Below are 57671 nucleotides of genomic sequence, written 5' to 3'. Positions count from 1 at the left end.
TGTTTGTGATGTGTATGCTCAAGCATAGCGATAACACAATTTCGCGCAGGCAAGAAGTAGGTCGAGGTTTACGACTAGCTGTAAATCAGCATGGTGATAGGCAAGATCATCCATCTACCGTGCATGAAATTAATGTATTGTCTGTTATCGTGAGTGAAAGCTATAAAGATTTTGTATCTAACTTACAAAGAGAAATAAGTGAGTCATTATCATTAAGACCAAGAAAAGCTGATGAAGCGTATTTCACAGATAAGATCATTACTATAGATGGAAAGGCAATTGAAGTAACTCCTTTTATGGCGAAGCAAATTTATAAATATTTGCTTAAAAATAATTATGTTAATGAATGTGATGATACAATAACAAAGGTTTTTCATCAGAATAAAGCAAGTGGAATGCTAGCTCCTCTACCTGATCAACTAGAACCTTATCAAGAACAAATTTTAACATTGATTGATGGTGTCTATAGTGATAACCAACTACCCGATGTTTCTGACGGACGTAAACCTAAGACTAATCGTCTGAATGGTAATTTTGATAGAAAAGAATTTCAGATGCTTTGGCATAAAATCAATAGAAAAGCTGTTTATAAAGTTGATTTTGACTCATTAGAATTAATAAAAAACTGTGTGAGAATATTGAATAAGGATCTGAAGGTAACGCCTCTACAATATACTATTGAGAATGGCATTCAGATGGATAATATTTCTGATGAACAATTGAAATTAGGCAAAGGATTCAGAATAAAAACCACACAAACTCAAACCCATCACTCTAATATCCATTCTACGGTTCGTTACGATTTAATTGGTAAATTAGCTGAAAACTGTGTTTTAACACGTAAGACGATAGCAAAAATATTAATGGGTATTGAATCTTATATATTTGACCAATTTCAACAAAATCCAGAGCATTTTATTGCTGAAGCATCTCGTCTTATTAAAGAACAAATGGCTTCAGTGATTATTGAAAAACTATCTTATGATACAATAAATGATTCATACAATGTGGATATTTTCACGGCAGATCAAAAAATTGCAGATATGAAAAATACCATTAGTGGTGTTAATAAACATATTTATGATTATGTAATTGTTGATTCACAAGGTATTGAAAAAGATTTTGTAACAGAGCTTGATACAAGCAAAGAAGTGGTAGTTTATGCAAAATTACCTCGTGGTTTTCTCATTCCCACTCCTGTTGGTGATTATAACCCCGATTGGGCTATTTCTTTTAAAGAAGGAAGTGTTAAACATATCTACTTTGTTGCAGAAACAAAAGGATCTATGTCTTCGCTTGAGTTACGTAGTGTAGAGGAACATAAAATTGAGTGTGCAAAAAAATTCTTTGAGAAAATAAATAGTGAAATCATTCGCGAGAAAGTTAAATATGATGTTGTGACTAATTATTCTAAACTTATGGAAATTGTTAACACCTAACCTCTACTATTAACTTGATTTAAACTCTGACAGATACTCGTTTCTAAGTATCGGTCAGAGTCCTTTGTATAAATTAATGGTCAAATTAATTCAATTCAATAACCTTTAAAAATGTAAAATCAAATTGAAATCTATTTATCACAAAAAAATATTTTCATATAAATTCAAAACTATTTGTTTTAATAATATTATAATTTTTTTAAATTTAATGATTCTATCCATTTACCAAACTCTTTTAGTTTGTTGATATTAAAATTTTGATTATAGTCTATATCATCACATACTCCTAAAATTTGAAATCCACGTGTGTAGTCAATGTTATCCCACGATTTCATGCCAATTATTCTTGCTATAATATGAAAATCACATCCTTTAGGTTTTAGTGGATAAGAACCAAATTTTCCATTAGCTTGTGGACCTGAAACATCAATGGTTATTACTTTTTTATCTGATAGCTCTAGCTTGAAATCATGATTGCAAGGTTTCTCCCACTGCTCAAAATTGTCTGCCTCTTTATAATTTTCAGGGTAATTTGTTTTAAAAAAATCAGTAACATGTTGCTCAACTATCAAGCCTCTGATTCTTCCTGCAGCTCGTTTTGGCTCCTCTTGTGTTGTAAATTTTGTATACATATAATCTTTTCTTTTACTTTCTATAAATTCAGCCTGTTTTTTTAATGATTCTTGATAACGGATAAACATATATATTCCTATTTCTTATTGTTTTAAAATTTTTTATATTAAACCATGTATGATTCTAATAATCTATTTGATGCCAGTTAATGAAATATGCTTGCTATTTTTTAACTATAGAAATAGTTGGATAAGTGAATTACCAATTAACCAAAAGTAAACAAACATATTGTTTTAATTTAAAATATACTGAAAGATTTAGGCTTTTTGAGTTGATATCTTTTAAAAAAGTTAATATTGGCGAATACCAATAAATAGACTTAGAATTGTTTTATACACATTATTTAATAATATAATTCTAAACTTTATAAGTTAACACTTACTGAACGAGATATTCGTTAATAACCGTAACAGATAAAACTAAAATATTCGTTACAGCGGATAATTGATTTTAATAAGTTAAAACCAACTGGTTTCACTATGGATGCAGTGTTTCATCTCTAAAACTCCACCCAAAAAACTTTAATGTCTTAAGTAGTCTCTTTGATTCTGTGTCCAAACACCAATCATCAAATTCTAAAGTCTGCTTTTAGCAGGTTTTTATGTCTAAAACATTATTCTATCTATTCATCTAACTAAATAACCTAATTCAAAGGTCATCAATTAAAGTAAATCTCTCGTAGTTACATTGAAAATTTCATTAAAACCATATACTTGAAAGTTTTTCACATATTAAAAACAGAGTATATCTAATACAGTTGTTCATTAAATTTTCTTTTTAAAGTTAGCTTAACTTAAATTAAATGTTTAACTATTTTTTTAAATAGCTGGAGAAAAGATGAAAATAATTTTTATTATTTAATGTAAAATTGACTTTTATCGATCTATGTTCCAATAATCAAACTTAATATCACAATAAATTAAAATGAAAAGATAATAAAACTAAGACACAATAACTATTAATAGAAATAAGATAAAGTTAGGTCGATGGATTTTTAATATTTTTATCTGTATGATTATAATTATAATTAATATAATCTCAAAAATTACTTATTAATAAATTAAGTATTTTTATAAAAAGGGAAATCAGAATGGAGTCACAAAACTTTAGAGATTACTTTATTTCAGAACATCAAAATATTATCGTAACGTCCCGTATCCCCAAAAATTATTCTCCTAAACCAAACTTTAATTATAACAAAATAACCTTTATTATTGATGGTATTGGGTTACATGTCATCAATGGAAAGTCTTATCCTATTTATCCTAGGATGTTATTTTTTACCCAATCAACTGATTTACATATTTATGAAACTACACAAAATTTAAATGCAATAAGTATATTTTATCAACCATCAGATAAATTTTGGTTAATTAAAGGTTTTGAATCCCTCATTCCAAAGCAATTTGCATCATTTCATATTCACCGATTTTTAGATTTAGAAAGTGCTACCAAAATTCAAGATTTACTAAAAAAGTTAAGTGAAAGTCAAAATAAAACCTATATAGAACAAGAAAGTATCTTTTTACGGCTATTAATTTTACTAAGATATTGTAGTTACTTTTACAACAAGAATAATAGTAACGAACGGCGTACTTTACAATTAATTCGTTGGCTTCATTGGAATTTTGAACAAAATATTGATTGGAATGATTTAGCTGATCAATTTTCAGTATCAATAAGAACTGTGCATAGGTATTTCAAAAGAGATATAAATTTATCTCCACAACGATATTTGGTTAAATTACGTTTATTTAATGCTTTTTATCAACTTAGATATACTAATAAAAGCATTTCTTTGATTGCACAAAATAATGGCTTTGATGATCAATCATATTTTACAACCTGTTTTAAAAAAGAATTTAATTTTACGCCAAGAGAAATTCAACTTGGTAATTAAAATTGAGGATATGTGAAAGAACTTTTTTAGAATATATGTGAAGTCTATCACATCGATTTTTGCTAGATTGCCATTCTTTTTATATTTTTGTCCGTGGATTTATGGAAATAATAATTTACCTCGCTAATATTTAATTTAACAGTTATTTATAACTAAATACTAAGTTATAAATTTCAATTAATTTAAATAAAAGCGACTATTTTATGGAAAATATCATATCTTTTAAATCTTTTTTATCCCCATCGTTTATTCAGTTAAGTGACTCTTATCTTGATCAAAAAGAACTATTTAGCAATATAAATACAGTTATGTTAGAACATGATTATATTGAAAAAAGTTACTTAGATAATGTAATTGAAAGAGAAGAAAAATATCCAACAGGGTTAGTTACTCCTTTATTAAATATAGCAATTCCTCATACCGATCCCATACATATAAAAAAACCTTTCATATTTATTACTAAACTCCAAAAACCATTATCTTTTGGTGCTATGGGAACCGATGATGTGAAAATTGATGTTAATTGGATATTTTCTCTTGGTGTCACTCACGCTGAAACACAACTAATACTTCTACAAGAATTAATTTCGTTGTTTAGCAAAGAGGAGAAAGTAAAAACTTTAATCTCTTTAAATAATGAAAAAGATATTTATGATTTTTTTATTAACTTTAAGTAACAGGATAAATAATTATGATTATATATAATATTGACAATGCTCCATTTATTCGAGAAATGAGTGATATTACAGAAAAACTTTGGTCAAAAGGTTGGGCTGAAAGAAACGGAGGAAATATCAGTTATCTATTAAAAGAAGAAGAAGTAGCACCATATCTTAATGTTAATGATATTAAATCTGAAACGGTAATGCCTATTCCTCTCCCTGAATTAAAAAATAAAATATTTTTAGTCTCAGGGTCTGGCAAATATTTCCGTAATGTAATCAAAAATCCTGCCGATAATTTAGTTATTATTAGAATATCTGAAGATGGCAAAAAATATCAAAAGCTTTGGGGATTAGTTAATGGCGGAAATCCTACTAGTGAATTAGCATCACATTTAAAATGCCATGCTACGCGATTAGCTCAAGATCCTGAACATCGAGTTATATTCCATACTCATGCTACATCAACAATTGCAATGACATTCATTCATGATTTAGATGAAAAATCATTCACAAAAACCTTGTGGCAACAAATAACCGAGTGCGCCATAGTTTTCCCTGATGGAGTAGGAATTGTTCCTTGGATGCCTGCCGGTACGATTGAGCTAGGTTTAGAATCAGCCAAAAAAATGGAATATTGCAGAATCGTAATTTGGGCTCACCATGGAATTATGGGGGCAGGATCAAGTATAGATGATGCTTTTGGGTTAGTTGAAACTGTTGATAAAGCGGCTGACATATATTTAAAAGCTGCATCGGTAACGACAGGAATAAAACAATCTATAACTACTGAAGAGTTAAAAGATCTTGCTAAAGTATTTAACTTGACATTAAGAGATGGAATTTTATAAGAAACATAAGAGGTATGTGAGGTATGTTATGAAAAATATTAATGTTATTTCCGTTTGTGGATCAGGAACCGTAACAAGTTCAATGGTTGCTGAAAAAGTAAGAGATATTTTAGAGGTCAACGGCTATAAAGCTAAAACAGTAGAAGTTAATCCTGGTGGAGTTGACGGACAACTTAGTAATGGTAAATGGGATATTATTGTGCATACAAGCCCATTAAAATCAAAATATGACCTTCCTACAATTAATGCTGTTGGTTTACTAACAGGAATGGATGAAGAGGGATTTATAGAAGAATTATTACGCAAAGTTGAAGAACTAAATATTTAGATATATAGATTGACCTTTCCGATTAATCGGAAAGGTTTTTTATCAAAATATCAATAATTTATGCTTTATGGCATTACATATAAAAGGAATCAATTAATGCTAACACTACTTTCAAGTATTATGAGCTCATTTGGAGCGGCAATAGTTGTCCCTTTCATTATCTATATAATCGCTTTGATAATGAAAGTTAAACCGAAAAAAGCATTTCAAGCAGGTCTTAATGCTGGTATTGGTTTAACAGGTTTTGGGATGCTAATAGGTGCATATACTCCAGTTGTTACTCCTGTTATAAATAGAATGGTTGAAACATCTGGGATATCTTTGCGTGTTTTAGATACTGGGTGGCAGGCAACAAGTGTTGTAGCTTACTCAACAGAAGTAGGGATGATCTTTTTAGGGTTTGGTTTAGTCTTTCAAGTATTATTATTTATAAGTCGATTTACCAATATTTTTATGCCATCAGATATGTGGAATAATTACTCATTCATGCTTTGGGGGTCGATGCTTTATATTGTAACAGGTAATTTGATACTTTCTCTTGGATTAATGATTTTATCTAATCTTTACTCCCTTGTTTGTTCAGAAATTGTTGCAAAAAGGTGGTCAAATTATTATGGTTACCCCGGCTGTACAATGACCGCTCCACACCACATATGTTCAGTTCCTCTAGCAATAGTTGTTGATTGGATTTTAAATAAATTAGGAGCGAATAAAGTAAAATGGAATCCACAAACACTACAAGAAAAACTAGGATTTATGGGAGAACCAATTTCATTAGGATTAGTATTAGGGTGTTTAATCGGTTTTGCTGGTAATTATTCTCGCTTAAATGAACTAGAAGCCTGGGGTGAAATAACTAAAGTTGGTATTGCAACTGCAACTGTGATGTGTGTTTTCCCTAAAATAGCAGGTGTATTTGCTTCAGCATTTACAACTATTACTGATGCATCAAGAAAAACAGCAAAAAATAGTGGAAAAAATCGTGAGTGGTATTTAGCTATAAATGATGCAGCTGGTTATGGTGAATCAGCAACATTATTAACTGGTATGTTACTTATTCCTATTGTTTTTATTTTAGCAATTATTTTACCTGGTAACGAAACATTGCCTATGGTCGATCTTATTGCTATTCCATATATGATTGAATTAATCATCGCCATTTCTGGCGGCAATATATTTAAATCCTTAATTACAGGAACTATTTGGTGTGTAGGTGGACTATATGTAATTACTGCGGTAGCTCCTATTTTTACTGATGTTGCACGAGATATTGGTTTTATTCTACCAGCTGGAGCGATGTTAGTCTGTAGCTTTGCAGTAATGACTAATCACATAATGGGTGGATTGTTTTTAATATTTTTAACACAAAACCCTTTATACATAGCTCTAAGCGTTATTGTTTATATTGTTTTCTATCTATTTGTACGCTTTAAAAAAGATGCAATTCATGATTATTTAGAAAGACAAGCATTAGGCGATAATTATATTAAAGAACAATAAATAAAGGATGAATAAAATGAAATTAATTGTAGTAGGTGATACTTTAGTAAGTAGTGAAACATTAATTGATGCTGCTAAAGACATTAACTTTCCAGGAAAAACAGGAGACCTTGAAATTAAAACTTTTGAATGGTTTTCTGATTTAAAAAAAGAACAATTTCAAGAAAAAATTTTAGAAATAGAAAAAAATGGTCCAGAAAAAGTAGCTATTCCTGATGGTATTATTGAAGAAATGAAAGATGCTGACTATGTGCTTGTTCATATAGCGCCTATTTCCAAAAAAATGTTAGAAGCAGCAACTAAATTGAAATTAATTGGTACTTGTCGCGGTGGTTTAGAGCATATCGCATTAGATACCATGAAAGAAAAAAATATCAAATTAATTCATGTGATTCGCAATGCTGAACCTGTTGCTGATTTTACATTAGGTTTGATGTTTACCGAAACTCGTAATATAGCACGTGCGCATTATGAAATAAAAAAAGGAAACTGGAGAAAAAGTTTTTCCAATGATGAATATAAAACTGTATTAACTAATCATACTGTTGGGTTAATTGGGCTTGGCTATATAGGAAAGCTTGTTGCTAAACGACTAAATGCATTAGGAGTTAAAGTTATAGCCTATGATCCATTTATCGATAAAACAAAAATAGCCGCAGAAGGATTACGTATAGATTTTCTAGATTTTGATGAAGTAATAAAACAATCTGATATTCTTTCCCTTCATATGCGGTTAACACCTGAAACCGAAAATATGATAAATAAAGATGTCATAAATAATATGAAACCTAATAGCTATATTATTAATACAGCTAGAGCAGGGGTTTTAAATAAAAATGACTTAATTGATGCATTAAAAAACAAAAGAATAGCTGGTGCCGCACTTGATGTGAGCTGGGTTGAGCCTATTGAAGAAAATGATCCTTTATTGGATTTAGATAACATCACTTTAACAACACATATTGCAGGAGATACGGTTGATGCTATCCCAAGAGCCCCTTATTTGCTCAAAAATGTTTTAAATGATTATTTCGAAACTGGCACTAGTGACATGTTAATAAAATTTAAATAGAGGTGAATATGACTTACCGTATGATACTAAAGAAAACCTCTTATTGTTGTACGGGGTCAATTAATAATATTATTGATAAAGTTAAAAAAGTGGTTTTAAAAATAATGCCGATCAGTTAACACCAAAATGATCAGTTGATATATCCTTACATTATTAAAAATCCATAATGAAATAAAAACATTATGGATTTTCTTATATGACTACTCAGTCAGCCTCTTGAAACGATACAACAATTTACTAATAGATAATTTATGGATTTTTCTAACTTACCTAATAATTAATTGTTTTTTGGTCGATACTAAGATTGTGACTATTTGTAAATCTAGGTTATCAATGGAAATGATGTTTTGTGCTAAGGTAGGAATGGTTTTATATCGACAAAGATTAATGGATCAAATCGTATTGCACCTCAATATCTTTTTCCTCAAAACGTCCTTTTGTTGCACTGAGTATGGTTGTGCAACTTCATCAATAATTAGGTTATGATGTGGTTAAATTAATGTTCACTCAAACAAAACAACTTTGGTTTGAAAAATCACCATTATCTCTTTGGAATGTTTTAATATTATTCATTATAGTTGGAACGATTTAAAGAATGAGAATAATGATGTATTTGATAGAAAAGCAAATAAAATTACATACTATCAATATCCACCAGTTAAGAATGGTTTACTAAATTTCGTTAATCATTTACTCAGTGACTATGTATCTATCTGATGACAATATCGATCTAAAAATAAGTGTGCAAGACTTTATCGAAGAGCAAAATAGTAGTAAAACACCATTTACCATTGAATTAGACGATTACATTGACATCTGAGTAAGATTAAATAATGGCCAAATTTAAATTTGGAGATAAATATTACTCTGAATGGCGAAAATGATAATCAAATGGCTGACAAACTATTCTGAGATTTCGACGGTAAGAAAACGCTTTTGCCAAAAACAAAATATGGTGGAATTCAGTCTGATTTTAAGCTCTATAGATCACATTTAATATGATTTTTTACGATAAAACCAATAGTTATTGCATTATTATGTATATTTCAAAAAAAGAAAATTGAGAAATATCGTTATCGTTGTAACTTTGATATAGAACTTATCAGGAATGATATTCATTATATTAATATTTATTTTATTCTAATAAAACTTAATTATATAAAAATTAAAAGGTTATAATAGTTATCAGATTGAAATGAATAAGTTAAAAAATTATTTTTGATTGTTGTTAAACCTAAAATATAAAATAAAAAATATATAAAAATAAATAATTTTTTAGGAAAGGAAAATGAAAATTCAGTGCGAAAATCAGTCTTGCAAAGAAGATATTTATATTGAAGAAAACATAACGTGTCCAAACTGCAAACAGATCCAAAAAAAGAAATTAACGATAAAGAATTTATTTATAGGTACTTTTTTTACATTAATTGCAGGAGGATATAGTGGGTATATAGTTTCAAATATTACGCATCATAGTGAGCGCTATCCTATAAACACTGAATTTAGTATAATCAATTATTGCATCAATGGTGATAATACTTTTCACAATATAGAGGATTTAAAAGTTAAAAAAGATATTTGTATTCATGCTTATTATAAAACAATACAAGAAGTTAACTATGATGATTTTAGAGCTAATAATAATACATTTACTAAATTATTTCGCAAGAATATTGATAAAAGTTTACTTTTAAATGAAATCATTAGAAACTGAATTGCATCAAGCTTACACTGAATTTGAAAATAGCTTATCTATAATTGGTTGGCATTTTAAAAGTTTTTGTTTTTACTATTATCAAGATACCATGAATGACAGTTATGATGATGAGATAGAATCTAATAGATTTTATGAAAAACAAAAAAAGAAGAAACAACGTAAAACGCATTCATTAAATGAATTATTAAGTTTCATTAGTTATATTACCAACCAACCTGATTTTAAAAAAAAGGGATTAATAAAACCTCAATGTTTAAGTGACGAGGATTTCAGCCCTGAATTTGAGAGAGAAATGAAAAAAATCTCTAAAGAAATAACGAAAATGATTAAAAATAAGACTTAAATTTAGATAGGCTAGTCTAATTTGACTAGCCTCAAATTATATTACTTTTTGTTATTAGGGTTTAATTGTTTTCCTCTATTTCCTTGATTTTTATCGTATGTTTGATTTGTCCCTTTAGTCCCTTTATTTGAGTTTTCAATATCTGCGTTGTGATTTGATTTCTTATTCATACATAATTCCTCATGATTTAAATTAATGGATTTTTATATATTTGCTATTAAAGCAAAGCAATTATAACATTATATTAAGGGACTTTAGGGGACAAATAAGGAAAAATAATAACAACTTTTTAATTTTATTAGATAAAAAAATTCAAAAGAAATGCAAAAAAAATCCTATTTCAGAAGGAACAATATTTAAAATCGATAAACGGAATTACAAATTTTTATTTCTCAAGCCTATAAAGTATTAATTAGACTAATTTGTAGGTTGTGTTGCCAAATTAATTTTTAAAGTGAGGTTATTAAGTTAATAGAAAAATTCTAACTGAATATAAATAGAACCTACTTCTTTTATCTGTTGGAAAATAATTATTCTTTCTGAGTTAATTGAAGGAAAAGTATTTACAGGAAAAACGGTCCCTTGTATATACAGTAAGACTTTACAAATAACTGTTAAGATATACTCTTATCCATATTAATAATATATTTGAACCACATACCAAATTAGAGGCTCCATTTAATATTATTTATCTCAAAAATAAAAATGATACACAAGATTACTTAAAAAATTCCTCCATTCATATCTTGATAATAAAATAATTCTAGATAAATGAACCTCTGAAACAAAACTGAAATGGATACTCCATTTTTCACCACAAAGTTTACATCACCAGACTCTGTATCACAGAGTTGGTCAAATAAATGCTGATTTATTTAATACTTTAGATAAAAAAACATGCAGGTCTACGTAGATCCCAACGTGGTGCATTGCATATTTTATCTGCTTTTTTCTACGGAAAAGAATAATGATCAAGCTACAGAGAGCCCGCCAACGTGGATAGGGAAAACAGAGACTATATTGGCAACGTTATTTTATCAACGCTAGTGATATTATAATGATTTACAAAAATCAACAATCATCCATAAAATCCATATACTCAGCACATAATTATTCACATTTATATAATACTGAATAAGATTAACCCTAAATTTAAATTTCCACTTAGTATATCTATTTTTGTTATAACCTAATGCAAAATAATCGTTTTCGCATCTTTCGATAATTTGGTCTAATCTTGGTATTCCTATCAAAAAAAGCTAATGTCTTTAATAGTATGAGGTATCAAGTGAAAAAATTACCTATCGTTCGCAAACAATATTGGTTAAGTATTAGCTTAATTTTATTGGCAATATGTACTTTTATGGGGCAAGCCTATAGTGTTGAATTGCTTAATGTCTCTTATGATCCAACTCGTGAGTTTTATAAAGCCTATAATCAGACCTTTATTGAGTATTGGCAACAGCAGACAGGTGAAACGCTGACTATAAAAAATTCGCACGGGGGCTCTGGTAAGCAAGCCCGTTCAGTGATTGATGGTTTGCAAGCAGACGTTGTGACGCTTGCTTTAGCGAGTGATATTGATGCGTTAAATCGTTATCAGACTAATATATCACCTGAATGGCAAAGTAGATTGCCAAATAATAGTGCGCCCTATAATTCAACGATTGTATTTCTAGTCCGCAAAGGTAACCCAAAACAGATTCATGATTGGAGTGATTTAATTAAAGATGATATTGAAGTAATAACACCCAATCCCAAAACGTCAGGCGGGGCGCGTTGGAATTTTTTAGCTGCTTGGGCTTATGCTCGAAGTACTTACGGTAATGATGAACAAGCGCGAACATTTGTAACCAAATTATATCAACATGTACCGGTATTAGACACTGGCGCTAGAGGGGCAACCATCAGTTTTGTGCAGCGAGGTTTAGGCGATGTATTGATTGCTTGGGAGAATGAAGCTTATTTAGCGTTAAAAGAGCAAGGTGGTGATCAGTTAGAAATCATCACGCCGTCATTATCTATTTTAGCTGAGCCAACCGTCGCCTTAGTGGATAAAGTCGTAGACAGCAAAGGCACACGTAAGCAAGCGCAAGCCTATTTAGAGTATTTATATAGTGAACCAGCACAACATATTATTGCTCAGCATTTTTATCGACCAGTAAACCCTGAAATCCTTAAACAATATGCTAAGCAATTTCCTGAAATTAAATTAGTCACCGTTAACGATTACTTTGGAGGTTGGCAAAAAGTACAAAAAGCCTTTTTTAGTGATGGTGCAATCTTTGATGCAATTTATGCTGAGATAAACTAGGCATTGCTTATTATGGTTATGTGTTGCTATCACTTAACCCTATCCTATAAAGGTGCAAATTCTAAAGGTATGAGTTCTAAAGGTATAAGTTATGAAAGTGGTAAGCTTTAAACAACAACGCAATATACCCGGATTTAACTTAACGTTAGGTTATACTTTAACCTTTCTTAGTTTGATTGTTCTTATTCCGCTATTAGGCTTGTTTATCTATTCAACTAAATTATCTTTTCATGAATGGGAAAAGTTATTAATCAGTAAACAATTTTTATTAGCGCTAATACTTTCATTAAGTACCGCATTGATAAGTGCGGGTTTAAACAGCTTTATTGGTTTATTGTTAGCTTGGGTGCTGGTGCGTTATCGTTTTCCAGGACGCAAAATAATGGATATCTGTATCGATATCCCATTTGCTTTGCCAACTGCGGTAGCGGGTATTGCTTTAACCGCAATTTATGCTCAAAACGGTCCTATTGGCTATTGGTTTAGTTTTAAGATCGCTTATACGCCAATTGGTATTACCTTAGCACTCTTATTTGTCACGCTGCCGTTTGTTGTCCGCACTTTACAACCTGTAATGGCTGACTTGCCACGCGAACAGGAAGAGGCTGCCAGTCTGCTTGGCGCATCACCTCGGAAAATTTTTATGCATGTTATTTTACCCGCTATTTTACCTGCTTGGTTAACTGGATTTACGCTCGCTTTTGCTCGGGCTATTGGTGAGTATGGTTCTGTCGTTTTTATTGCTGGAAATATTCCATTTAAAACAGAAATCTTGCCGTTATTGATTGTCTCGAAGCTTGATCAATATGCTTATGATGCTGCTGCCGCCATAGGCATAACCATGTTATTGATCGCTTTTATACTATTATTTTTAATGAACACATTACAGCGAAGACTTAACCGTAATATTAATAAAAATAACTGACTATAGGTAAATTTATGCCAATATTGCCAACAAACCCAATAACCGATAAAAAACAAGCACTGACCAGTGTACAGATATTATTAATACTATTAGCGATATTATTGTTTTTAATTTTGTTATTTTTACCGCTCTTGGTAGTGTTGGCTCAAGGGCTTGCCAATGGGATAACGGCTTTTTGGCAGGTGATCACAGAATCAGATACCTTAGCAGCTTTTAAATTGACACTTATTGCTGTTGGAGTGGCGGTGCCTTTAAATGTCATATTTGGTGTGTGTGCTGCTTGGGTTATCACTAAATATCAGTTTAAAGGTAAACAGATATTAATGACCTTAATTGATTTACCGTTCTCTATCTCTCCCATTGTTGCGGGTTTAATCTATGTATTGCTATTTGGTGCACAAAGTGCATTTTATCCCTTTTTACAGGCATGGAATATCCAAATAATTTATGCCATTCCCGGTATTATCTTAGCAACCATTTTTGTTTCTGTTCCTTTTGTCGCAAGGGAATTGATTCCAATAATGATGGCGCAAGGAGCCCATGAAGAAGAGGCTGCCAGTGTTCTTGGCGCAAATGGTTGGCAAATTTTTTTCCATATCACATTACCAAATATCAAATGGGCATTGATGCATGGCGTTGTTCTTTGCACGGCTCGCTCACTCGGTGAGTTTGGCGCGGTATCCGTTGTTTCTGGACATATTCGTGGTTATACCAATACGTTACCCTTACATGTAGAGATTTTATACAATGAGTACAATATTGTTGCCGCATTTAGTGTTGCGATTTTGCTATTAATTATGTCGCTTACATTACTATTGATTCGTCAATGGATTGAACGACGCTTAGTTAATGAACTTTATATAAGTCACTAAGGGGTAGCTATGGGTATTTCACTACAGAATATTAATAAAAGTTTTAAAAACTTCGATGCCTTAAAAAATATTAACTTTAGTATAAAACAAGGCGAATTAGTTGCACTCTTAGGCCCTTCAGGGTGTGGCAAAACCACATTACTACGCATTATAGCGGGTTTAGAAACAGCCAGCTCAGGCAAAATTTATTTTGCCGATACTGATGTAACACAGCTGAGCGCTAAACAGCGAGATATTGGATTTGTGTTTCAAAATTATGCACTTTTTCGCCATATGAATGTGGCAGAAAATGTGGCATTTGGATTGAAAATGAAACCAAGATCAATACGACTGAGCAAAACCGCGATTGATGAGCGGGTTAATCAGTTACTTGGATTAGTTCAGCTAGAAAATTTTGCTAAACGTTATCCTGACCAACTATCTGGAGGACAACGACAGCGAGTTGCTTTAGCACGAGCTTTGGCATCAAAACCTAATGTTTTGTTGCTTGATGAACCTTTTAGCGCCTTAGATGCTAAAGTTCGTAAAGATTTAAGACGCTGGTTGCGTGATTTTCATCATGAACTGAATGTTACTAGTATCTTTGTTACGCATGATCAAGAAGAGGCGTTAGAAGTTGCTGATAAAATAATTTTAATGAACCAAGGTCAAATAGAACAAATAGGCACGCCAGCAGAAGTTTATAAACAACCAAAAACAGCATTTGTTGCGCATTTTTTAGGGGACGTCAATCTATTACATGGTTACATTGAAAATAATACCTTAATTATTGGTGATTTCCGAAAAGATATGAAAGAGCAAGGTAATTGGGCTGATCAGTCTGCTATCGCTTATGTTCGACCTCATGAAATCAGTATTGCTAAAACGGCCAGAAAGAATGATATCCAAGGGCAAGTAGTACGCATCCACACCGCTGGACCAACGGTTTTTTTAGAAATTGCGGTAGAAGGACAACCAAAGCATATTGATGTCTCGGTAAGTTATCGTCAATATGAACAACAGCAAGTTGAATTGGGCGACAATATCTATTGGCAACCGATACTTGTAAATATCTTTGTTCAAGATGAGCTGTTTGAGTTTATGATTTAATATGTATCGTTTTATTAATATAAATTAAATCTGATAATCAGGCATTTTGGAATGAGTCTGATCAAATAGAGCATGATTTTTAATATCTTCCAATGAAAGCTCTTGATTACATAATTGAATAAAACGCCAAATATAATTACGTTGTAATTTATGACGCTTTAAGCCAAGCCAAGTAACATGTGACTCAAACAGATGTTTTGCATCTAGTTGAACCAAGTTTACATCATATTCAGGGTTATACATTTTATTGCCTAAAATACCAATTCCTAAACCTAATTCAACGTAAGTTTTTATAACATCAGGTTCTTGGACGTTCAATGATATATTAGGTGCCAATCCTATCGCTGAAAATGCTTTATCGATGCTTTTGCGAGGAAAGATCCCTTGTCGATAAGTAATTATGGGTAAGGGTTGCAACATATCTAATGTTACTTTGTCGGCTTTGGTTAAAGGATGATCTTTCGGTGTCACAATCGAGTAATGCCAACGATAAAAAGGGTAGGTAGCAAGAGAGCTGTTATCAACTCTTTCATTATCAATACCTATATCTGCCTCGCCTGAAAGAAGCTGGGCAATAATCTCACTTGATGAGCCTTGATTGATAATAATATGGACTTTCGGAAAAAGTACTCTAAATGATTTTATAATGTTAGGGAGGATATAACGAGCCTGTGAATGGGTTGTTGCGATTACTAAAGATCCTTCATCCGCATTTGAAAAAATGGTCGATAAACGGTGTATGTTATTAATTTCATTTAAAATACGTTCTGCAATCACGACCAGTTCTAATCCTGGTTCAGTCATATTAATTAGGCGTTTTCCTTGGCGGATAAAAAGATCAATATTGAGTTCTTCTTCTAACTCTTTAATATGTCGACTTACTCCAGATTGGGAGGTGTATAAAGTATTTGCTACTTCGGTTAAATTATAATTACAACGCGCTGCTTCTCGAATAATTCTTAATTGTTGTATGTTCATGATAGCGATCTTCCAAGAAAAAATTACTTTATTCCCATCGATATAATTGTATTGCATTAATTTAAAATAATTTGCTGTATATAATTAATAACATGTACTAAAAAGTGAATTATTTAAAACAACGGATCGCCACCCAGCATTAACACTGTTATCAAACTGGTTATAGGCAGGTTATCTAATTTATAAATTATGTTTGTTATTAATTTTATTGATAAAATTAGATAGTTTAATAACTCACTTAAGTATAAAAGAACATATAAAAAAGACAAATATGATTAAGTAATAACCATATGCCTTATTGCTATATATGTTTTTTATCAGCAAATAAGCACGTCATAAGGTTCTACAAACCTGTAGATGATCTTTAATTAACGACCTGATAAAAATCAATTGCTGAATTTATTACTGGTTTGACAATTTCATGACGGATAACAAAATCGCCAAAACCTTCGTCTTTATTGCGATGAATTGACCAAGCTTCAATTAATGGTTCTAGCGCTAATAAAATTTCATCAACACTTACGTTTTCTTTATATAAACGTGGAATTCGTGTCCCTTCTCGATTACCACCAAGATATAAATTATAGCGACCGGGAGCCTTACCAACCATGCCTACTTCCGCCAACATTGCTCTTGCACACCCATTAGGACAACCTGTCACTCGTAAAATAATATAATCTTCAGATAAGTGATGCTGAGTTAAGATTTGTTCAATTTGAGTGACAAACGTCGGTAAAAATCGTTCGGCTTCGGCCATAGCAAGAGGACAAGTTGGGTAAGAAACACATGCCATGGAATACTTACGTTGTAATGTGATCGTATCGTCAAGCAGTCCATACTCTCTGGCAATTTTTTCAATGGCTTCTTTTTGTTGTTCAGGAACATTAGCAATAATTAGATTTTGATTAGCGGTAATGCGTAAATCACCTTGATGAATTTTAGCGATCTCAGCAACACCCGTTTTTAATGGTTTGTTTGGATAATCAAGCAACCGTCCATTTTCAATAAACAGCGTTAAATGCCAGTTATCATCAATACCTTTATACCAACCAAATTGATCACCTCTTTGAGTGAATTTATAAGGTTTACTGGTCAAAAAAGCACTACCTGCGCGTAGCTCTACCTCTTTTTTAAAGTTTTCCACACCGACACGTTCAAGTGTATATTTGGTTTTGGCATTTTTGCGATTATGACGGTTGCCCCAATCGCGCTGTGTGGTAACAACGGCTTCTGCAAAAGTCAGCACTTTTTCTACTGGAATAAAACCAAAATCATCCGCTTTACGAGGATAGGTTGTTTTATCTCCATGAGTCATTGCCAAACCACCGCCAACTAACACATTAAAACCTATCAATTCACCTTTTTCGGCGATAGCGACAAAACTAAGATCATTGGCATGAACATCAACATCATTAATAGGTGGGATAACCACCGTAGTTTTAAATTTACGCGGTAAATAAGTTGAACTTAAAATGGGCTCGCTGTCGGGTGTGGGTAATTTTTCACCATCTAACCAGATTTCAATATAAGCATGGGTTTTTGGTAAAAGATGTTCTGAAATTTTGCTTGCCCAGTAGTAAGCTTGTTGATGAACTTTTGATTCTACTGGATTTGAAGTACATAAGACATTACGATTAACATCGCCAGCGGTGGCAATCGAATCAAGTCCTATATTGTGTAATAGTTGATGAGCTGATTTAAGATTGCGTTTAAACAGGCCATGAAACTGAAATGTTTGTCGAGTAGTCAGCCGAATACTGCCATACTTAGTTGCTTCGGTGGCAAATTTATCAATCGTTAACCACTGTTTGGGAGTGATAATCCCTCCCGGTAGGCGGCAGCGTAGCATCATGTTGATCAGTGGCTCAAGTTTTTGTTCTAGGCGTTCTTTACGAATATCTCTGTCATCTTGTTGATACATGCCATGTAAGCGGATGAGCTGAGAATTATCACTATTAAAGCCACCTGTTAAACCATTATTCAAATCGTCAACGATGGTGCCGCGTAAATAATTACTCTCTCGTTTAAATCGTTCAGAATCCGATAATGGTAGATCTGAGACATCATTTTGCGGTGGTGTTAAATTTACCACTTGAGTTAGGGTAACTGTTTTAGGTTTATTATTGCTCATATTACATCACTCAATAAATTAAAATTAGTTGTTATGTCGGTTGTGTGTTAATAAACATCTCGTTGATAGCGTTTTTGACTTCTTAATTCATCCAGATAGTTGATGGCCTGCTCTTGATTGTATTGAGCTTGAGTCATCAGAATTTGTTGTAGTGCTAAATCAACCGCTTTTGCCATACGCTTTGCGTCACCACAAACGTAGATATAGGCACCTTGTTGTAACCATTGCCAAATCTCACTGCCTTGAGCAATTAATTTATCTTGTACATATATTTTCTCGGCTTGATCTCGTGACCATGCAAGATCGATATTCGTTAACAGACCTTCTTTAACATAATTTTGCCACTCCACTTGATACAGAAAATCAGAAATAAAATGCGGATTGCCAAAAAATAACCAATTTTTACCCGTAGCGCATTGAGCACTACGTTGTTGTAAAAAAGCTCTAAATGGTGCAATGCCAGTGCCAGCAGCAATCATGATGATTGGTGTGTTTGTATCATTAGGTAATCTAAAGTTATCATTATGTTCAACAAAAATTTTTACTTGATCTTGGTCGGCAATTTGATTGGCTAAAAAGTTTGATGCACCGCCAGTACGCGTTTTACCTTCGATCTGATAACGCACCACATTTACGGTAAGATGAACTTCGTCTCCAACTTCATCTTGCGCTGATGCAATGGAGTAAAAACGAGGTGTTAGAGGTCGAAGCAATGCAACTAATGTTTGTGCGGTAAGATTGCTTTGATAACGATTAAGCATATCAACAAGTGGTAATGTTTGACTCATTTCAATCAAAGCTTCTCTGTCTTTGATTAAGGTAAGCAGTTCAGGATTTTGAATTGCTTGGGCATATTTCTCAATAATAACGGGTGTATTTTGAGTCAATTCAACATGCTCAATTAGAGCCGTTTTTAAGGTAATTTGTTGACCATTGTGTTCGATAGGCTCATCACCTGTAAGTTGAATAATATTAAGAATTTCATCCACAAGCTCATTGCTATTTTGATACCAGACTCCTAACGCATCGCCCGGTTGATAGTTAATATCAGAACCGGTAAGGTCAAATTCAATATGACGGATATCTCGATCCGAATCGCGAGAAGTAATTTTTTGATTGACATTAACGGGTGCAATAAAGGGATTATCGCGGTGATAAAGGCTACTGTTAACAACGACGCTACTTGAAGTATTATTTTCTGTTAGTGATTTTGAAGTCGATTGTTGTAGACTGCTAAGTTTATCAATTACAGCTTGTCGCCAATTGGTACTTACAGTTTGAAAATCCGTATCAGCATCAACGCGTAATAACATACGCTGAGCATCTAATTCAGCTAATCGTTGATCAAAATCTTTAGCAGCTTGACAGAATTTTGGATAAGAAGAGTCACCTAAACCCATTACCGCAAATTGTAGATTTGCCAATTTAGGGGCTTTGCCAGCAAAAAGGTATTTATAGAGTGGTAATGCTTCTTCTGGTGGTTCGCCCTCACCTTGTGTTGAGGTAATTAAGATTAAAATTTCTTCTTGACTCAATTTTTTGGCTTTGTATTCGCCAGCAGGCAGATGAGTCACTTCAATACCTAAACGCTCAATATCTTGAGTTAAATCATTTGCAACTCGACGAGCATTACCTGTTTGTGATGCTGATATAATCGTAACTTTTTTCGCTTGCTCAACTTGCGTTACGTTGGTGGCAGTTGTGATATTCGGTAACGCTTGTTCATTTGAACTTTTTTCCGCAATTCCCCATAAATATCCAGACAACCAAGCGAGCTGTTTATCACTGGACTTTTCAATAATTTTTTTTAATTCATCACAATTAAAAGGAAAATGTTGTGTGCTCATGTGATTCCCTTATCTGATAGCTTTTGAGCTATCGGTAAATTGCTAGTGCCTAGCAACCTTAAAATGTTCTGTTAAATCCTAATAATATTGTTTTACTCAACAACTATCAGCAAAGTCCAATGTGTATCTATTTATAAAATCAGAAAGTTATTTTATGTAAGCCACACTCTCTACCTTGCGGTCCTTTAGTCGGATCGACATAATCCATCTCATTAGGTAAATTAAGTTTTTCGATATAGTTCTGCATATCTTGACTTGTCCAATCGAGTAGTGGGGCAATCTTAAATAAATTATCTCCTGCTTTTGTCACAATATTTAACTCCTGCCTTAAGGCTGATTGTTCACGACGTAACGCAGTAAACCACAGCGTTGGTTTGAGTGTGGCTAAAGCACGATTAAACGGCTCAATTTTGACAATTTGGGTAAACTCGGTATGTTCTGGCGTATCTAATTCAGGTAATCCACCGTATCGCACATCTAAATAAGCTGTCGTTCGTTGTGGTACAAAAATATGTAGATTAAGATTAAGTTGCTTTGTAATTTTATTGGCAACACGATAGGTCGCATTTGTTGCATAACCATTATCAACCCAAACAACCTGAATATTTGGGTCAACTTGAGTAACAAGATGAAGAAGCACTGCTTCATATGGTCCAAAATGGGTACTAATAATACTTTTGACTGGAATATCTTGTTGCTTCTTTAATGCCCACTCAATAATGGTTAACGGTGACTGATTTTGTAATTTCTGGTTAACTTTGGTTAAATCTAGCATGGCTTTCCTCTTTATCAACTTATCGATGAGTAATTATTTATTTTGCATATTACTGGTTTGCCCATTGGTATAATTCAGCAACGACTTCTGGGCGACTAAATGTTTCAGGTATGGGTTCTTTTGTTTGCAAACGCCGTCTTACCTCGGTACCTGAAATAAGAACACGATCATCACTGTCATGTGGGCAAGTTTTGCTTGATGCCATACCTGCACATTTATGGCAATAAAATGTCCAGTCAATTTTGATTGGTTTAATGAGTAAATCCTCATCCCGTAATTGGGTAAAAATATCTTGTGCAGCAAACGGCGAATAATAATTACCAACACCAGCATGATCGCGACCGACAATAAGATGGCTACAACCATAGTTTTGTCTAAAAAGGGCATGCAACAACGCTTCTTTAGGACCTGCATAACGCATATCTAAAGGATACCCAGAATGAACAACGGAATCAGGCACAAAGTAATTATAAATTAGCGTATTAATAGCTTTAAGACGAATATTTGCCGGTACATCACCTGCTTTCAAATTACCAAATAGAGAGTGGATAAGTACCCCATCAAAAAGCTCTAATACTGTTTTGACTAAATATTCATGTGAACGATGCATAGGGTTACGAGTTTGAAAGGCCGCGATTTTATGCCAACCTAACTGATTAAAACGTTCTCTTGTCTCTTGTGGTGTTAATGCATATTGACCAAATTGCGTTTTAAAACCATTATCATGGAAAACACGCACTTTACCGCCTAAATTAACAGGTGGCTGAGCCATAAGCATCGCAACGCCAGGATGATTTTTATCCGTTGTTGTAAACACCTGCATCGCTTCAAATTGTTTATCTGGTCGATAAATACTATCAACATTCAAAATACCAATTATCTGCCCATCGGGTGTTTTAAGGGCAATATCATCTCCCAATTTTAAGGTATCAGCTTGAGCATCGGTCACGGATACTGTGATAGGAATTGGCCAAAAAACACCATTTGCTAAATGCATATTATCGCAAACACTGCGCCAATCTTCTTCCCGCATAAAACCATACAGTGGCGTAAAACCGCCAATTCCTAACATCACTAAATCTCCAGCTTCACGACTTGATAGCGTAATTGCGGGAAGATTTTTTGCATAATGCTGTAATGCCAATCGATCATCGTCTTTAACAAGAAGTGGTTGTAACTGGTCACTGGCGTGAGGAGGGATCAAAGCCATAATGTTTCCTTACCTATCTAGTTTTTATTAAGCTTAATTAAAAACGATTATCGAAAAATAAGGAAATATCAATTTTACATACCATTATGCGATTTACGCATATTCATAAATTGGTTTAGGTTTGTAATGTAGTAGCAAGGAAAACCATAAAAAGAAATGAAAGAACAAAAATATCTAATTTAATAGCTTTAAAAAATACCTTAAATGAAATTTAGAAAATTATATTTTTTATAGAACAAGTTTTATAGATGAGCATTTTATTTAACTAATATAAATTGTTTATATTTCCTAATATTAAATTTTTTATATCAATAATGATAATGTTTTAAAATAACTCTTTGATTGATGCTCAGAATATTTATTATAAAATTTTAAAACATTTTTATTGATGTTATTTATGTCTAAATTATTTTTGATAATACCCAATTGGTTTTGTTATACATCTTAATCAAATAAAATTTAATTTATCCTATACTATACTTTTATTAAACGAAATACTAAATAAAAATATATTAAATATATAGATTAATATATTTTTTATTTTAATTCAGAATGGTAGTAATTCTTTTATTTCCTCAAAAGCTAAAATAATTGAAAATTTATAGTTGATATATGAAACTCTCAGATACAATCATTTGATATTTATAGAATAGTACTGAATAAAAATTTTAATTAGTAATTTTGTTATAAAACTAAAAAAAATATTGTAGTGATATAATGCAATTTCTCTCTTGAAATACTATTTAATAGTTAAATGATTTTACAGAAAAAGTTTAATATAGTTATATTTTTTATATATCTATAAAATACAGTTCGTTATAAAAAAAGAATAGTTTAATTTGCCTAAATTTGTAATTTTGTTTGTAATTTATGAATTTAAACTTTATTACTATTAAGGATAATAGTTGTCCTATGTTAGGATGGTTGCTTGTCTTCTTTACACACATTAAATATAAATGTACTAATATCAAAGGATATCTATGAGTAAAACAAAAAAAATACCAATTTTATCTTTTTTCGCTGGTAGTGGCTTTTTAGATCTCGGATTTGAAGATGCTGGATTTGATATTTGTTACGTTAATGAGTTTTATGAACCATTCCTTGATGCTTACAAATTTTCCAGAAGTAAAATGGGCAAAAAATTACCTAAATATGGTTTTTTCTATGGTTCTATTGATGATTGCTTCAATGGGAAAGAGTATCAAAAACTACAGAAAATTTTAGAGAAAGAAAAAAAAATAAATAATAATTCTTTTATAGGTTTTATTGGAGGGCCTCCATGTCCTGATTTTTCTATTGGTGGAAAAAATCGAGGAAAAAATGGTGATAACGGAAAATTATCCCAATCTTATATTAATTTGATATGCAAACTAAAACCTGATTTTTTTATTTTTGAAAATGTTAAAGGGCTATATCGAACAATTAAACATCGTGAATTTTTTGATATGCTCAAAAGGCAATTAGAAAATAGTGAATATATATTAACAGAAAAATTAATAAATGCTTTAGAATATGGTGTTCCCCAGAATCGCGATCGAATTATTTTATTTGGAATTCAAAAAAATTTTCTAAAAAATAATTCTATTTCTGATTTCAACTGGAATAAATCTATAATTTATTCTAAACAAGAAATATCTTCTTTTAATTGGCCGGATATTGGTGAAACTGACTATGACATTAGAGCACCAAAAGAATTAACTGTTGAATACTGGTTTAATAAAAATAATGTTATAAATCACCCAAATATGATTCATGTTTTTAATGCAAAAGCAGGATTAAATAAATTTAAAACTATTTTGGAAGGAGACAATAAAAGAAAGTCATTTAAACGATTACATCGTTATAAATTTTCTCCAACAGCTGCTTATGGTAACAATGAAGTTCACATTCATCCTACAGAACCAAGAAGAATATCTGCAGCAGAAGCTTTAGCTATTCAATCACTACCAAAAAATTTCTGCTTACCTCCAAATATGACATTGACAAATATGTTTAAGACGATCGGTAATGGGGTGCCTTTTCTAGCCGCAAAAGGTGTAGCTGATAGTGTATATGATTTTTTGGATAAAATTATAAAATCATAAAACTTGCAAAATTAATTATTAATAATACTATTAATAAAATAGTTTCTTATTAATTTTATGTAATATAGTATACGTTAAAATTTCTTTTATTATGGAAGAAAATAACAATGAAAAAATTTGAGGATATTTTATCTGATATAAAAAATTTGATTGGGCTTCAATTGCAAGCAATAAATAAATCTACAGGAATACTTCTTTTAATTGATATTGATTTAGATAAAAGAAAATATTACGTCAAAACACCTGAGTCATCACGTATAATACCTCGTGGACTTAATGAATTAGAAAAAATATGGAAAGCCTTGCTGAAAAATGGGTTTGCGAGTGTTGAACAAACATTAGGTGGTTCTAATTCAAATAGGCATAATCCTGAAACAATATTTGCTAATTTACCTTATATTCAATTCTTCTATTTTAATGGAAAGAAACATTTAATATTACGAGAGAAATATATCCATAATTATGGAACAATATCAGAATTATCTCTATCTGAAACTAAATCAATAAAGAAAAAAATTGATAATTTTATTAATCTTGACATAAAAGAACGATATGCACTTTATGAAAAGAATATTAAGGACCTTTATAATCAACTTGATATTATTCTGAAAAAATTTCCTGGAGACATAGAAATTCTCAAAGTAGAATCGACATTAAACCAATTGTCCTCATTAACAGCCGATTTAAAAAATGCAATTGTTAGTTTAGATGCTGATTATTTATTTAAAGATGTTATAAGTAAACTTTCTGAATATAAACCTGTAGATAAATTAATTGATGATGAAAGCATTACAGGAGTTGCAAATGAAGATGAAGATGAAGATGAAGATGAAGATGAAGATGAAGATTTAAAACCTGAAATAAATAAAGAAAATGGTACAAAAATAAGACATATAACCCCGACTATTTCTTTATTATTTGATCGTATAAATTATGATGAAATTGAACTTCAACCCGATTTTCAGCGTAAAGATAGGATTTGGACATTAGATAGAAGATCAAGGCTTATTGAATCTATTTTAATGGGATTACCTCTTCCTGTTTTTTATTTTGCTGAAAGACCAAATGGAAACTGGATTATTGTAGATGGACTTCAACGTATTACCACAATCTATGACTTCATGAGAGGAGATATTACTCTTCGGAATCTAAAAAGATTAACCTATTTAAATAATAAAAAATTTAGTCAATTAGAGCGTTCAGAACAACGTAAAATTAGAGAACACCAAATTACTGGGCATTTATTAGAAGTTGATGATATAAATAATGAGATTATTGTCGAATTATTTCATCGCATTAATACATATGGAGTAAAATTAAGTGATCAAGAAATACGATCTGCATTAAATAGGGGAGATAGTGTTCGATTTATTCGCTACTTAGCTCTTCAAGATGAATTTAGCTCAAGTACAACAAGAAAAGTGAGGCTTGATAGACAAAAAGACATGGAGTTATGTTTAGATGCAATTTCATTTATTATGTTTGGTTATAAAAACTATAATGAAAATAAATTTGATACATTCTTATCTAATGCAATGAAGTATTTAAATAAATTTAATTTCAAATTAGTTTCAGTTTTGGATGAAGATCTAGATTTACCTAACATTGAGAAAGCAGATGATATTTATAGAATATTGATACGTAAATTTAATCAAGGATTATTGATTTCAGAACATATATTTGGAAAAGATGCTTTTAGAAAAGAAAATATTTCATATAAAAACTCACCAATTAGTAAACCTCTTTTTGAAGTATGTGTAGCAGTTTTTTCTAACTTAGATAATACAGAAATGAATAGAGTCATGACATTTAAACAGCAAATTTATGATAAATTATTTGAAGCTATTCACACTAATTCAACAGAATATGCTGAATGGATTTCAAAACAATATCAAGAACAAAATCGAGGATTTTATTATTCTATTTCTAATTCTACAGGTAAAAAAGTAACTATATCTTATCGATTTGATTTTTTCATAAATATGTTAAATGATATAACAGGTCTTAATATTTCTCTGAAACCAATTTTAAATTATCCAAAGGAATTGCCTAAATGCTTGACAAAATAAAATTAAAGAATTTTAAATGTTATCAAGAGATTGATTTAGAATTAAAAGGTTTGAATATATTTTGTGGGGCTAACTCCTCAGGAAAAAGTGCGATTATTCAGGCTATTGCAATGTTTTTACAATCTGATAATGAAAGCAAACTTACATTTGATGGAAAACTTGTTAATTTGGGCAATTATAAAGATGTATACAATCACTTTATTTATAATGATGAACCATTGGAGATCACAATTGGTATAAAGAATAATTTATATACTTGGAGTAATAATAATAATCAAGAATATTTGTTTCTAAAAAATAAAGCTGAACATTTAAAAACACTAAAAAAAGAAATTTCAAATAATTATCAATTCATTATTGCTGAACGCCTAGGCCCAAGAAATAATTATCCTTTTTCCTCTTCTAGAAGTTCACAATATTGGTTAGGAACTAAAGGTGAATATACAGCTCAAGTATTATCATTATTATCTAATAGTATAACGTTTAACAATATAACAAGAGAAAGAATAAATGACATAGCACAGGAATCAAATAGTTCTGATTCTTTAAAAGATCCTCGCATTCATCCGAAAGTAAATACCAACGTCATAATAAGAAATATTGAAGCATGGTTAAAAGAAATTACACCTGATATTGAAATTTCTTCACAATCTATAGAAGAGGCTGTAATAAGTTATACTAGCTTTTCTACTGAAGACACAAATTATAAACCTATACATGTTGGATTTGGATTAAGTTACGCTATAAGCATTATAACTGCACTATTATGTACTACTAATGGAGGTATTGTAATTATAGAAAATCCAGAAGCTCATTTACATCCACGAGGACAAAGTTACTTGGGAAGATTAATTGCTGCCACAGCAAAGGCTGGAGTTCAAATTATTGTGGAAACTCATAGTGAACATATAATAAATGGGATTAGAGTTGCCATAAAATTAGATAAGAATTATCCAACTAATTTAGTTCAGGCATATTTTATTCAAAAGGAAAAAAATAGCCAACCACTTATTAATAAATTAGTTTTTGATAATAATGCTCAATTATCTCAATGGCCACAAGGTTTTTTTGATCAACAAATAATAGATCTCAAAATACTTATGACAGGAAAAGAAGATGGAAAGTGAAATATGTATATCATATTATTCTATTAATTCAAAAAATTTGTCATTATTTTCAGACTTTGAAAAATTAAAAAATAAATTAATTGGATTAAAAGATGAAATCGGTAAAGGAATTAGAAAGCTATCAATTAGTTGTGATTTCATAATAGGACATGAAAATAGCATTTTTGGAGAAAATGGTAATTATTCTTTAGATACAAGTTCATTAATAAAGTTATTTTATGATGGTTCTCTCGGATCTAATTTTTCAGAGATATCCTCTCAAAAAATGATTCAAAATATTCTCAATAATAGTTTCGCAGTAGGAAAAACTTATTATTCAGCATATTGTTTAGAATATAATCTTTTCTGGCCAAATATAGACAAAAAATTTTGTCTTCATTCTATCGAGGACATATATAATTTTGATTGTGAAATTCTAGCTAAATATCCTCTAAATAATGATAGCTTCATTAGACGCTCAATTACTATTTTTAATAAATTATATTTTAGCGAAAATTGTTATAATTCATTAAAAAGTATAAAAACTAATGATATCACCTATTTTTCTATTCCCTTTGTTAATGTTCTTTCTTCTTTACAAAAATGTGCTCCTGATATAAAAGATTCACCAAGTAATCAAAAAGATCTAAAACTTATAGGTTCCACATGTAATATCGAATGTACTCCTCAGGGCTCAAATAAAGAAAGAAATAACTTTAGTTTTTCATTTAAGTTAGAAGACGATACCAATGAAATAGTATTTTGTGAATATCATTTAAAACTCGATAAGTGTAATAACGATGGAGATTCTCATTATTATTATAATAGAATATATTTCGGGTTAAAAACAACCATAAGCAAAGGAAAAATAATTTGTATTGGTCATATTGGAGGACACATTTAAAATATTAATTTACTCGCTTTTTAACTACGTTAAATTTTTAATAATAAAAAACACCAATGAAAAACACCCAAAAATTACTATTACTCATCACTCTTAGCTTTCCTATGGTGAGTAATGCTGACTGTGAAAAATGGATTGATTATTTACTTGAAAAATATCATTCTTCTCGCGAGAGTGATAAGGCAATTTGTAAGATCTGGCCTGCTGATGAAAGTAAAACGATTGTGGTTTTACCGTTTCCTAATGATATTGAAGGGACAATTTTTTATGATCTTGATGTGTTGCTTGTGGATACGCAAAGTGGTGAATTAATTGCTCATAATTGGCAACAGGATGCGTTTGTTAGTGATGCTATTGAATTAAATAATTTTGAAATCGATACGGCTCGTTATCAACTTAATAATGAATCTCGAGCTTTTGGTGTTCGTGCCAATTCTGCAAATCGTTCCCGTTATGTTCCTATTTCTCAACAAGTAATTAATCTTTATGTGCAACAAAATGAAAAATTGAATCTCGTTGTTAACAACTTAATGCTAAATAACTCTGGTGGTGAATGGTATGATTGTGATGGTGAATACAATAGCCGTAATGCTGTTTTACTATTAGGGAAAAATACGACCAATAATTATAAAGATCTGATTGTCTCATATAATGAACAAAAAGAAATTGGTAAAAAAAATAGCGAAGGGGAATGTATTGAAGAGATAACTAAATCAGCAAAAAGAAAATACACATTACGTTATAATGGTGTTGAATATCCTTTACCCAAACCAGTATATTAATATCTAAGTAACCAAGATCCTCTACTCAAATCAAAACGTAAAATGGACAGATTCTAGTTTTAATATTCTGTCCTTTATTTTTAATTTCATAATTGATTCTTTTAGAATTTATTTACTTCATATCTTAATAAATTAAAACAATTAGTTAACTTAACAGTTATTCTGTGATGGTGATTGAGATCTAGTTCACAATTCTTCTAAATCAAAATTGACTCAGTATCTATTGTATGTTTGTATGCTATTAAACAGGCATGTGACTGGTAAAGCAGGCAGGACCTAAATAAATTGTATATGCATAGCTGCATTTTACTGTTTATCTAGGTCTTGCTTTTTTTTTACCACGAACAAGAGCAATAGGAGATAGTAATGGATTATCAAAAAATAGCAGTAACCATTCTAGATAATATCGGTGGCAAAAGTAATATAGCGCATTTAGAACATTGTGCAACAAGACTAAGATTCACCTTAAAAGATGATAATCTAATAAATCTTCCTGCTTTAGAAAAAATTGAGGGTGTTATAGGCGTACGGCAAAACGTTCAATGCCAAATTATTATTGGTAATGATGTGTTTGAAGTTTATAACGAAATTATTAAATTAATCGGAAACATTAACGTAAATAGTACTAATAATCAGCCTAATAGCAAGAAAAAAATAAGTGCTATTTTACTCGATTTTCTTGTTTCTATTTTTCAACCGTTAATTCCAGCAATTGCTGGCGGTGGTCTGTTGAAATCTTTTGTAATATTGTTTGCCATGCTTGGATTGATAGATGAGAATGGGTCCAATTATAAAATTTTACAACTAATTGGTAGTGCACCTTTATATTTTTTACCCATCCTTGTCGCATTTACCACCGCTAATAAATTAAAAGTAAATCCATTAGTTGCCGCTTCTGCCGTAAGTACTTTAATCCTCCCTGATATGGTGGTACTACTAAAAAATGACAGCACACTCTTCTTTTTACCTTTAGAAAATATCAATTATGCATTCCAAATATTTCCTGCGATTTTAACGATCCTTTTTTATTCTGTTGTTGAAAAATTTTTTACTAAATATTCATTTAAAGTTATTCGTCTCTTTTTTGTCCCTATGATGAGTTTAGTCATTACTGTACCTGTCTCTTTACTATTACTTGGTCCTCTTGGATACAATGCAGGTGTGATATTTTCTAAATTTATTATATTTTTTTATACCCATTTTTCATGGATTACAACAGGATTGTTAGCTGCGGTACTTCCTTTTATGGTTGTGGCGGGCATGCATAAAGCAATGCTTCCTTATGCCATTGATGCAATGGGTAAAACTGGATGTGAAATGTTATATATGCCAGCTTCTTTGGCACACAATATTGCGGAGTCAGGCGCTTGTTTTGGCGTAAGTATTAAAACTAAAAATAGTAAATTAAAATCGGTTGCTTTATCTGCTGGAATATCGGCTCTTTTTGGTATTACCGAACCAGCACTATATGGTGTGACAATCGTAAATAAAAAAATTCTTTATAGCGTGATGACTGCTGGATTAATTGGTGGGGCTTTTGCCGGCATTATTTTACTAAAAGCATTTGTTCTTGTTGGTCCCGGTTTAGCCAGTATGACCATGTATATTGATAAAGACAATGCGATGAACATAGTCTGGGCTTTTGTCACTTTTGGAATATCCTTTTTAGTCGCATTTATTCTTTCTGCGCTATTTTTCACAGATAGTATTGATGCAGATGATGAAAATTCAATTAACAACACAAAAAATACAATTAAAGATGAAGCTATAGAGATTAGAAGTCCGATTAGTGGTAAAGCTATACCAATACATGACATTAACGATAATGTTTTTTCAACAGGAATTGTTGGTCAAGGTTTAGGTATTATTCCTAATGAGGGAATTTTAAAATCACCCTGTAAAGGAGTTATCTCTATGATCTTCCATACTAAACATGCTCTAAGTATTAAATTAAATAATGGGGCTGATCTGCTTTTCCATATAGGAATCGATACAGTACAACTTGATGGTGATGGATTTGAGACACTGGTTAATGTTGGCGATATTGTCGATATTGGTGATGATTTAATTAAATTCGATATCAATAATATTAAAAATCATCAATTGGATCCTACCGTAATTTTCTTAGTCACCAATCCTGATGACTATACTATTTCTACTTTTAATGAAAACAAACAAGTAACTAACGATGATATTGTTCTAGAAATAAAGCCGAAAATATTAAGCAAAGGAGAGTAACATATGAAAAATTTAGCATTCCCAGATAATTTTTTATGGGGCGGGGCGATTGCAGCCAATCAGATTGAAGGCGCATGGAATATTGACGGCAAAGGACTTTCTGTTGCGGATATGGCAACTTATAAACCAAATGTTGATGTCAAAGATTATACTGCGCATGTGGCGGTAACCAGTGAAGGTATAATAGCTGCGATAAACGATCTTTCTGATAAAAATTATCCTAAACGACGAGGTATTGATTTTTATCATCGTTATAAAGAAGATTTAGCGCTTTTTGCTGAAATGGGATTTAAGACATTACGCTTATCAATTGCTTGGACAAGGCTGTTTCCTACTGGCGAGGAACTTACGCCTAATCCTAAAGGAGTTGAGTTTTATAAAAATGTCTTTAAAGAGATGAAACGACTTTCAATAGAGCCAATCGTTACGTTATCGCACTATGAAATGCCGATAACATTAAGTATTAAATATAATGGTTGGGTAAAACGTTCAGTAATTGATGATTTTGTCCGTTTTTCAACAGCTTGTTTTGACCATTTTGGGGATTATGTAAAATATTGGTTAACCTTTAATGAAATAGACAGTATTTATCGTCACCCTTTTACAACGGCTGGAATTATTCCTGATAAATGTAAAGACGGACAGCTTGAACAAGATATCTATCAAGCTTTACATCATCAATTTGTGGCAAGTGCACTGGTTACCAAAATCGCCCATGAAAAAATCCCAGATTGTAAAATAGGCTGTATGCTCACTAAATTAACCACTTATCCATTGACGTGTAAGCCAGAGGATGTGGAATTGACGTTGCAAAAAACGTTAGACAATTACTTTTATACTGATGTGCAAATTAAAGGCGAATATCCAAAACTTATATTGACCTATTTACAACAAAAAGGAATTGATATTAAGTTTGAAGAGGGCGATCAAGAAATACTTAAACAAAATACCGTCGATTTCTTATCTTTTAGTTACTATATGTCAAAGGCTGAATCTACAAATCCGGATGCTGATCGCATACCCGGTAATACAATTATAGGTGTTAAAAATCCTTATTTAAAATCCACCGAATGGGGCTGGCAAATCGATCCAAAAGGACTAAAAATTTCACTAATTGAACTCTATGACCGCTATAATATTCCAATGATGATTGTCGAAAATGGTATTGGTGCAATTGATAAGTTAGAGGGCGACACCGTTCATGACCATTATCGAATTGATTACTTTAAAGAACATTTTAAACAAATGAAAGAAGCCATTGATGAAGGCGTGGATTTAATTGCTTATACCAGTTGGGCACCAATAGATTTAGTTAGCGCCAGTACTTCGCAGATGTCCAAACGTTATGGTTTTATCTACGTAGATCAAGATGATGAAGGTAATGGAACTTTAGCCAGATTTAAAAAAGAGTCATTTTATTGGTATAAAAAAGTGATTGAAACCAATGGTAAAGCTATTTACGACTAATAGCTGGAGAACAAACAATGATTTTGGTGGTAAAAGTATTAAACTCTAGTGTCGTTTTAGTTGAAGAAGAGGGTATTGAAAAAATCGTATTAGGGAAAGGCATTGGTTTTGGTAAAAAGCCCGGTGATACCATTGATGATGAGCGAGTGGATAAAATATTTTTAGAAAAAAATGTTAAGCTCGCTTATATCACCGATTTAGCGAAAGAAGTTCCTTTTCAATTTTTTCAGATAACCAAAGAAATCATCACATTAGCTGAAAACAGCTTAAACAGAAAACTGAATAATAATATTTATTTAACACTGACAGATCATATTTACTTTGCGGTTGAACGAGTTAAGCAAGGTCTGTTTATACCCAATAAATTATATTGGGAAATAAAAAATTATTATCCGCAAGAGTTTAATATTGCTAAGCAAGCTATTGAGTTACTCAATACCAGATATGATCTCGCTTTTCCCGAAGAAGAAGCGAGTAATATTGCATTTCATCTCATTAACGCTCAAACCACCAGCACGCAAAATCTTAATACGTTTCAATATGCCAAAATGATAAATTCAATAGTGAATTTGGTGAAATATTCCGTTGGCGTGCCAATAGATACCTCATCAATTCACTATACCCGTTTTATTACCCATATTAAATTTTTTGTAGAACGATTTTATGCTAATAATCAGTTACAAGAAGATAATAACGATCTTTATGAACAAATATCCTCGCTTTATCCTTATGCAATGCATATTGCAGAGAAAGTAAAACAGTACATCGATCAAACTTATCATAGCTCAATATCCGATGATGAGGTGGTCTATTTGGGGATTCACATTAATAGACTAATACGCAATACCAAATGAATAGTCTTAGAGGTTTATCTAAACAGGTAACGCTAAAGTAAGCAATCCTTTTTAGATAATTTTCCTTCCTTATCCGATAACAAATTGTGATATTGATGGTTTTGTGTTAGTTTCTTTGTCACTACCTACTTACTTTAGTCATTGACTTATCCAAGGTCTGTTTATGCCCAATTCATCTGCTAAAAAAGTCGCTTTTGCTGCTTTTATTGGTACCACAATTGAGTGGTATGATTTTTATATCTATGCGTTAGCATCAGTATTAATTTTTGGTCAACTTTTCTTTCCTTCTGATAATCAATTTGTGCAAGTTTTAGGGACATTTGCCACCTTTGCGGTCGGTTTTTTATCGCGTCCTTTAGGTGCAATCCTTTTTGGTCATATTGGTGATCGCTTAGGGCGCAAAAAATCGTTAATCATTACTTTACTGTTAATGGGAATTGCGACAACGTGCGTTGGTTTATTACCGTCTTATCAAGAAGCGGGAATCATTGCGCCGATACTGTTAGTTGCATTACGAATTTTACAAGGTGTTGCTGTTGGTGGTGAATGGGGCGGAGCCGTATTAATGGCGAATGAACATGCGCCAAAAGGGCTGAAAAACTTTTTTTCATCGTTTGCCCAGTGGGGTAGCCCTGCGGGTAATATTTTAGCATTGTTGGTTTTTTCTTATATTATTGGTTTACCGATTGATCAGCTAATTAATAATGGCTATTGGCGCATTCCTTTTTTAGCCAGTTTTATTTTGTTAATTGTTGGTCTTATCGCTAGGGTTACCTTAACCGAATCACCGGTATTTATCGAATCATGTAAAAAACAAGCAAGCCTAAAAGAAAAAGAATCCGTACCAATTATTGATGTGTTTAAACAAGCAACTCCAATACTGGTATTAGCCATTTGTGCCAATGTGCTGTCATTTAGTGGCATATTTTCTAATACGCTAATGATTGGTTATACAACTATGGCTCTCGGTGTTGAAAAAAAGACTATCGTTGATGCGTTATTTTGGATAGCCGTCGTGCACTTTATTGCTCAGCCTTTTATCTCTTATTTTTCAGAAAAGTTTTCGGCAACGCGCTTTTTAATTGTGTCAGCCATTTTGGCTATGGCATCAGTCTTTTTATTATTCCCGATTATTCAATCAGGAACTAAAATCAGCTTTATTATTGGTATTTCGTTAAATGTGATTTGCTACAGTGGTTTTTATGGTGTGATAGCGGGTTATTTAAGCCGAATTTTTCCAACCAGAATTCGCTATACTGGTCTATCGATGAGCTATCAAGGTTGCGCTGCCATATTTGGTAGTTTAATCCCAATGATAGGAGCATACATTATTTATACCTATAAAACTTACTGGTTACCACTCGCCTTATTTTATTGTGGTTTAGCATTGCTATCGATTATAAGCATCTATCTTTTAAGTAAGTATCACTATTACGATGAATAAAAGGCAACTATCTATGAAAACCGTTTTATCAATTCAATCTAATGTCGTGTATGGTTATGCGGGTAACAAAGTTGCTACATTAGCCATGCAATTACAAGGCGTTGAAGTCATGCCCATCCACACAGTGCAACTATCGAGTAATACGGTTTATCCCGATTATGATGGTATTGTACTGGGTGCTCAGCAGATTACTCGAATAGTAAACAGTTTAGAAAAAATCGGCGTTCTAAACTCAATTGATGCCATCATATCAGGATATATCGGTCTTGCCGAACAGGGTGAAGAGATCCTCGAAGCGGTAAAAAAAATAAAATACTATAACCCAAATGCCATCTATGTGTGCGATCCCGTAATGGGAGGAGACATTAATAAAGGCAGTTCGCTACCGCAAAATATAATTGATTTTTTTACTAAGCAGGCTATCAAACACGCAGACTATATCACGCCCAATTTATTAGAATTGCAATTATTGTCGAATATCGAAATTAAGACGTTTGACGATGTACAAATGGCAATCAAAAAGCTACAAAACAAATCTATCCAGGCCATATTAGTCAAAAACTTAGTTCATGCAGGTAAAACTACAGAATTGTTTGAAATGATTTTAGCTACACCATCGCAAAGCTATCATCTTGCCCGACCATTATATGATTTTCCTTATCGTCCATTAGGTGTTGGGGACTTAATTTGCAGTTTGTTCACTGCCCATTTAGTTAATGGCAAATCACAACTAAACGCCTTTGAATTGGCCGCTAATGCTGCAAATCATGTGTTAGCTGTGACAAAACAAAAAGATGCACGAGAACTGGCAATCATTGATGCTCAAGAGTGGATTAAACAGCCCGATTTACAGTACCGTGCAATAATGTTATAAAAAACTAACTTCCAATTAAAATTATATTTAAGTTATCAATATAATTGATTGAAAATTATGAAATATATTAATGATGATTTAAGAAGGGTTGATAATATGAAAGGCAAAATAGTCAGTATTAGTTTAATTGCAATCGCTTGGTTAGGAGCGGTCAGTACCGCCAATGGCTACGAAATTGATTGCCCAGCTAAAATCAACATCAAATTTGATCATCCCGAGCTGGAAAATATTCCTGAGGGCTGGCAAGTTTCGGATAAAAAAGATCGTAGCCTTGCGCTCAGTAGTCTTGGTGTTTATTCTGATGAACCAGTTAAATTGTTTCAGTTAAAGCCTGAAATTGGAATTATTGATGGCAAAAAACATGATATCACTTGGCAAGTCAACTCGGTCTATGATGAAGGTGGCAACTACGTTAGTTGTAGCTATAATGGCGATGAAGTCCAATTGATAAAAAAAATCGATTCATCGATGAAAAGCTGCTGGGCGGATTATTCAAATGATAAAAACCAAGCCATAAAAGTCAAACTTATCTGTAGTACAAGTGAATTGCAAAAGGTAAAATAAATCTGGTTTTTTTATTTTAAATACTTTAACTTATTTAAATATAATTGAATTAAAATTAACCTTAAATTTATCTAAAATATTTTAATAATAATAGATTTTCTATGATAGAAGATAGGATAGGAATGGAAGGAATAGTCGTTGAATATGGAATCAAATGAACAATTATACGATCAATTAGTTAGCTATATAGGCAATTGGAAGAACCTAAAATATCATCCTGATGTAGCAGTAAAACCTAATATAAATTGCAATGAGTTTATTGCATTTACCAAGCAATTTGAATCTCATTATAAAACCTATTTAAATGAAGGTAATGCAATTAATATTTGGGATATTTGTTGTATTGGCTTTGATGAATTAAAACACTGCAATGTTCTATCGTGGTTATTAGATGATAAAGGATCACACGGTTTTGGTAATGAATTTTTCCACTACTTCATCGATTATTTATATAATCGCTCAAACAATCAATTCACTATAACGAAAGACGACATCAACATTCCTTACTATACCTCTACCGAAGTACATTATGAAAGTGATGAAGAAGAAAAAAATAGTCGCGTTGATATTAAAATAGCAAATGAACGCTTTCTGATTTTTATAGAAGCAAAAGTGCAAGCATCCGAAACCAATGATCAATTAATTAGATATTATAGATTAGGCAAAAAAGAATCTGCACAGAATAAAAATAAACCTTGGGAATTAATCTTTTTAACCAAAGATGGTAGACGGCCTCAATTTCAACAAGATAATGATTATCAACCAATGTTAAATAAAGTGATTTGTTTATCCTGGCAAGAAATTGCAGTGTTACTAAGGCGATTTTCAACCATCCAAAGCTCACGCCCATTTCTACAAAAAATTCTCAATCAATACTATATTTATATAAAAAGAATGTTTCAATAAACGGAGGCAATAATGTCAGAAAATAATGGAGTTTATCAATTAATCATTGAAAATTTAAAAATGATTGAGCAGACAAACGGTATATTAGATGAAATTCATGAAAACGTATTTAATCAAATAGATAAATATATTAATTCTTGGGCAAAAGAAAATTCTTGGTCGTGTGAGGGTTCCTTTTGGATTAAAGGCCCGCAAAAATTTTATCCTACACATTGGGATAAAAAATTTTCCTATTTTTCGTTTGATTTAGATGATGATATAAAGAATGAAAATATTAGTTGGTTATCTTATTTAAATGGTTCTGAACATACAAAATTTGGACTTTGTTGGTGTTTTTCTTACGGCAGTAAATATCAGCTACAAGAATGGCAAAAAGAACTAAAAAGGCAGTATGACAATAATCGAAGTTTATTTGAAAAAAATAATGCAAAAATTGTTTATGGAGGTCGAAATTTATTTATACCCATAACGCAAGATATAAGCGAATTAATAGAAAATTATCCTAATGGTATAGATACTGTACTTGAAGATCCCGTTAATAAAGCATTAAATTGTTTAAATAATATTTTTCCAGTTATAGATCAAATATACACTAAATTAACAAATTGATTTTAGTTAAATTATTTTTATAATTAATTTAAAATTCTAGTTATCTATTAATATGCCATTTAAACAGGATGGATGATGGCTATATAGTCCTTATTAGTCTAGTAAGTACGTTATTTGTGGTTATAAAGCCAATTGAAAAAGTTGCTTCAGTGATTATTCTTATCTTTAAATAAAATTTTTTATCCTTTGCTTTCAATTACATTTTTGTAAAAATTATTCAGAAGTCTATATTGTAACTATCCCCTAAAATAGTACATAAAAAAGTAGAAAATTCTCTATAATATTTTTAAGGAGAATTTCAATATGAAAAAATTATCGGAACACCAAATTGTCTCCATTTTAAAAGAAGCTGAAGTTGGTATCCCTATTAAAGAGCTTTGCCGTAAATATGGTATGGCCGTTTCTACTTTTTATAAATGGCGAGATAAATATGGCGGTATGCAATCATCGGACATTACGCGGTTAAAACAGCTGGAAGCTGAAAATCGTAAACTTAAACAGATGTATGCTGAATTAAGTTTAACTTCTCAGCTCCAGCAAGAAATAATAAAAAAGCTATAGTGCCGACGGCAGTTCGTAAGAGTTGGGCACAAACACTACAGTCACAATACAGTATAACAATTAAAATGAGTTGCACTATTGTGAATTTAAGTCGCTGTGCTTACTACTATCAACCTAAATCGGCAGATGACACTATGATTATTTCATTACTTAAGTCAATAACAGACAAGCATTTACGTTGGGGATTTCCTAAGTGTTTTCATCGAATCAGGAAACTGGGATATACGTGGAATCATAAACGGATTTATCGAGTTTATTGTCAGTTAAAACTCAATATTCGTTCTAAACGCAATAAACGATTGCCCCAACGTTATCCAGAGCCATTATCAGTACCAAGTCGTTTGGGAGAATGTTGGTCAATGGATTTTATGAGTGATAGTTCTCAAAATCACCGCCGATTTAGAACCTTTAATGTTATTGATGACTTTAATCGAGAGGCATTAGGCATTGATATTGCGGTCAGTTTATCGGCAGGTAGAATTACCCGTTATTTAGACAGACTGGCTCAATATCACGGTTATCCATTAAAAATACGCGTTGATAATGGCACAGAATTTACCTCAAACAGATTTACAAGTTGGGCAAAATCACATGGAATAACCCTAGATTATATTAAACCAGGTAGTCCTTATCAAAACGGCTATATAGAACGATTTAACCGCACATATCGAACGGAGGTATTAGATCTGTATTTATTTAAAAATCTGGAACAAGTAAGAAAAATAACCGAAGAGTGGTTAGAAATGTATAACACAGAAAGACCGCATGAAGCATTAAATAATATGACACCAATTGAATATAGAAACATGAAGCAAATAGCATGATTTTCTACTTGATTTGTGTGCTAACAATGGGGTATTTACAATATCATTTCGTTTTAAATCGTTAATACAATTTAAAACGAAAGCTTTTTAAGAATACGTTTCAAAAAATATCCACTTTTTTAATTAACTATTATTAATAATCTTATGACTAACTAATCTAAATCCATAAATAAACAAGTTTCTTAATTTGTGGTATTGGTGGTGGGCTATTGCAAAGTGTATTTATGTAGATAGTAATGAATCAATATTAGAATCAGTCATTGTTGGTATAACAAAAGCATTGTTCGTTTCAATTTAATGAAGTAGTTACTTTAACTGATTTAATTATAATTAATATTTTCAATAAAGGATTTTATAATTAGTTACTAAACATTATTTAAGTATAATGTTGTCTTTAAAGTGAAGGATTATTTAAATGGAAACTAATTTAATAAAAGCAATTTTACATTTGATAAAATTACCAGCTATTCAAATTTCAGAAATGAGTGATGGAAAAAATCGGGTAAATAATCAAGGTAGAGGACTAGAAGAATTTATTATTGATCTTTTTTGTGGAACTGTTAATGAACCAAATGAACGAATACGACTTGAAAAACGAAATGAATTATTTAGTTATATAGGAAATCAAAATAATCCTCCTGATGCAATGATAAATGCTGGTGATGCAATCGAGATCAAAAAAATCGAAACTGCTGGGGCAGCTATAGCTTTAAATTCGTCTTATCCAAAGGCTAAGTTATATTCCAACAGTTCCATGCTCGCTAAAGCTTGCATTTCCTGTGAGGATTGGGATGAAAAGGACATGATTTATGTCATTGGTCAAATTTATAAACATTCACTTAAATCTTTATGTTTCGTTTATGGTGTTGATTATGCAGCGAGTTTAGAAATTTACGAAAGAATTAAACTAAAAATTAAACAAGGTATTTTAACTATAGACGGAGTTGAATTTTCTGAAACGAAAGAGTTAGGTAGAGTAAATAAAGTTGATCCTTTAGGGATTACAAATTTAAGAATACGTGGCATGTGGCATATAGATAATCCTATTAAAGTTTTTAATTATATTTATAAACCTAAAGAAATATCTTCATTTAATTTAATGGTACTAATTAATAATGATAAATATTTAACATTTAGTGAGGAAGATCGTAATAAACTAGAAAAAGCTGAAAAATATTTAGAAAATTTTATGATAGAAGACGTAATGATTAAATGTCCAGACAATTCAGCTCGGTTAAAAGGTGCTAAACTTATCACATTTTTCTTACAGTAATAAGAGTAGAATATATGAATATTATATCTTTATTTTCAGGTGCTGGTGGACTTGACTTAGGATTCAAAAATGCAGGGTTTGAAATAGTCATTGCAAATGAATATGATAAATCTATATGGGAAACATATGAGAAAAACCATTCTGCACCTTTAATTAAGGGGGACATTAGGAAAATAAACTCAGACGAACTTTTAAAAAATACTGAAGTAATTGAAGGTATTATAGGAGGTCCTCCATGTCAAAGTTGGTCAGAGGCTGGTGCACTAAGAGGTATAAGTGATGATAGAGGCAAATTATTTTTCGAATTTATTCGTCTTTTAGAGGATATACAACCTAAGTTTTTTGTTGCAGAAAATGTTTCTGGTATGATGTCAAAACGACATTTAGAGGCAGTTCAAAATATAGTTAAGCTATTTGGTAATGCAGGAATAGGATATGATGTATTTATTCAAACTTTAAATGCTTCTGATTATGGTGTACCTCAAGATAGAAAACGTGTGTTTTATGTTGGTTTTAGAAAAGATCTCCAAGTTAAATTTGAATTTCCAACACCATTAAAAACTAAAATATCGCTAAAGGATTCAATTTTTGATTTACGAAATACAGCTATTCCAGCGTTGGAAAAAAATAAATCACATGGAAATAAATTAGCTATATTAAATCATGAATATTTTATTGGTGATTTTTCAACAATTTTTATGTCCCGTAATAGAGTTAGAACTTGGGAGCAACAGAGTTTTACTATTCAAGCAGGAGCTAGACATGCACCTATTCATCCACAAGCTCCAGTTATGGTAAATGTAGGCAAAGATAAATTTCAATTTGTTGAAGGTAAAGAAGAACTTTATCGAAGATTATCTGTAAGAGAATGTGCTCGAATTCAAACTTTCCCTGATGATTTTAAATTTTATTATAGTTCGTTAGCGGATGCTTATAAAATGATTGGAAATGCTGTGCCAGTAAAGCTAGCAGAAGCTGTCGCTAATCAAATCAAGCTTTTTTTAAAATAATATTATTTATTTCTAAAATGCTGTGCTATTTAATAATCAATATTAAATAACACAGTAAATAGAAAATTTATATCTTAAAAAAAATCTTTCTTATTCTATTTTCTATACCAATATACTTCCATATAAGAAAATGTTGATCCTTATTTTCTTTTTAGATATTAACTTACAGTGTTATAAAATATCTTCTTAAAACCCTTTCCTTTTTACCCTGAAATTTCATGTAAAAATTATTCAGGAGTCTATGTTATTTCATTGTAATTATTTTTAATAATCTCCGTGTTATTAGGCTGTTTTTAGTTAAGTTAATAAGTATTTATAACCCTTGAAGATAAATCTCACGTCTTTTGGTGCTGAATTGATATGTCATTATAATTTTACTTAATAGCTTTGGGTTTATAATTTTTGGCATAAAAAATGCATTCCTTAGTTATCATTAATAGATGAGGAATGGTTAAAATGGAAAAGAAATATAAAGTTAAGCTGTTATTGGGTATGTTGTTCGTGAGTGGATTGTGTCAGGCGGAACCGTTGCCTTTTTCAGAAACAGGTAAATATTGTGAGACGCCTTCTCGATGTCTTAATCCAATCACTACCCATGTAATGGTGACTTCGCCAAATTATTTAGCAACTCAAGCCGGTCTGGATGTGTTACATCAAGGTGGTAATGCGGTTGATGCTGCTATTGCGGTTGCATCGACATTAGCGGTTGTTTATCCACAAATGAATACTATTGGTGGTGATAATTTTTGGATAATTTATAATTCAAAAACCAAAGAAATTAAGGGATTAAATGCCAGCGGGCGATCGGGTAGTCTGGCGACGATTGCATTTTATAAGCAACAAGGGTTAGATAAAATTCCGTCGCGTGGTTATTTAGCCGCTAATACCGTCCCTGGCGTGGTTTCTGGTTGGGATGAAGCTTATCAGTATGCATCAAAAAGTATGAATAACTCTTTACCGTGGAACAAGTTGTTTGATTCGGCAATCAATTATGCTGAACATGGATTTGCCGTTTCACCGAGTTTAAATTATTGGTCTACAGTCAATATTGATACTAAAGATAAAGAGTTTCGTGATCTTAAACGTTTTGATGAGTTTAAAAGAGTATTTCTAAAAAAAGGTGGTGAAGTCTATCAAATCGGCGAAATTCTCAAACAACCTGATTTAGCAACTTCATTAAAGTCTATTGCCAATGACGGTGCAACGGTATTTTATCGTGGCAATATTGCTCAGAAAATTGTTGCTGATTTAAAGCGTCATGGCGGTGTGTTGACCTTAGATGATTTTGCTAATCATAAAGCAACATGGGTTTCTCCTATTCATGTTAACTATCGGCAGTATACGGCTTATAATTTGCCTCCTAATACACAAGGGATGGCTTCTTTAGAGATTCTTAATATATTAAATAATTTTGATGTTAAATCATTAGGCGAAGGCAGTGCTGATTATTATCATTTAATTATTGAGGCGACCAAGCAAGCGTTTGCTGATCGTGATAAATATTTGACGGATCCTGATTTTAACCCGATCCCGCTTGAGTTCTTATTATCCTCTCAGCATGGTCAACAGCAAGCTAAACAAATTGATATGCAAACTGCACGTATCGATATTAAGCCATTAGATCCAAAAGGGGATACGGTTTGGTTTGGCGTTGTTGATGCACAAGGGAATGCGGTTTCTATCATTCAAAGTATTTATCATGATTTTGGTTCAGGAATTGTCGCCAAAGATACCGGAATTTTACTGCAAAACAGAGGTAGCTTTTTTTCACTCGATCCTAATCATATTAATCGTTTAGAGCCGAATAAACGAACCTTTCATACCTTAAATCCAGCCATGTTATTTAAAGAGGGTGCACCGTATCTGGTTTATGGCACTATGGGAGGAGAAGGGCAACCACAAACTCAAGCGGCCATTGTCACGCGAATTGTCGATTTTAATTTGTCTCCTCAAGATGCCATTAATGCACCAAGATGGTTACATGGGCGAACTTGGGGAGCATCATCCAATGATCTTAAAATAGAAGGGCGAGTCGCTAAGAATATTATTGATACTCTTAAATCGCGTGGACATAATGTGAAAGTCGTTGATGATTATACCGATACCATGGGGCATGCCGGTGCAATTTTAATTGATGCCGATAATCATCGATTAATGGGGGCAACCGATCCTCGTGGTGATGGTTTGGCTGCCGGTTATTAATGATTGATTAAAATAGTAGATCAAATCAGAAATGCTAGAACTAAAATAATAAAGATAATGACATCAGCCATTATCTTTATTTATGCTCTATAGAGATCCCAATTTTTTAAAGAAACTGAAATCTTTTTTACATTATACTTTAAACGTTATCCAAGGTTTAAGTTTAACGGCGGTTTGGATTAATCCAGCGTTTTCTTGCGCTTGAATGACGGGGGTAATAGGTTTATATGCAGCAGGCGCTTCCTCAAATAGTCGTTCTTGTTTCAAAGTAACGCATTGCCATGGCAATAAAGAGTTATCAGAAACCAACTTCTTGCTGCGCATCGTTTGCCTTTTTTCTGCTCGTCCTGCGCCATGCGAGCAAGACCATAACCAATCAGGATGACCTTTTCCTATTGCAACATAAGAATAATCACCCATAGATCCAGGTATTAAAGCGATTTCACCTAAGTGCGCGGGTGTTGCGCCTTTACGATGAATATTCATACCATTTTCAGGAAAAATAACATTGTGTGATATATCGACCAATAATTGACTCGCATCCTGCTTAAAGAGTGTGTTAAAGGTTTTACGCACCAGCTCTGTGATCACAATGCGATTTATCCAAGCATAACGAGCAGCAACACCCATCGCTTGCAAATACTCTTGAGCATGATTGTCAGTCAAAGCAAATAAACCTGATTTAGGATATTTTTGATCAGCAGGCCATAATGCTTTGGCTTTATCTTGCCAACGCTTGCCAATATAAAAACCGACATCACGTGATCCAGTATGGATCATAACCACAATAGCATCTTTCTTTAAACCTAATTGATAAGCAACATGGCGATCAATAATTTCATCAACAATTTGTAATTCAACAAAATGGTTACCTGAACCAACTGTGCCTAAACTTGACGGACGAATAATCGCTCGTTTTTCAAAAAAGGCTTCGGGAGCATACTGGCTATCGGCTGAAAGAAGATCATTGCCAGAAATTTTACTAATCTCATGCGTTAGCCGATCAAAATTGACACTATTCCATAAACCTTGTTGCGGTAAAGCTCCCAACCAAGCGGTAAGGCCTTCATCAAAGAGCGCTTGAAAAGATGTGGGTGTAACCGGTACATCGCGCTCATCATGCAATAACACCTGTTTTAATTGCTCAATGAGTTTTGATTTTTGTTCAGTCACCTCATTAAGGCTTAAACCTGTAGTAAATAGGCGCATACCACAATTAATATCCGTGCCTATCGCTGCGGGAATAATTAAATTAGGGGTAGTGGCAACAATACTTCCAACTGGTGCAGTCGCACCGGGATGAAAGTCTGGCGTAGCCCTTGCAGCGCAAACTTTGCCGTCACTATTGGGCATTGTTACCGATGCAAAATCAAGTAACTGCTCAACCGCTTTTTCTTCTAAAGGTAACGGATTGGGTAACAGTACTTGTGCTGTAATATCTTGTTTATTAAATGTATAGATATCATTATTAAAATGAGTTTCAATCCCACATCGGGATAAACGTTTTTGTAAACGGGTAAATGTAGACATAATAGCCACCTAGAAAACAATAAAATACCGTCCTCTCAATTTGAGAGGATAATTACTGTTTCCTGCAGCAGCACTATTCAGGAAAGTGGGCGTATTCTAGACCAAAGTTTATTAATATGTAAACTAGTAAATCATTTTTTTATTTGATCATCCGTTCTTACTATGTATTCTTTCCCAACTCAGACCAAATTTAGCTAAGTATTTTTTTAAGCGATCAGCATCGTTACTGCGTTGCTTTTTAGTTCGGGATATGGCAAATAATTGTCGGCCAGCTTCTGATAAACTACTACTTTTTTGGCAGATTTCGATCACTTTTTCCAGTTGATAACGGTCAAATTCATCAATTTCATTAGGTATTAAGTCATCATAACTATTTGGTGCAGAAGTCCAATTTTGACTTAGGCGTTTAATTTCTTGTTCAACCTGTTCAATGGTAATGTTCGCTTGCGGCGCTAAGGTTGCCATGCGAATAATTGAACTGTTTAATTCACGAAAGTTACCTTGCCATAAGGCTTGTGGTGAGGTAGCGAATTTAAGATAAGCTTGGCGTGACTGTTGATTAAAGCGTGGCATAATGCCATATTCTTTGGCATAGCGCGCCAATTCAAAATCAATATTGGGTTCAATATCCTCTTTTCTATCCACTAAGCCCGGTAGTTGATAATTCCACAAATTGATTCGAGCAAACAGATCTTCACGAAACTCACCATTGGCAATGGCTAATTTAAGATCTTTATTGGTACCGGCGATTAATTGAAAATCACTGTGTATCGGTTTGTCACTACCAAACGGGTAAAATTGTTTTTCTTCAATGGCTTTTAATAACATCGCTTGCTCATCAAGTCCCAGTTCGCCAATTTCATCTAAAAACAGTAAGCCACCATCGGCATTTTTAAGTAATCCTGTGCGCGCAAGATTGGCTCCCGTAAAGGCGCCTTTAACATGACCAAACAAGGTTGATATTGCGCTATCACCGCGTAGCGTGGCGCAATTGATTTCAACAAATTGTCCTTTGATTTGATGATTGGTTTGTTTGAGTAAATAAATCTGTTTTGCCAAAAATGATTTACCCGCGCCCGTTGGTCCACATAATAAAATAGGTGCATGGGAACGGCTCGCCACTTGTTCGATTTCGGCAATAAGCTGATTAAATTGTGTGCTACGAGTTGCGATGCCAGATTTTAATAGCTCGGTCGCTTGCTGAGCATATTGCTGAAAACGGGTTAGGATTTTATCGTAACGATTTAAATTTAAATCAATAATACTCATTATCCCGCAAGGGGTAAGCGCAATCGGATCGCTTTCCTCAATTTCATTAATTTTATTATTTTCGGTCAGAGGCTCTTTTTTCGGAGGGGACATTTGTAATAATTTAGCAGGAAAATAGCGTGATTCTGCCAGTAAAAACCAACAAATCTGCATAACATGGGTACCTGTTGTGATATGTAAATAATACGCTTCTTGTTCTGAATTAAATGCGTAGTTTTTCGAAATATCAAAAAGGAAGGTATAAACTTGCTCAAAATCCCATGGATTATCAATGTTTACCTCAATGGGGTTTACTTCAGTATGAGGTGATAAAATCTTAATATCTTTAACGATGGTACAAAGTAGCTCATAATCGTTCGGAGAATAGAGCAGTTCTAATCGAGTAACTGGCATATCGGATTGATGACATAAATCAATAGTCGGTCGCCAATTCTTCCAGCGTCGTTTTCCTTTACCACGTTGATCCAATACATTCCCTAAAAATCCAAACACGACATTCTTTTTCATAATTTTATATATTTTTATAAATAGATATATAAAATTATAAAAAATGTGTATTAAAAATACTATGATAATTTTTATCTTCATTTAAAAAAATTATTTATTCTTTTTTAAAACAAATAATTAAAAAATAATTGTTATGATTTTTTATTTATTGGCACGCTTTTCGCAATATTAATGCTACCTAAGCAAGCATATTCAGATATGTTGAGATGGTTTAAATTAAATAATCAAGTCACTTTGTGGTGATAAAAGATACCAGCACTAAAGCGCTCATAGCGCAATGTACCAATAGAATTTTGGTCATAAACGAATGGATAAACGGTAACATTCTTTAGTGCAATCTAACCAATATAAAGATATTACCACTGGCGGAGTGCATTTTGCCCAGATGTAAAAGGAAGATAAAAATGAGTCAATATGAAGTAATAAAAATTGAAAATTCAAGACCAGTAAAAATGTGGACTAAAGGTGTACCAGTCGAGCAAGAAGCCAAAGAACAATTACTAAAAACAGCACAGTTGCCATTTATTTTTAAACACATTGCCGTAATGCCTGATGTCCATGTGGGTAAAGGATCAACAATCGGGAGTGTTATTCCTACTCTGGGCGCTGTTATTCCAGCAGCCGTTGGGGTGGATATTGGTTGTGGAATGATGGCCGTACAAACATCACTAACTGCGTCTGATTTACCTGATGATCTTGCGCCTTTACGTTTAGCGATTGAAAAAAACGTGCCACATGGTTCAACGCCTAAAAATATGGGGCAAGATCAGGGAAGTTGGCAAGATGCGCCAGCAATTGTAGATCAATATTGGCAACAACTTTTACCAGGATTTGAGAAATTAACCGAAAAATATCCGTGTTTTTTAAAAACAAATAATTACTGTCATTTAGGGACACTAGGAACGGGTAATCACTTTATCGAAGTGTGTTTAGATGAAAATCAACAAGTCTGGATTATGTTACATAGTGGTTCGCGTGGGGTCGGTAATGCTATTGGTGAATTTTTTATTAAATTAGCCAAAAAAGATATGGAGACTTATTTTATTGATAAATATTTACCAAATAATGATTTAGCTTACTTTGTTGAAGGTACTGAACATTTTGATGATTATCTTATGGCGGTAAATTGGGCGCAAGAGTTTGCTCGTTTAAATCGTGAAATTATGATGCATAACACTATTATGGCTATTAGAAATACATTAAATATTGAGTTCACTAGTTATATACAGTCCGTAAATTGTCATCATAACTATGTGCAAAAAGAGCACCATTTTGGGCAAAATGTGTTTGTGACGCGTAAAGGAGCGGTATCGGCCCGTAAAGGGGAATTAGGGATTATTCCTGGATCGATGGGTGCGAAAAGCTATATTGTTCGTGGATTAGGGAATGAAGAAAGTTTTTGCTCTTGTTCTCATGGTGCAGGACGAGTGATGAGCCGATCTGCAGCCAAAAGAATGTTCACTATTGAGGATCAAATGAAAGCCACTGCACACGTTGAATGTCGAAAAGATGCTGATGTGATTGATGAAATCCCAATGGCCTATAAAGATATTGATGCGGTGATGACCGCTCAAAGTGAATTGGTTGAAATTATGCATCAACTACGACAAGTGGTGTGTGTGAAAGGGTAAATTATATCGAGGAGTCTATCCTCGATACTCATGATAAAAATAATAGGGTAATTATTGATCATATCATTAGTTACCTTGTTTCTAATAAATTTAACTCAATGTTATTTATAGCAAATCTAAATGTTTCTATTTTTAGCCATTTTTTCAATACACAGAAATGAGTAATGGCAACATAATAAAATTACTGGATAGATAATAAAATTGAGGGTCATAAGTGAAGTTATAAACAAATATCCAAAAAAAGCCTCAATATTTAGAGCCGATCCTTGATAATTACCTAAAATAAAAGGTGTAACCATCCATGAGATAAAAGTAATTACAATTCCAATAATTGCACCGATGCTTATCAATCCAAAAGGTTTTTTTATTTTATTTAATATCCAGATTGAAATAAGAATAAGACAGAAATAACACACACCATAAAATACTAAATAATTTAATTCTGGCGTGCTGTATTTTCTGATAAATAACCGATAACACCAAGCGTAACTCAGTAATCCTCCGATAAAATTAAACAAAACTATAATAAATAGATTAATGGTTTTCATTGATTAATTTTTTGCTCTTAAATTTTTTTAACTCTTTTTTCAATCCATAAAAACGAGTAATGGCAACACAATAAAGTTACTGGATAGATAATAAAATTCAGGGTCATAAGCGATGACATAAATAAATCATAGAGATCGAATTCTAAATATTGATCCGCATTAACAAATAAAATGAACGGATTAACAATCCATGAAATAAAACTAATTAAGATAGCGATGAGAACACCTGAAACCAATAATATGATAGGTCGATTAATTTTATTTAATATAAAGAATGAAAGAAGTATAAAACTGAAATAACACATTCCATAAAATATTAAATATAGCCATTCTGGCGTGCTGTATTTTCTGATAAATAACCGATAACACCAAGAGTAACTCAGTAATCCTCCGATAAAGTTAAACAACACTATAATAAATAGATTAATGAGTTTCATTGATTAATTTTTTCCTTAAGTCTTTTTAACTGTTTTTTCAATCCATAAAAACGAGTAATGACAACATAATAAAATTACTGGATAGATAATAAAATTGAGAGTCATAAATGAAGTGATAAACAAATATGGGAAAAAAACCTTAATATTTAGAGCCAATCCTTGATAAATACCTAAAATAAAATGTGCAACTATCCATGAGATAAAAGTAATTACAATCCCAATAATTGCTCCGATGCTTATCAATCCAAAAGGTTTTTTTATTTTATTTAATATCCAGATTGAAATAAGAATAAGGCAGAAATAACACACACCATAAAATAATAAATAATATAATTCTGGTGTGCTGTATTTTTTGATAAATAATCGATAACACCAGGAGTAACTCAGTAATCCTCCGATAAGATTAAACAATACTATAATAAATAGATTAATGGTTTTCATTGGATAATCCTTTTTTTTCTTCAATTTCTTTAACCGCATCTTCTAAAGAGCCAGGAAAAAAATAAAGCTCGTCTAATCCATATTCATCTAATACTGATGAAACCGCCGATGCACAATATGGGAGAATTCCAGTCGCATAATCTCCATTTATTACTCGTTGTTCAATATTAATGGCTTGCTGGCGTGTTAAAGTGATTTTAATCTAATAAAAATAATCAAATGGCACTTTCCAATGCGATAATTTTATTACAGCCTATTGGGGAACATTTGCATGCAACGATACAACCGTCATAAGCTGCTGGCTTTCCTGCAACGATAAAATTGTAGGTTCCTTCTATAATTTTTCCTGTACTTTGGCATTTAGGACATGAAGCATAATCGCCAATACAAGCTATACTTTGATTTCCATTAAAACTGTCTGCCGATCCTGAAATAATTCTGCCGCCAGTGGTGGTCATATCACCAATAATAGCTATTTGTTTAATCATCACCACACCCTTGTTGCTTATTTGAACGATTTTATTATAATCTTATGGAAAAGGTGGAGAAAAACAATTTTAAATTTGTAAAAATTTATTAATAAAATAAGCAAGTTAGCTTTACTAGTAATTAATTATCTATTTCATATAATCAGGTTATTTTTATAATAATTGTTACTTGAGAGAAATAGTTAAATGATTATAATTTAATTTATTACTTAAGAATGGTAAATTAACCTATGAATTTTAATATAAAAAATTCCAACAGTTTATTTTTTAGATTATATTATTTATTAAACCCATACAGGACGTTGTACCGTTATAAGGAGAGTAACGATGTATCGAGAAATTTTACCTGTTAAGCAGCATGCTGCTGCTAATCGATTCTTGAAACAATTACCGGAGTTGGTTGCAAGTAACCCGTTATGCAAACGCCTTAAGCCTTTCTCATTGTTTGTTGACATTGCGCCATGGACGTTAATTGCTCAGCCCCATAGCTTAATTGCTAATGAATTTGGTATTACACCTCAAGCCGCACTTAGGCGAGATGATATGATTAGGCAGTTGCTGGCATTACATGAACCATCCCTTTATCAAGCAATACTTAAACTTGAAAGCACTACACCTAAAGTAGTAATTCGGCAAGCTCAGGAATTTAAGTCATGGCTTTCAGAGCTGCTTAATACTTCTGTTATGCCTTGCGAATATTGCTCATCGATGAATACCGTTCGTATTGGCCATCGGCTTAATTTTCGTTGTCGGTCATGTCGACGTACTTTTAATCCATTAAAAGTACATCATCTTAATGAGTTATCTCATTGTCATTTGTGGTTACCTTGTATTGATCTGTTGGTGAAAGGTGAAACTTGTAAAACGATTCATCAGAAGTTAGGTATTAGTGTTGATACAGCAGGTAAGTGGCGGCTCTATTTTATTTGGCTAATGGCGTATCAAGGATTTGCAATATTGGCAAACTATTGCCAAGCCAAGCGACGTAAACGTTACCATCAAACATGGTTAGTAGTTAAAAACGACGAATAACATTTTTAAGACTAACTAGGTTTGACGATTTATACTGCTTGTAAAAAATATTCAGGAGTCTATGTCGTTTCATTGTAAATTCTATTTTAAATTTAACTTTTAAGAGTGTTTACAGTGTTGGTTTAGAAGTGAACTGATTTTTATCAGTTGGATGTCGGTAAAATAATGATATTAAAAAACGTGATCTTTTGTCGATCACGCTTTTATAAATATCTATTGTTAAAAATTGGATGATTGGTTAATCATTCCTTTTTTAATAGATACATCGCTTCATAAGGTCTTAATGTTATTGCAGATGCGAGCGTGGTTTTATTCACATAATTACTTAATAGTGGTTGCCAGTTAAGCGCGAGTAATTCTTTTGGCAATTGCCATTTAACCTGTCTATCCGTCAGATTCACTATCACCAATAATTTTTGATTATTCCAGCTACGAACATAGCACCAATAGTCAGCAATATTCGCGGTCAAATCTTGGTAATCACCAAAAATGAATATAGGATGTTCTTTGCGTAATTTAATTAATGCTTGATAGCAATAAAAGATAGAACTAGGATCTTCAAGTGCAGATTTTACATTGATTTGCTGATAATTGTTTGCCACTTCGATCCATGGTTGACCTTTAGTGAAACCCGCATTTAAGCTATCATCCCACTGCATTGGCGTTCGACTGTTGTCGCGTGATTTGCTTGCTAATATTGCTAAAATTTCTGCTTCAGCCATACCTTCGGCTATTTTTTCGTGGTAGATATTTAGACTTTCAACATCACGATATTGATCAATATTATTAAAATGTGGATTGGTCATGCCGATCTCTTCACCTTGATAAAGATACGGTGTACCTTGTAATCCGTATAGCAACATGGCAAGCATTTTGGCAGATTCTGTATGATATTGGGTTTCATCACCTAAGCGTGACACAATACGTGGTTGGTCGTGATTACACCAAAAAATGGCATTCCAAGCTTTATCATGCATCCCTTTTTGCCACTCACCCATGATATTTTTTAACTCGAGCAGATCAGGTTTGGCTAATGCCCATTTATAACCATTTGGATAATCGACTTTTAAATGGTGGAAATTAAATGTCATGGTTAGCTCTTTTCCATCTAACGAGGCATATTTTAAGCAATTTTCTAATGTAGTCGAAGACATTTCGCCAACGGTTTTAAGGTCATTAGGTTGAAAGGCATCTCGGCTCATTTCTTGTAAAAATTCGTGAATTTTAGGCCCATCAGTATAGAAACAGCGACCATCGCCTTTTTTATCATCAGCAAAATCTTGTTGTTTCGACACTAGATTAATCACATCTAACCTTAAGGCATCTACGCCTTTGTCTGACCAAAACTGACACACTTTTTTAATTTCAGAGCGGACTTGAGGATTTTCCCAATTAAGGTCAGCTTGTTCCTTAGCAAATAAGTGTAAGTAATATTGCCCTGAGCGTTCATGCCATTGCCATGCCTTACCGCCAAATTTTGAACGCCAATTATTGGGTTCACTGCCGTCGGCTTTAGCATCTTTCCAGATATAAAATGAGCGATAAGGACTGGATTTATCTAAGGCTGATTTAAACCAAGGATGCTCGGTTGAGGTATGATTAAACACCATATCCATCATAATGCGGATCCCTCGTTCATGCGCCTGTTTCACTAGTAACTCAAAATCAGCCATTGAACCATAAGCAGGGTCAATATCGTAATAATCGGAAACATCATAACCGTTATCAATTTGCGGTGATGGGTAAATCGGTGTTAACCAAATTGCACTAATACCAAGTTTTTTTAGGTAATCTAATCGGCTGATGATACCTAATAGATCACCAGTGGAACTGTCTTGGCTGGCTTGAAAGCTTTTTGGGTAAATTTGGTAAATGGTGCCGTTTTGCCACCAAGGGATATCAATTTTATTCATTATCTGCTCTTCATTGTTAATTTAAGATTTTGCTTAACCGCTCTGTTGCAAGAGCGGTTAACGTTTAATGGGAAATTAGCGAATATCTAACGTGCCTTTTTTGAGTTTTATTTTATAAACAGTTGCAGTTAATAAGATCGGTACGAGAATCGCGACAAGCATTGCTAAAGCATAAATTGACCAATATATCGGTTTAATGGATAAAATACCTGGTAAGCCACCAACACCGATACCATTAGATAACACCCCGAATAAACCACAAATCAATCCAGATAAAGCCGCACCAATCATGGCACATAACATCGGAAATTTATAGCGTAAGTTAATGCCATACATTGCAGGTTCGGTTACTCCTAAATAAGCGGAAATCGCCGCTGGAACCGAAACTTCCCGTTCGTTATGTTTTTTACTCACTAAAATAATACCTACTACGGCAGATGCTTGAGCAATATTAGATAAGGCGATAATCGGCCAAATTGGTGTTCCTCCTATACTTTCAGTCATCTGCATATCGATAGCTAAAGTGGTATGGTGAATGCCTGTGATTACGAGAGGTGAATAGAAGAATCCAAAAATAGCCGAACCAATGAAGGCATAATCACCCGTCATTAAATATTTAACGATATCGGCAATACCATTACCTAACATTCGGCCTAAAGGACCTAACAAGAAGTGAGCTAAAAAGACAGAAAGCAGTAGCGCAACAATTGGCACAATAACTAATGTCAAATAATCTGGCACGATTTTGCGTAAACGGGTTTCAATCCAACCTAATGCTAAACCAGCAAAAATGGATGGGATCACTTGCGCTTGATAACCAACCTTTTCGATGCTAAACCAACCAAAATCCCATACTTCAGGTATTTTGCTACCAAGATCATAAGCATTCATCAGTTGTGGTGAAACTAATGTGATGCCTAATACTATTCCTAAAATTGGTGAACCGCCCATTTTTTTCACTGTAGACCAACAAATCGCAACCGGTAAGAAGTGGAAAATAGCTTCACAAGGTAACCAAAGAATATTATAGATTGGCACTAACCAAGCATAAGTTTGAATAAGTGGTTTGTCATCAATCGTTGGCATTTCACCAATAATGTTACGCAATCCAAGCAATAAACCGCCAGCAATTAGCGCTGGTAATAGTGGTACAAATATCTCAGCAAGATTAGAAATAAATCTTTCAAAGAAAGACATATTCTTTTTAGCTGCAACTTTTGTTTGTTCTTTGCTTGCCTCATCTAAATTTAATTGCTGAATTAACGATTTGTAATAGCTATCAACGTTGGTACCAATAATAACTTGAAATTGCCCAGCATTATTAAAACAACCTTTCACAAAAGGGAGTTCTTCAATGGCATCCACATTTGCTGCTTTGGGATCGACCAAGGCAAACCTTAAACGTGTTAAACAGTGGGTAACACTGGCAACATTCTCTTTTCCTCCTATTAAATCGATAAGTTTTGTTATCGCTTCGATTGAGCTTTTTGAATCTTTAGCCATAAAAGTCTCCTTGTTATTAGAACATTAGCTTTTGCTCTATCAATAGTTTGGCTATTTTTTAATATTAGTTAAGCATAAATTGAATTTGATTAATAATAAATGGGAACGTTCCCTATTTGTGACTGAACTCACAAATTTTTATTTAAATTGAATACTTTTAATAAATTATGTTATTCATTAAAAATTAATGTGGAAGGTACGGTAATGGTTTTAGCTAACGTAGTATTTTGTAACATACTGAGTAATTCTTTAGCTGCATAGGTGCCAGCTTTATCAAAACCGAGTTCAACGGTTAGCGTATTAGGAAATAGAAAATTAAGTAGCTCACTATTGCCAATGCTTGCCACCACAATATGTTCTAATTGATTCTGTTGTAAATATTTATTCAAGCCTAAAGCGATGGCATCGGTAGCACAAACGATTGCTGTTGGTGAGAGTGATAAAATTGATTGTGCGAGTTCATAGCCAGAACGATAACTTAAATTGCCTAAATAGGCATTTGGGCTGATTTGATTTTGCTGGCAATAATCCATATAAGCTTGATAACGTAGTGCACCGGTTGTTTGGTCATGTTGTTCAATACCAATAAAACCGATTTTTTGATGGTGCTTTGATTGGTGTAAATATTTGAGTAACGTTGTGACTGCTCCAATATCATCATAGCAAACACAGGTAAAATCAGGATACGATCTTGCCATTATGACACTTTTATTTTTCCAAAATGATAATAGTGAAGGCTCAAGCCCTGTAAAAGCAAAAATAATTACGCCATCAGCTTGCTTCTCTTTTAACATGGTTAAATGTTCTTCAACTTTATCAACGCTGAATTGACTTTCAATGATAATAGGATCGTAGCCATATTGATATAAGATAGGTAACATCGCGCGTACAGCTTGATTTTCTGACATCGAATCAAGGCGGGTAACAACAATGCCTATCACTTTGTTTCCATAACCTCGCATTGCTCTTGCCGACTTAGATGGCGTAAATTGATACTGCTCAACGATGGCCATCACTTTATTACGGGTGGTCTCTTTAACCATAGGATCATGATTAATAACCCGTGAAACAGTTGACTTGCTCACGCCACTCAATTTGGCAATATCTTTAATGGTTAAATGGTTAGAAAACTCACTCATAATCACTTCATTATACGAAAATCAATTAAATCATAGTAATATAGATTGCAGAAAATAGCGATATTGACGTTTAATTTAAGTGTTAGCAAAAAAGCTTAATCCCTTGTACGGAAAATAAGAATAAAATTCTGTTCTCTATCATTTTTAATTGAAACACTAAATGTAGTTTCTAACAATATATTATTACATTAGAATTTTTCATACTAAAATTAATGATTCTCTTAACAGCTATCATTTAAAAAATTAAATTTACTCAAAGTAATAATTATTGAACAACTTTTATTTAAGCTATATACCATAATTATTGGTCGTGATAAAAATCTAATGCCAGAGCTAAACCCAGATGAGTTTTATTTTGGTCATTAAACATTTGATGGCTAAGTATATTTATTTGAAAAGGGTAAATATGCCCTTTTCTGATTTAGATTAAACCATGCTAGTTCTAGTGCTATATTTTAATTTATAGACACTTCCCCAATCTAACATTGCATCATGTACTTGCTTAAGGCTCTGTCCAACCTCAGTTAAGGTATATTCCACTTTAGGCGGCACTTGCGGATACACTTTGCGAGTGATTAAGCCATTTTTTTCCATAATGCGTAAATGTGAAGTGAGGACTTTTTGTGATATACCGTTTAGTGATTTTTTTAATTCACCAAAGCGTTTTGTGCCAGTAAGTAAATCTCGAACAATTAGAACTTTCCATTTGTCGCCCATTAACATTAATGTCGTTTCAACAGGACAAGGTGGTAATTTTTCATTTAATGACATTACGAATAATTCCTTTAAATTCAATAATAGTTTCTTGGTGGATACTATGTTACATAGCGGTACCTACTTTACAATAGATACTTTGAATATTAATCTAAAAACATT

48 protein-coding genes (1 of these 48 only partly in view) are annotated in these 57671 nt (G+C 32.5%); 33 read left to right on the top strand and 15 right to left on the bottom strand.

Annotated elements, in window-relative coordinates:
• Positions 1–1439 carry the 3' end of a type III restriction-modification system endonuclease gene (locus GAPWK_RS13385; protein ID WP_025316721.1) on the top strand. It extends 1630 nt beyond the left edge of the window, so only the last 1439 of its 3069 coding nucleotides appear in the window; its start codon lies off the left edge, out of view; the stop codon is at positions 1437–1439.
• Positions 1440–1627: 188 nt separating this feature from the next.
• Here GAPWK_RS13385 and GAPWK_RS13380 read toward each other — a convergent pair whose 3' ends face one another.
• Positions 1628–2140: a hypothetical protein gene (locus GAPWK_RS13380; protein WP_025316720.1), complete on the bottom strand. Its 513-nt coding sequence runs from the start codon at positions 2138–2140 to the stop codon at positions 1628–1630.
• A 1022-nt stretch (positions 2141–3162) separates the two neighbouring features.
• Here GAPWK_RS13380 and GAPWK_RS13375 point away from each other — a divergent pair.
• The 9 genes from GAPWK_RS13375 to GAPWK_RS13340 all read left to right on the top strand — a co-directional run bounded on the left by GAPWK_RS13375 (position 3163) and on the right by GAPWK_RS13340 (position 10445).
• On the top strand, positions 3163–3972 hold the full coding sequence (locus GAPWK_RS13375; RefSeq protein WP_025316719.1) for a helix-turn-helix domain-containing protein: 810 nt from the start codon (positions 3163–3165) through the stop codon (positions 3970–3972).
• 203 nt (positions 3973–4175) lie between these two features.
• Positions 4176–4649, top strand: a complete 474-nt coding sequence (locus GAPWK_RS13370) for a PTS sugar transporter subunit IIA (RefSeq protein ID WP_025316718.1) — start codon at positions 4176–4178, stop codon at positions 4647–4649.
• Positions 4650–4663: 14 nt separating this feature from the next.
• Positions 4664–5485 (top strand): rhamnulose-1-phosphate aldolase, encoded by an 822-nt coding sequence (rhaD, locus tag GAPWK_RS13365; RefSeq protein WP_172378220.1) that lies wholly within the window; start codon positions 4664–4666, stop codon positions 5483–5485.
• A gap of 28 nt (positions 5486–5513) precedes the next feature.
• Positions 5514–5813 (top strand): PTS sugar transporter subunit IIB, encoded by a 300-nt coding sequence (locus GAPWK_RS13360; RefSeq protein WP_025316717.1) that lies wholly within the window; start codon positions 5514–5516, stop codon positions 5811–5813.
• Positions 5814–5909: 96 nt separating this feature from the next.
• Positions 5910–7313: a PTS galactitol transporter subunit IIC gene (locus GAPWK_RS13355; protein ID WP_025316716.1), complete on the top strand. Its 1404-nt coding sequence runs from the start codon at positions 5910–5912 to the stop codon at positions 7311–7313.
• 16 nt (positions 7314–7329) lie between these two features.
• The gene (locus GAPWK_RS13350) at positions 7330–8385 is read left to right on the top strand and encodes a 2-hydroxyacid dehydrogenase (protein WP_025316715.1); all 1056 of its coding nucleotides are present in this window, start codon (positions 7330–7332) and stop codon (positions 8383–8385) included.
• A gap of 697 nt (positions 8386–9082) precedes the next feature.
• Positions 9083–9205, top strand: coding sequence for a hypothetical protein (locus GAPWK_RS15355; RefSeq protein ID WP_269147115.1), 123 nt, complete (start codon positions 9083–9085; stop codon positions 9203–9205).
• A 468-nt stretch (positions 9206–9673) separates the two neighbouring features.
• Positions 9674–10099 (top strand): hypothetical protein, encoded by a 426-nt coding sequence (locus GAPWK_RS13345; protein ID WP_025316714.1) that lies wholly within the window; start codon positions 9674–9676, stop codon positions 10097–10099.
• Entirely contained in the window at positions 10080–10445 is a 366-nt protein-coding gene (locus tag GAPWK_RS13340; protein WP_025316713.1) for a hypothetical protein, read from the top strand. The genes GAPWK_RS13345 and GAPWK_RS13340 overlap by 20 nt, the downstream gene beginning before the upstream one ends.
• 41 nt (positions 10446–10486) lie before the next feature.
• Here the strand turns inward: GAPWK_RS13340 and GAPWK_RS15350 are convergent, their stop codons facing one another.
• Positions 10487–10615 carry a hypothetical protein gene (locus GAPWK_RS15350; protein ID WP_269147114.1) on the bottom strand — a complete coding sequence of 43 codons (129 nt, stop codon included), beginning with the start codon at positions 10613–10615 and terminating at the stop codon, positions 10487–10489.
• Positions 10616–11721: 1106 nt separating this feature from the next.
• Between GAPWK_RS15350 and GAPWK_RS13335 the strand changes: the two genes are divergently transcribed.
• The 4 genes from GAPWK_RS13335 (at position 11722) to GAPWK_RS13320 (ending at position 15645) form a co-directional block, all read left to right on the top strand.
• Positions 11722–12759: a sulfate ABC transporter substrate-binding protein gene (locus GAPWK_RS13335; protein WP_051516292.1), complete on the top strand. Its 1038-nt coding sequence runs from the start codon at positions 11722–11724 to the stop codon at positions 12757–12759.
• Between the two features lie 91 nt (positions 12760–12850).
• Positions 12851–13684 carry a sulfate ABC transporter permease subunit CysT gene (cysT, locus tag GAPWK_RS13330; protein ID WP_025316711.1) on the top strand — a complete coding sequence of 278 codons (834 nt, stop codon included), beginning with the start codon at positions 12851–12853 and terminating at the stop codon, positions 13682–13684.
• A gap of 14 nt (positions 13685–13698) precedes the next feature.
• Positions 13699–14556, top strand: a complete 858-nt coding sequence (gene cysW / locus GAPWK_RS13325; RefSeq protein ID WP_025316710.1) for a sulfate ABC transporter permease subunit CysW — start codon at positions 13699–13701, stop codon at positions 14554–14556.
• Positions 14557–14565: 9 nt separating this feature from the next.
• Positions 14566–15645 carry a sulfate/molybdate ABC transporter ATP-binding protein gene (locus GAPWK_RS13320; protein WP_025316709.1) on the top strand — a complete coding sequence of 360 codons (1080 nt, stop codon included), beginning with the start codon at positions 14566–14568 and terminating at the stop codon, positions 15643–15645.
• Between the two features lie 24 nt (positions 15646–15669).
• On the opposite strand, the gene GAPWK_RS13315 is transcribed toward GAPWK_RS13320, so the two are convergent.
• The 5 genes from GAPWK_RS13315 to sat all read right to left on the bottom strand — a co-directional run bounded on the left by GAPWK_RS13315 (position 15670) and on the right by sat (position 22586).
• On the bottom strand, positions 15670–16623 hold the full coding sequence (locus GAPWK_RS13315) for a LysR substrate-binding domain-containing protein (RefSeq protein WP_025316708.1): 954 nt from the start codon (positions 16621–16623) through the stop codon (positions 15670–15672).
• Between the two features lie 364 nt (positions 16624–16987).
• A complete protein-coding gene (cysI, locus tag GAPWK_RS13310) occupies positions 16988–18754 on the bottom strand; it encodes an assimilatory sulfite reductase (NADPH) hemoprotein subunit (protein ID WP_025316707.1) in 1767 nt (588 codons plus the stop codon).
• Positions 18755–18801: 47 nt separating this feature from the next.
• Positions 18802–20601, bottom strand: a complete 1800-nt coding sequence (gene cysJ, locus GAPWK_RS13305; protein ID WP_025316706.1) for an NADPH-dependent assimilatory sulfite reductase flavoprotein subunit — start codon at positions 20599–20601, stop codon at positions 18802–18804.
• Between the two features lie 139 nt (positions 20602–20740).
• Positions 20741–21376: a phosphoadenosine phosphosulfate reductase domain-containing protein gene (locus GAPWK_RS13300; protein ID WP_025316705.1), complete on the bottom strand. Its 636-nt coding sequence runs from the start codon at positions 21374–21376 to the stop codon at positions 20741–20743.
• 49 nt (positions 21377–21425) lie between these two features.
• Positions 21426–22586 (bottom strand): sulfate adenylyltransferase, encoded by a 1161-nt coding sequence (gene sat / locus GAPWK_RS13295; protein ID WP_051516291.1) that lies wholly within the window; start codon positions 22584–22586, stop codon positions 21426–21428.
• Positions 22587–23566: 980 nt separating this feature from the next.
• Between sat and GAPWK_RS13290 the strand changes: the two genes are divergently transcribed.
• The 17 genes from GAPWK_RS13290 to ggt all read left to right on the top strand — a co-directional run bounded on the left by GAPWK_RS13290 (position 23567) and on the right by ggt (position 44357).
• Positions 23567–24670: a DNA cytosine methyltransferase gene (locus GAPWK_RS13290; RefSeq protein ID WP_038517616.1), complete on the top strand. Its 1104-nt coding sequence runs from the start codon at positions 23567–23569 to the stop codon at positions 24668–24670.
• Positions 24671–24777: 107 nt separating this feature from the next.
• Complete coding sequence (locus tag GAPWK_RS13285) at positions 24778–26739, top strand: DUF262 domain-containing protein (protein ID WP_025316702.1); 1962 nt, start codon at positions 24778–24780, stop codon at positions 26737–26739.
• Entirely contained in the window at positions 26724–27866 is a 1143-nt protein-coding gene (locus tag GAPWK_RS13280) for a DUF3696 domain-containing protein (RefSeq protein ID WP_025316701.1), read from the top strand. Before GAPWK_RS13285 ends, GAPWK_RS13280 begins: the two co-directional genes overlap by 16 nt.
• Positions 27856–28749, top strand: a complete 894-nt coding sequence (locus GAPWK_RS13275; protein WP_025316700.1) for a hypothetical protein — start codon at positions 27856–27858, stop codon at positions 28747–28749. Before GAPWK_RS13280 ends, GAPWK_RS13275 begins: the two co-directional genes overlap by 11 nt.
• Positions 28750–28805: 56 nt before the next feature.
• Positions 28806–29531 carry a PA3715 family protein gene (locus GAPWK_RS14355; protein WP_146206944.1) on the top strand — a complete coding sequence of 242 codons (726 nt, stop codon included), beginning with the start codon at positions 28806–28808 and terminating at the stop codon, positions 29529–29531.
• 366 nt (positions 29532–29897) lie between these two features.
• Positions 29898–31769, top strand: a complete 1872-nt coding sequence (locus GAPWK_RS13265; protein ID WP_025316698.1) for a beta-glucoside-specific PTS transporter subunit IIABC — start codon at positions 29898–29900, stop codon at positions 31767–31769.
• A gap of 3 nt (positions 31770–31772) precedes the next feature.
• On the top strand, positions 31773–33236 hold the full coding sequence (locus GAPWK_RS13260; RefSeq protein WP_025316697.1) for a glycoside hydrolase family 1 protein: 1464 nt from the start codon (positions 31773–31775) through the stop codon (positions 33234–33236).
• A 17-nt stretch (positions 33237–33253) separates the two neighbouring features.
• The gene (locus tag GAPWK_RS13255) at positions 33254–34090 is read left to right on the top strand and encodes a PRD domain-containing protein (RefSeq protein WP_025316696.1); all 837 of its coding nucleotides are present in this window, start codon (positions 33254–33256) and stop codon (positions 34088–34090) included.
• 163 nt (positions 34091–34253) lie between these two features.
• Entirely contained in the window at positions 34254–35534 is a 1281-nt protein-coding gene (locus GAPWK_RS13250) for an MFS transporter (RefSeq protein ID WP_025316695.1), read from the top strand.
• A gap of 13 nt (positions 35535–35547) precedes the next feature.
• Positions 35548–36408 carry a pyridoxal kinase PdxY gene (gene pdxY, locus GAPWK_RS13245; RefSeq protein WP_025316694.1) on the top strand — a complete coding sequence of 287 codons (861 nt, stop codon included), beginning with the start codon at positions 35548–35550 and terminating at the stop codon, positions 36406–36408.
• Positions 36409–36465: 57 nt separating this feature from the next.
• A complete protein-coding gene (locus GAPWK_RS13240; RefSeq protein ID WP_025316693.1) occupies positions 36466–36972 on the top strand; it encodes an STY0301 family protein in 507 nt (168 codons plus the stop codon).
• 144 nt (positions 36973–37116) lie between these two features.
• On the top strand, positions 37117–37878 hold the full coding sequence (locus GAPWK_RS13235) for a PDDEXK-like family protein (protein WP_025316692.1): 762 nt from the start codon (positions 37117–37119) through the stop codon (positions 37876–37878).
• A 12-nt stretch (positions 37879–37890) separates the two neighbouring features.
• Positions 37891–38487 carry a hypothetical protein gene (locus GAPWK_RS13230; RefSeq protein ID WP_025316691.1) on the top strand — a complete coding sequence of 199 codons (597 nt, stop codon included), beginning with the start codon at positions 37891–37893 and terminating at the stop codon, positions 38485–38487.
• Between the two features lie 303 nt (positions 38488–38790).
• Positions 38791–39872 (top strand): IS3 family transposase gene (locus GAPWK_RS13220; RefSeq protein WP_407919844.1). Its coding sequence is split into 2 segments (ribosomal slippage): positions 38791–39046 and positions 39046–39872, totalling 1083 coding nucleotides; the frame shifts between segments, so codons are not numbered across the junction.
• A 415-nt stretch (positions 39873–40287) separates the two neighbouring features.
• Entirely contained in the window at positions 40288–41145 is an 858-nt protein-coding gene (locus GAPWK_RS13215; RefSeq protein WP_025316690.1) for an NgoPII family restriction endonuclease, read from the top strand.
• A gap of 14 nt (positions 41146–41159) precedes the next feature.
• Positions 41160–42155 carry a DNA cytosine methyltransferase gene (locus tag GAPWK_RS13210; RefSeq protein WP_025316689.1) on the top strand — a complete coding sequence of 332 codons (996 nt, stop codon included), beginning with the start codon at positions 41160–41162 and terminating at the stop codon, positions 42153–42155.
• Between the two features lie 456 nt (positions 42156–42611).
• Positions 42612–44357, top strand: a complete 1746-nt coding sequence (gene ggt, locus GAPWK_RS13205; protein ID WP_025316688.1) for a gamma-glutamyltransferase — start codon at positions 42612–42614, stop codon at positions 44355–44357.
• A gap of 132 nt (positions 44358–44489) precedes the next feature.
• Here the strand turns inward: ggt and GAPWK_RS13200 are convergent, their stop codons facing one another.
• Positions 44490–45887 carry an RtcB family protein gene (locus tag GAPWK_RS13200; protein ID WP_025316687.1) on the bottom strand — a complete coding sequence of 466 codons (1398 nt, stop codon included), beginning with the start codon at positions 45885–45887 and terminating at the stop codon, positions 44490–44492.
• 147 nt (positions 45888–46034) lie between these two features.
• The gene (gene rtcR / locus GAPWK_RS13195) at positions 46035–47663 is read right to left on the bottom strand and encodes an RNA repair transcriptional activator RtcR (protein ID WP_038517607.1); all 1629 of its coding nucleotides are present in this window, start codon (positions 47661–47663) and stop codon (positions 46035–46037) included.
• 404 nt (positions 47664–48067) lie between these two features.
• On the opposite strand from rtcR, the gene GAPWK_RS13190 reads away from it, so the two are divergent.
• Positions 48068–49294 carry an RtcB family protein gene (locus GAPWK_RS13190; RefSeq protein ID WP_038517604.1) on the top strand — a complete coding sequence of 409 codons (1227 nt, stop codon included), beginning with the start codon at positions 48068–48070 and terminating at the stop codon, positions 49292–49294.
• Positions 49295–50294: 1000 nt separating this feature from the next.
• Here the strand turns inward: GAPWK_RS13190 and GAPWK_RS13180 are convergent.
• Together GAPWK_RS13180 and GAPWK_RS13175 are read right to left on the bottom strand one after the other, a co-directional pair.
• Positions 50295–50720, bottom strand: coding sequence for a hypothetical protein (locus GAPWK_RS13180; protein WP_025316683.1), 426 nt, complete (start codon positions 50718–50720; stop codon positions 50295–50297).
• A 215-nt stretch (positions 50721–50935) separates the two neighbouring features.
• Complete coding sequence (locus GAPWK_RS13175; protein ID WP_038517601.1) at positions 50936–51208, bottom strand: PAAR domain-containing protein; 273 nt, start codon at positions 51206–51208, stop codon at positions 50936–50938.
• Between the two features lie 327 nt (positions 51209–51535).
• Between GAPWK_RS13175 and GAPWK_RS13170 the strand changes: the two genes are divergently transcribed.
• Positions 51536–52240 (top strand): hypothetical protein, encoded by a 705-nt coding sequence (locus GAPWK_RS13170; RefSeq protein WP_025316681.1) that lies wholly within the window; start codon positions 51536–51538, stop codon positions 52238–52240.
• 242 nt (positions 52241–52482) lie between these two features.
• Here the strand turns inward: GAPWK_RS13170 and treC are convergent, their stop codons facing one another.
• The 4 genes from treC to GAPWK_RS13150 form a co-directional block, all read right to left on the bottom strand.
• On the bottom strand, positions 52483–54153 hold the full coding sequence (gene treC, locus GAPWK_RS13165; RefSeq protein ID WP_025316680.1) for an alpha,alpha-phosphotrehalase: 1671 nt from the start codon (positions 54151–54153) through the stop codon (positions 52483–52485).
• Positions 54154–54228: 75 nt separating this feature from the next.
• Positions 54229–55656 (bottom strand): PTS trehalose transporter subunit IIBC, encoded by a 1428-nt coding sequence (treB, locus tag GAPWK_RS13160; protein ID WP_025316679.1) that lies wholly within the window; start codon positions 55654–55656, stop codon positions 54229–54231.
• Positions 55657–55826: 170 nt separating this feature from the next.
• The gene (treR, locus tag GAPWK_RS13155) at positions 55827–56795 is read right to left on the bottom strand and encodes a trehalose operon repressor TreR (RefSeq protein ID WP_025316678.1); all 969 of its coding nucleotides are present in this window, start codon (positions 56793–56795) and stop codon (positions 55827–55829) included.
• 426 nt (positions 56796–57221) lie between these two features.
• Positions 57222–57566, bottom strand: a complete 345-nt coding sequence (locus GAPWK_RS13150; RefSeq protein WP_025316677.1) for a winged helix-turn-helix transcriptional regulator — start codon at positions 57564–57566, stop codon at positions 57222–57224.
• Between the last annotated feature and the right edge of the window lie 105 nt (positions 57567–57671).

This window comes from Gilliamella apicola, from assembly GCF_000599985.1.
In the GTDB taxonomy this organism is placed as follows: Bacteria; Pseudomonadota; Gammaproteobacteria; order Enterobacterales; family Orbaceae; genus Gilliamella; species Gilliamella apicola.
The sequence above is the reverse complement of the archived record's forward strand: the minus strand, read 5'-3'. Positions and strand labels throughout refer to the sequence as shown.

What these genes read in the sequence shown, in the direction of transcription:
- GAPWK_RS13380 (WP_025316720.1), bottom strand. Translation starts at nt 2,140, where the DNA reads ATGTTTATCCGTTATCAAGAATCATTAAAAAAACAGGCTGAATTTATA.
- GAPWK_RS13375 (WP_025316719.1), top strand. Translation starts at nt 3,163, where the DNA reads ATGGAGTCACAAAACTTTAGAGATTACTTTATTTCAGAACATCAAAAT.
- GAPWK_RS13370 (WP_025316718.1), top strand. Translation starts at nt 4,176, where the DNA reads ATGGAAAATATCATATCTTTTAAATCTTTTTTATCCCCATCGTTTATT.
- rhaD (WP_172378220.1), top strand. Translation starts at nt 4,664, where the DNA reads ATGATTATATATAATATTGACAATGCTCCATTTATTCGAGAAATGAGT.
- GAPWK_RS13360 (WP_025316717.1), top strand. Translation starts at nt 5,514, where the DNA reads ATGAAAAATATTAATGTTATTTCCGTTTGTGGATCAGGAACCGTAACA.
- GAPWK_RS13355 (WP_025316716.1), top strand. Translation starts at nt 5,910, where the DNA reads ATGCTAACACTACTTTCAAGTATTATGAGCTCATTTGGAGCGGCAATA.
- GAPWK_RS13350 (WP_025316715.1), top strand. Translation starts at nt 7,330, where the DNA reads ATGAAATTAATTGTAGTAGGTGATACTTTAGTAAGTAGTGAAACATTA.
- GAPWK_RS13345 (WP_025316714.1), top strand. Translation starts at nt 9,674, where the DNA reads ATGAAAATTCAGTGCGAAAATCAGTCTTGCAAAGAAGATATTTATATT.
- GAPWK_RS13340 (WP_025316713.1), top strand. Translation starts at nt 10,080, where the DNA reads ATGAAATCATTAGAAACTGAATTGCATCAAGCTTACACTGAATTTGAA.
- GAPWK_RS15350 (WP_269147114.1), bottom strand. Translation starts at nt 10,615, where the DNA reads ATGAATAAGAAATCAAATCACAACGCAGATATTGAAAACTCAAATAAA.
- GAPWK_RS13335 (WP_051516292.1), top strand. Translation starts at nt 11,722, where the DNA reads ATGAGGTATCAAGTGAAAAAATTACCTATCGTTCGCAAACAATATTGG.
- cysT (WP_025316711.1), top strand. Translation starts at nt 12,851, where the DNA reads ATGAAAGTGGTAAGCTTTAAACAACAACGCAATATACCCGGATTTAAC.
- cysW (WP_025316710.1), top strand. Translation starts at nt 13,699, where the DNA reads ATGCCAATATTGCCAACAAACCCAATAACCGATAAAAAACAAGCACTG.
- GAPWK_RS13320 (WP_025316709.1), top strand. Translation starts at nt 14,566, where the DNA reads ATGGGTATTTCACTACAGAATATTAATAAAAGTTTTAAAAACTTCGAT.
- GAPWK_RS13315 (WP_025316708.1), bottom strand. Translation starts at nt 16,623, where the DNA reads ATGAACATACAACAATTAAGAATTATTCGAGAAGCAGCGCGTTGTAAT.
- cysI (WP_025316707.1), bottom strand. Translation starts at nt 18,754, where the DNA reads ATGAGCAATAATAAACCTAAAACAGTTACCCTAACTCAAGTGGTAAAT.
- cysJ (WP_025316706.1), bottom strand. Translation starts at nt 20,601, where the DNA reads ATGAGCACACAACATTTTCCTTTTAATTGTGATGAATTAAAAAAAATT.
- GAPWK_RS13300 (WP_025316705.1), bottom strand. Translation starts at nt 21,376, where the DNA reads ATGCTAGATTTAACCAAAGTTAACCAGAAATTACAAAATCAGTCACCG.
- sat (WP_051516291.1), bottom strand. Translation starts at nt 22,586, where the DNA reads ATGGCTTTGATCCCTCCTCACGCCAGTGACCAGTTACAACCACTTCTT.
- GAPWK_RS13290 (WP_038517616.1), top strand. Translation starts at nt 23,567, where the DNA reads ATGAGTAAAACAAAAAAAATACCAATTTTATCTTTTTTCGCTGGTAGT.
- GAPWK_RS13285 (WP_025316702.1), top strand. Translation starts at nt 24,778, where the DNA reads ATGAAAAAATTTGAGGATATTTTATCTGATATAAAAAATTTGATTGGG.
- GAPWK_RS13280 (WP_025316701.1), top strand. Translation starts at nt 26,724, where the DNA reads ATGCTTGACAAAATAAAATTAAAGAATTTTAAATGTTATCAAGAGATT.
- GAPWK_RS13275 (WP_025316700.1), top strand. Translation starts at nt 27,856, where the DNA reads ATGGAAAGTGAAATATGTATATCATATTATTCTATTAATTCAAAAAAT.
- GAPWK_RS14355 (WP_146206944.1), top strand. Translation starts at nt 28,806, where the DNA reads ATGAAAAACACCCAAAAATTACTATTACTCATCACTCTTAGCTTTCCT.
- GAPWK_RS13265 (WP_025316698.1), top strand. Translation starts at nt 29,898, where the DNA reads ATGGATTATCAAAAAATAGCAGTAACCATTCTAGATAATATCGGTGGC.
- GAPWK_RS13260 (WP_025316697.1), top strand. Translation starts at nt 31,773, where the DNA reads ATGAAAAATTTAGCATTCCCAGATAATTTTTTATGGGGCGGGGCGATT.
- GAPWK_RS13255 (WP_025316696.1), top strand. Translation starts at nt 33,254, where the DNA reads ATGATTTTGGTGGTAAAAGTATTAAACTCTAGTGTCGTTTTAGTTGAA.
- GAPWK_RS13250 (WP_025316695.1), top strand. Translation starts at nt 34,254, where the DNA reads ATGCCCAATTCATCTGCTAAAAAAGTCGCTTTTGCTGCTTTTATTGGT.
- pdxY (WP_025316694.1), top strand. Translation starts at nt 35,548, where the DNA reads ATGAAAACCGTTTTATCAATTCAATCTAATGTCGTGTATGGTTATGCG.
- GAPWK_RS13240 (WP_025316693.1), top strand. Translation starts at nt 36,466, where the DNA reads ATGAAATATATTAATGATGATTTAAGAAGGGTTGATAATATGAAAGGC.
- GAPWK_RS13235 (WP_025316692.1), top strand. Translation starts at nt 37,117, where the DNA reads ATGGAATCAAATGAACAATTATACGATCAATTAGTTAGCTATATAGGC.
- GAPWK_RS13230 (WP_025316691.1), top strand. Translation starts at nt 37,891, where the DNA reads ATGTCAGAAAATAATGGAGTTTATCAATTAATCATTGAAAATTTAAAA.
- GAPWK_RS13215 (WP_025316690.1), top strand. Translation starts at nt 40,288, where the DNA reads ATGGAAACTAATTTAATAAAAGCAATTTTACATTTGATAAAATTACCA.
- GAPWK_RS13210 (WP_025316689.1), top strand. Translation starts at nt 41,160, where the DNA reads ATGAATATTATATCTTTATTTTCAGGTGCTGGTGGACTTGACTTAGGA.
- ggt (WP_025316688.1), top strand. Translation starts at nt 42,612, where the DNA reads ATGGAAAAGAAATATAAAGTTAAGCTGTTATTGGGTATGTTGTTCGTG.
- GAPWK_RS13200 (WP_025316687.1), bottom strand. Translation starts at nt 45,887, where the DNA reads ATGTCTACATTTACCCGTTTACAAAAACGTTTATCCCGATGTGGGATT.
- rtcR (WP_038517607.1), bottom strand. Translation starts at nt 47,663, where the DNA reads ATGAAAAAGAATGTCGTGTTTGGATTTTTAGGGAATGTATTGGATCAA.
- GAPWK_RS13190 (WP_038517604.1), top strand. Translation starts at nt 48,068, where the DNA reads ATGAGTCAATATGAAGTAATAAAAATTGAAAATTCAAGACCAGTAAAA.
- GAPWK_RS13180 (WP_025316683.1), bottom strand. Translation starts at nt 50,720, where the DNA reads ATGAAAACCATTAATCTATTTATTATAGTATTGTTTAATCTTATCGGA.
- GAPWK_RS13175 (WP_038517601.1), bottom strand. Translation starts at nt 51,208, where the DNA reads ATGATTAAACAAATAGCTATTATTGGTGATATGACCACCACTGGCGGC.
- GAPWK_RS13170 (WP_025316681.1), top strand. Translation starts at nt 51,536, where the DNA reads ATGTATCGAGAAATTTTACCTGTTAAGCAGCATGCTGCTGCTAATCGA.
- treC (WP_025316680.1), bottom strand. Translation starts at nt 54,153, where the DNA reads ATGAATAAAATTGATATCCCTTGGTGGCAAAACGGCACCATTTACCAA.
- treB (WP_025316679.1), bottom strand. Translation starts at nt 55,656, where the DNA reads ATGGCTAAAGATTCAAAAAGCTCAATCGAAGCGATAACAAAACTTATC.
- treR (WP_025316678.1), bottom strand. Translation starts at nt 56,795, where the DNA reads ATGAGTGAGTTTTCTAACCATTTAACCATTAAAGATATTGCCAAATTG.
- GAPWK_RS13150 (WP_025316677.1), bottom strand. Translation starts at nt 57,566, where the DNA reads ATGTCATTAAATGAAAAATTACCACCTTGTCCTGTTGAAACGACATTA.